The organism is Mycoplasmoides pneumoniae FH (assembly GCF_001272835.1).
GTDB lineage: Bacteria > Bacillota_I > Bacilli_A > Mycoplasmatales > Mycoplasmoidaceae > Mycoplasmoides > Mycoplasmoides pneumoniae.
Genome location: NZ_CP010546.1, coordinates 692059 through 749729, shown reverse-complemented (window position 1 = coordinate 749729; position 57671 = coordinate 692059). Strand labels below are relative to the sequence as shown.

Sequence of the window (57671 nt, the reverse complement as noted above, 5' to 3'; positions counted from 1 at the left end):
TGTGCTCAATGATAAGAACATCGCCTTTGAAAACCAACTCAATCAGATTATTCCCCAAGTAGCGAACAAGACCCTTTTGTTAATTACTGGAGTTGGTCTAGTGGGACGTAACACTGGTTTTACAACCCCTAAGCACAAATCCTTGGAACAACTCAACCGCATTATTGCCTCCGCTAAGGGTCGGGTATTTGCTGCTTGTTATGATTCCAACGCTTACAGTGTGATGACCTTGGCCCAAATTGCACGGATGCAAAACCGCCCCTTTGTCATCTACTCCCATTCATTTGTCCACCTCTTCAACGCGATTGTGCGCCAAAAGCTGTTTAACAACACCCACTTAAACACTATTTCGATTGAAGAGATTAACAACTCCACAAACGCCATTGTTGTTTTAACCGCGCCACCAGATAAGTTGTATGCCAAGCTGTTTAAGATTGGTACTAATGAGGATGAACGGGTACGGTATCGCAAGACCGATAGCTTTATCTTCATGATTCCCCGCATAGCTGGGTATGAAGAGTTGGAAGCACAAATCTTGGACGATGTCGCGCGTAATGAGGTGAGTTACTACAACTTGGGTCGGGAAATCTTGTCGATCAATGCATCGGATGAAGACATGAAGTTTTTAGTAACTTCCTTAAAACCTAAGTACATTATTCCCACATCCGGTCTGTACCGTGACTTCATTAACTTTACCATGGTAATGAAGCAAGCTGGTGTGGAACAAAGTCAGGTCTTAATTCCCTTTAATGGTGAAGTCCTAGCCATTAACCACAAGCAAATTGACAACAAAAAACGGGAATTAAAGCTCAACCCTAAGTGTGTTGACTCCGCTGGTTTGCAGGAAATAGGGGCCAGCATCATGTTTGAGCGTGATCAGATGTCTGAAGCGGGTGTGGTTACCATCATCATCTACTATGACTCCAAGAAGAGTGAGTTCCTAAACGAAATTACCTATTCCTTTTTAGGAGTTAGCCTAGATAGTAACAATCAGGTTAAACTCAAGACCAAAATGGAAGAGTTAATTCGCAAACAAATTAACGACATTAAGGACTTTACGACAATTAAGCGACGTTTAGGCAAAGACACATCGAAGGAACTCAAGGTTTCTATTAAACGAGCTGTCATGAATTTATTTACCAAAATGACTGCTAAAGCACCACTAATCCTGTCAACTATTATTTCTATTTAGTTGTTACTGGGATGACCCTAGTACTAAAATCAATAAGACTAAGGGATGCTGAAACAGATTTCCACTACCACTAAGAAAGAACCGTGAGTTAATTTGTCCTTGTTAATGGTCCATAACTCCTTTTTGGACATTAACTACTTCTGAACCACCAACCTCAGCATCCATAAATACGGTAACTACCTCGTTAATAACCTCAATAAGGCACAGTGAAACACGTTGTCGAGTGTTTTACAACTCAAAAAAGCGCCCCATTCCGGTTTTTTGTGAACGGATCAACACAACTATATTCCGCTGCATCGCGTTAAAACCAACTTGTGTGAAAAAATTGAACTGGCCGCGGTGCAACAAAGCCATCCGTTTCACCAAACTATTCATGATTTTTTAAGACAAAGTACTTGTCCTAAAAAACGACAGCGTTTAATTGAAAAACTGCAAATTCCCAATGAGTTGCGCTGATTTTTGGGCTTTAATGCACTCAAGAAGTTAAGCCAGTTTGTGGTGTTTGAACTAGATAACACCAATAAGTTAACGAGTGAAACACTTAGTCAGTTCTTCACCACTAAGTTTGTCAATAAGGTGTACTTTAACCAGATCCAGTTTGAGTACAACAACTTTGTTGGTTTATTGGAAGACCATGAACGTGACCTAGTGGAATTTAGCACCCACTTCTTTAACAGCTTCTTTGAACAACCTGATCACTTAACTAAAAGTTTTTTTGAACAGTACTATGCGCTTACAAGACAACGAGAACGTTTACTGCACAATTTAAAAGTTCAAAGCTATGAAACCAAACACGGGGTTAATACCTACTTTGAAAATTTGCAAATTACCCGTGCACAACAGCAAGCCAATCAGCTTAAGCGTGCCTTCAAAAAACAGCAGCGCAATTCGGTGCAGCTGATTAACCGCTTTATGTCGTCCTTGTGGTGGAGTCAAACCAAGATTAAGTTCAAGAGTATCTTTAACTTTTACAAAACCCGGATTTTGGAAAAACGGATTGTAGCCAAGCGAATCCAAATCAAAATTTGACTGTTAAAGGAACTGAAACAAATGCGCTTACTTAATCCCGATTTGTTAGTGAGCACAATTGCTGAAAGTGAGCGCCTAGTAGAACAGTTAATGAGCAACATCCAGCGCTTGTACCAGCAAATTTTGCAGCTAAAACCAGGTCAATCACTTAACTGAAAATACCAAGCAATTAGCTTTGAATTGGAAAAGTTAACTAAGCCAATTGTTTTGACTCATGATGCGGTGATTGGTTTTTTAATTAAATCTCGTTTAGCTTTTTTGCAAGAATACGCTAAGGGCTTAAATCGCTGTGAGCAACACAACAAGCTGGTCAATGAGTTAAAGCAAAACGTTCTGTTAAACCAAAACCAGTATAAGGGTGAGGTTAGCCAAAGCTATTCGGTTGTAAACCAAAAGGCGGTTTTTAAGGGTTTTATCCAAACAGTTAAAGCAGCGCTTAACTACACTAAGTTAAAACACACCTTAGATCCGTTTAACCTAATGAATATTGTTCAAGAACGCTGTTTTGAACAACTCTTAACTACTTACGAAAAATTAGATTGAACGAAATACGAATTGAACCAACTCTACTTTGTGTGCCGTGCTTTATGAACTAACTTGCACAAACAAACACAACACTTCTTTACCAAATACCAGTTTATTACCCATGGTGTGGTTGACTTTGTCTTTAACCAAGGTCGGAATCAAACTCAGTTTGCCAGCTTAAAGGCCAACTTAAACCGCGATTGAAATTCCCCGAAGTGAAAGTTACTGGTGGATAAAACAGTTAATAAATACTTCGAAGCCAACTTGCACCACCCTCAAGCTTACTTGTTGTTACCTAATCGTAATGCCACTACTTTAACAGAAGCAAACACCACTACCATAAACCAACTTAACTTAAAAACCCAGCTCAAACAGTGACGGGCACACTACCACCTCCTTTTACAAGACATTCGTTTAATCCAGTGGTTGTACAAAAAAGAAATTAAGCAAAAGCAACAGCAAATTAAAGCACTGCTAAAAAATTATGGCACTTTAAATAAGCTGCTCAATACTCAAATTAGTAAAGTCAATAACGTGGTACGCAAAACCTTCTTTGTGGATTCAGAAGAGTGTGATTTAAACCGTTTACAGGCATCGAATAAGCTGCACTTTAATCTCTTAAACGCGATGGTGAATGTCATTAGTTTTTGTCTCAAAAAGTGCCGGCAAAATCCCAAAAAACTAAACCGTACTGCTAACCTCAAAATGCTGTTGGATAACACCTTTAAAAACGGTATTCCGAGCTGAATGATCTTTAGCGATTTAAATAAAATTAACACCAAGCAACGCTTTAAACTTTACCTGTTATTTAAGCTATTGTTACACCCCCAGTTGGTGTTGGTCGACTCCTTTGTCAACTTTAACAAACACACTTATAACTTTACCCGTGGTTTGTTAATTGCCCACCAAAACCAACAAGGCATTGCATATTTATTTAACGATCCGCACAATAACCTCGTAAAGGATTTTTTCACCCAAACAATTAACTTTGAAACCAGAGCTAAAAACTAATGATTTTATTCGCGTTAAGGGCGCGCGTGAAAACAACCTGAAGAATGTAAACATCGATATTCCCAAAAACCAGTTTGTCGTTATTACGGGGTTGTCGGGTTCGGGTAAATCATCACTTGCCTTTAACACCATTTACGCGGAAGGCCGCCGTCGGTATTTGGAATCACTCTCGTCATATGCCAGACAGTTTCTCGGTAACAGTGATAAACCGGATGTAGATTCGATTGAAGGGTTATCCCCAGCCATTTCAATTGACCAAAAAACCACTTCACACAATCCCCGCTCCACTGTGGGAACAGTAACGGAAATTTACGATTACCTCCGTTTACTGTGAGCGCGGATTGGTATACCCTTTTGTCCTAATGGTCATGGTGCCATTCAAACCCAAACCGTTAACCAAATTGCCAACCAGATCTTTAACTTACCGGTTAAATCACGGATTCAAATCTTAGCCCCTACCATTAAAAACCAACGCGGTACCTTTGCTAATGAGTTTGCTAAATACCAACAGTTAGGCTTTCTCCGGGTTTGGGTTGATGGTCAGGTCTATACCTTAGATGAAGAAATTAAGTTAGACAAGAACACCAAGCACAACTTGAGTGTGGTAGTGGACCGGATTGTCATTAACCAAGACAAGCAAACCTTGGGTCGGATTGTTGATGCGATTGAAGGTGTGATTAAACTAACTGAGGGTCGGATTGAAGTGTTGTTGGAAGATGGTAAGATACTTAGTTTTAATAAGAACCACGGTTGTGATCAGTGTGGTTTTTCAATTAGTGAACTAGAGCCACGCTTATTCTCCTTTAACTCCCCTTTAGGTTCGTGTGAGTACTGTAAGGGTTTAGGTTTTAGTTATGAACCGGATGTGGAAAAGATTATTCCCAATCCGTTGTTGTCCATCAATGAAGGTGGTATTGACATCTTTAAGAACATAGTGCACGGTACATCACTAGATTGACAGCGCTTCTTGTCTTTAATTAACCACTATCAAATTCCCCTAGACCAACCCTTAGGTCAAATGGATACTGATTTAGTACGGATGATCTTGGAGGGTAGTGATGAACCAATTGAGATTAAAACAGTATCAAACTCAGGTGCCAAAAATGTGCGCTTTGAACACTATGAGGGTGTGGCTCACTTAATTAAACGCCGTCACTTAGAGACTAGTAGTCAAGCCAGTCGTGAATGGTACTCGGCTTACATGTCTGAAATTACCTGTAAGAAGTGCCAGGGCAAGAAGCTTACTACTAATTCTTTAAGTGTCAAGTTAGGTGGGTTGGACATTATTAGCTTTACGGAACTCTCGATTGATAAAGCAATTGAATTCTTGTTGCAAATAGAACTGAATCAAGAACAGAAGAAGATTGGTGAGTTAGCTCTTAAAGAGATTATTAACCGTTTATCCTTCTTGAAGAATGTGGGCTTAGAATACCTTAACTTAGCGCGCCGGGCTTCTACCCTGTCAGGTGGTGAAGCACAACGGATTCGCTTAGCCACCCAAATTGGTTCGCAACTCACTGGCGTCCTTTATGTCTTGGATGAACCCTCAATTGGGCTACACCAAAAGGACAATGATCGCTTAATTAACACGATGATGGTAATGCGGGATTTGGGCAACACCTTACTCGTGGTAGAACACGACAGTGAAACCATGCTAGCAGCTGATTACCTCATTGATATTGGTCCTAAAGCGGGTAACCAAGGTGGGGAAGTAGTAGCTGCTGGGACACCGCTAGAGGTAATGGAAAATACTGACTCCTTAACGGGACAGTATCTCAGTGGCAAAAAGCAAATTGAGGTACCAAAAACCCGGCATGCTGGTAATGGTCGCACCTTAACCTTAAAAGGAGCCAAGGGCAACAACTTAAAGAACATTAATGTCACTATTCCCTTAAATAAATTAGTACTAGTGACCGGGGTATCGGGTTCAGGGAAATCAACCTTAATTAACCAAACCTTAGTACCGATCTTGGAACGCTTGGTGAACTATAAGAATGTTAAACCTGCACCCTATAAGGAAATCATAGGGGTCAACCACATTGATAAGGTGGTAGTGGTGTCGCAAGATCCGATCGGTCGCACTCCCCGCTCTAACCCCGCTACCTATGTCAGTGTATTTGATGACATTAGGGAGTTGTTTGCCAACACTAAGGAAGCCAAGGCTCGGGGTTACACTAACTCGCGCTTTTCCTTTAATGTAGCCGGTGGGCGCTGTGATAAGTGTTTTGGTGATGGGGTCATTCGGATTGAAATGCACTTTTTACCCGATGTTTATGTGACGTGTGAAATGTGTGATGGCAAGAAGTACAATCCCCAAACCCTGGAAGTTAAGTACTTAGGCAAATCGATCTTTGATGTGTTACAGATGTCATGTCAGGAAGCTTATGATTTTTTTAAAGCAATTCCGAATATTGCGAGAAAGTTAAAACTACTCTGTGATGTCGGTCTGGAATACCTCCAGTTAGGTCTTAATGTTACCTTCTTGTCAGGTGGGGAAGCACAACGAATTAAACTAGCCAAGTTTCTCCAGAAAAAGGCAACTGGTAAAACCTTGTACGTCCTGGATGAACCTTCAACGGGACTACACATAGAAGACATTAATAAGCTGTTAACGGTGATCCAACGGATTATTAAAAACGGTGATAGTGTCATTATTATTGAGCATAACCTAGATATTATTAAGATGGCGGACTACATCATTGATTTGGGTCCTGAAGGTGGGGAAAAAGGTGGACAAATTATTGCCCAAGGCACACCAGAACAACTGTTAAATCAGGTCGATAAGTCCTACACTGCCCAGTATCTCGCTAAAATCTTAAAGTAAGCTTAAACATGCGCAAGGTCCTTTACCAGAAATACCGTCCCACCAAGTTTAGCGATACTGTCGGTCAGGACAGCATTAAACGCATTATTGTTAATGCCATTACCCAAGACCAATTACCCCACGGTTACATCTTTGCGGGGGAGCGGGGTACGGGAAAAACGACCTTTGCCAAGATTATTGCCAAAGCCATTAACTGTTTAAACTGGAACGGCGATGTTTGCAACCAGTGTGAGGCATGCCAAGCGATTAACAGCAACAGTGCGATTGATGTGTTTGAAATTGATGCTGCTTCCAAAAACGGGATTAACGACATTAGGGAGCTAGCGGAAAATGTCTTTAACCTACCCTTTAAGTTCAAAAAGAAGGTTTACATTTTGGATGAAGCCCACATGCTCACCCCCCAATCTTGGAGTGGGCTTTTAAAGACCTTAGAAGAAGCACCCGATTATGTCTTGTTTATTTTTGCCACCACCGAATTTAACAAGATTCCGATCACGATCTTGTCGCGTTGCCAAAGCTTCTTCTTTAAACAAATTACTAACGATCTCATCCAGCAACGGTTAGCGGAAGTAGCGGCTAAGGAAAGCATTAAGATTACTACTGATGCTTTGGTCAAACTAGCTGATTTAGCGCAAGGTTCGTTGCGTGATGGGTTGAGCTTGTTGGACCAAATTAGTAACTTTAGTGAAAGTAAAACCATTAGTTTAGCTGATGTTGAAAAGACCTTTAACCTGCTTGACAAGGAACAAAAGTTTGGTTTTATTGAAGCAGTTTTAAGTGGTGATCTCAAACAATCCTTTCACTTAATTGACAACTTTGAAAGTCAAGGGATTAACTTTGTTCACTTTCTCAGGGAACTGTTTGCCCTAACAGTTGATTTATATGGTTATGTCAAAACGGGACAAATTGCAGTTGTAAAACCCAGCGACCAAACAATGGCGGCAAAGCTTCGTTTTCACCCCAAACAGTATGCTCTTTTGGTTCAAGCAATTGAAGCTAACAATGGTTATGGTCCTTCACAACTATCCTTAAGTGATCAGATTAAAGCAATTGTGATTCACTATAAAAATGCCGTTAGCAAAGAGCCACACATACCCGCTTATACGCCAGTGGTACAAACTCAATCACCAGCAAAAGAACCCGTTCCTTCAAAAACTGTAGAAGAGGCCAAGCCCCAACTACCAGCAAAAGAACCTGTTCTTTATAAAGTAATAGAAGAACCTAAAGTTTCATCATTCGTAAAAGATCCTGTTGCTTCTAAACTAATAGAACAACCCCAAACTATAGTGCAACCAGAAGCACAGCAAGAAATTACAGAAGTAGAACAACCAACAGAAACTTCACCAGCTCCAGCAACTGATTTATTTGGGTTAGCGATTAAACCAGAGGTGGTACGCAAACGCGGTCGTAGACCTCTTTCTGTAGAAAACACTGATTTTTTTCAGCCCGCTGTTAAAAAATTAATACAGCCTGTAAGCAAGCCTGCTCCTATTAAGTTAATAGAACCATCAGATAATAACCCAGTTTCCATCCCAATAAAACTTAACCGGGCTGTGATTGCCGTTTCTGTTTATGGGCACAATGATCCTAAACTAGTAGCCCACTTCCAACAGTTATTGGACAGCTTTAAAAGGGAGTTCACCCAAGCAGAAAAAACTAAAGACAGCAGTTACTTAAAGCAGTTTTCCGATAAGTTTACCGCTAGTGATTTAAGTAAGGCTATTAAGGTTCTAGCAGCATCACCCTTTGGTTTAGTCTTAATTTTCGAAGATAAAGAGATAGCAACAAGGTTGTGAAAGGAAGCGCTTACCGAAGCGACTGCCCAAGCCACCTTGTTAGAAATTTTTCAACAAAACCTGTTCTTGAGTTCCTTTACTTTGAGTGAATATGAAACTAAGGTACTAGCTAAAGTGGAACAACTAACGCATAAACCCCAAGTGTTGCAATTACAACAGTTAGAACAGTTAAGTAGTACCGTTGTTAAAAAAGCTCAAAAAACAGCGGCACAGGAGATCGCTGATACGTTCTTCAAAGGGCTTTATGAAGAAAAGTAATAAATTAGAATAATAAGCAGTTTTGTTAATATGCAAAAAACATCAATGCTAACAAAAGAACAGGCCAACAAGCGACGACAGTGGTATATTGTCGACGCTGCTGGGCTCGTTCTCGGTAAGTTAGCGGTTAAAGCGGCCGATCTTATTCGCGGCAAGAATAAAGTTGATTTCACCCCTAACCAAGATTGTGGTGATTACTTGATCATTATTAACAGTGATCAAGTTGTGTTGACTGGCAATAAAAAAGAAAACGAGTTTTGGTACCACCACTCCCAATACATTGGTGGCATTAAGAAGGTAAGTGGTCGTGATATGTTGAAAAAACAATCCGACAAACTGGTCTATAATGCTGTTAAGGGCATGTTACCTGATAACCGTTTAAGCCGTCGTTGAATCACCAAGGTACACGTGTTTAAAGGTGATAAACACAACATGGAAGCGCAAAAACCTACCACTTTAAATTGAAGCTAATATAAATGGAAAAACAATCTTATTATGGACTTGGACGCCGTAAGTCTTCAAGTGCTAAAGTTTATCTAACGCCTACCCAAGACAAGGGTAAGATTACTGTTAACCGTCGTGATCCTAGTGAATACTTTCCCAATAAAATAGTGATCCAAGACATGGAACAACCTTTAGATCTCACTGATCTTAAAAAGAACTTTGATATCAATGTGGTAGTTAAAGGTGGTGGTTTTACCGGACAAGCTGGTGCAATTCGTTTAGGAATTGTTCGCGCGCTTTTACAGTTCAATCCAGAATTGAAAAAGATTCTCAAGTCCAAGAAACTAACTACCCGTGACAAGCGGGTTAAAGAACGGAAGAAGTTCGGTTTATACGGTGCCCGCCGTGCTCCACAATTTACCAAGCGTTAGTTTTTTTCAATAAACTTTGAGCTGTCCAGTTCCCCACTTAATCTTTAAACTTAAAGGAGATTAAGTTTTACTGTGTTGATTAAACGTTTCAAAATCAAAGATATTTGCGATATTAAACGCGGTAGAGTTATCAGCAAACTATATATCAAAAACAATCCAGGAGAATTCCCTGTTTATTCATCAGCAACAGTTAATAACGGTGAAATCGGTAAGATAAAGGATTGTGATTTTAATGGAGAGTACGTCACTTGAACAACTGATGGAGCCCAAGCTGGTAGTGTTTTTTATCGTAACGGTCAATTTAACGCAACCAATGTTTGTGGAATTCTTAAGGTAAAAAGTGATGAAATTAATACTAAGTTTTTAGCTTATGCACTTAGATTAGAAACACCTAAATTTGTTAATTATGCTTGCCCTATTCCTAAATTAATGCAAGGAATTTTAGCAGAAATTGAGCTAGATTTCCCACCTTTGCAAATTCAAGAGAAAATTGCTACTATCTTAGATACTTTTCCGAGCTAAGCGCCGAGCTAAGCGCCGAGCTAAGCGCCGAGCTAAGCGCCGAGCTAAGAGAGCGAAAGAAGCAGTATGCCTTCTATCGCGATTATCTGCTCAACCAAGAAAATATCCGAAAAATTTACGGAGCAAATATACCTTTCGAAACTTTTCAAGTAAAGGATATTTGTGAAATTAGAAGAGGTCGAGCGATCACTAAAGCGTATATTAGGAATAATCCTGGAGAAAATCCAGTTTATTCCGCAGCTACCACAAATGATGGTGAGTTAGGACGCATTAAAGATTGCGACTTTGATGGTGAATACATCACTTGAACTACAAATGGTTATGCTGGAGTAGTTTTTTATCGTAATGGCAAGTTTAATGCATCACAAGATTGCGGTGTTTTAAAAGTTAAAAATAAAAAAATCTGCACCAAATTCCTATCCTTTTTATTAAAGATAGAAGCACCAAAATTCGTTCATAATCTAGCTTCAAGACCAAAACTAAGCCAAAAAGTAATGGCTGAAATTGAACTCTCTTTTCCACCTCTAGAAATTCAAGAAAAGATTGCTGATATTCTCTTTGCCTTTGAAAAACTTTGCAATGATTTAGTAGAAGGTATTCCTGCTGAAATCGAAATGCGCAAAAAGCAATTGGATTATTACTACCATTTAATCTTTAGCAAGATTGCTCACTTTTCCAAACAATTAGCTTAGTAATTTAAAAAGCTTTAAAGCACTAATTTTCTAAAAATTGGCAAGTTAAAAACTTTAGTTCAATTTATTGAATGTAAAGATTGCCATGCCTTTTTTGAAATATTGAAAATTAATGGGTTTTTCATTAACCCCACTGTTGCTCTCTAGCGCAACTATCAATTCACATGTAATTGACAGCTCGTTTTACTTAACAAAAAATTTAGTAGAGAGCGAAAATCAATCACCTATTCAGTTCAATCAGCTATCGCGAATTATTTTAGTTCAATTAGAGTTTGACCCTGATTCAATAGTTGATAATACTTCTATCACCTTTAATAACCGAACGCTTGGCCAAAAAGCTCTTTTGAAATTACGTTTTAAAAGGGAATTTACCTTAGCGATTCAAGAAATTACAGAGCTTAATCAGTTAGTTGATCAAGCAATTGATAAAAATACAGTTTTACAAAATTTCTTAACGCTTAAAAATGTTGAACGAAAACAGCAATGAGAACGCCTAAGCTACCTTTATAAACTGCTAAATTTTGATTTTAGGGATCCTCAAGAATTAAGTCTTGTTCGTGATTTACCAAGGCTTTTAAAAACAATTTTTGAGTCTGCATCCATTAACTTTCAAGTTAGGATGGGTGGGCAATTAAGAAAGATTACTTTAGTTAAAAACAACAATAACGTTTTTAATCTAGGCCAGTTTGAACAATTCTTAAATTTAGATCAAATTAGCATTAATTTATTTGAAGTTGAATTTCTCTCTTTTGATTTCATATCAGATCAATATCCTAGTTGAACAGCGAAGAATTTACCTGTGTTTTCTTTATTTGAATCTGCTAAAAATAAACCAACCATTCAAAAAACAAACCAGGGCATTCAATACCGTTTAAGGTTTCGCTCAAATTACAACGAACAGTATTTCAATAAATATCGTTTTAGCATTCCCGTCGTTAATAACGGCAAGGAGTTTAGCGTTTTAGACATCCAAGATAAAGAATTGACTGAAGAGCAGAAAAACCAAATAGCTTTTGTAATTAAAAATGGTTTTTTCATTTCAGGATGATACGGCATTAACTGTTGCCTTAAATTCAATCAAATTAGTTAAAAATCCTGAAGAACTAATTCCTGGTTTAATTCCGACAAATCCTAAAACGGGCATCTTCTATATTGCAGCAGAAATTACTAACAGCAATAATTTCTTTAAATGAGGCACAGATTCCAATCGGGAAATTATTAAAGGCCAGATGTACTTTCTCAAAAAAGAAACAAAGATTCCAACAATTCGTACTTACTTGTTTCAAATGAGAACACACAAAATTGCTTTGAATGCCAATGACGTTTGATTTCAAGCTAACAATGACAAAGTTAAGGTAATTGTAGACGGGATTGAATTAGATCAATTTGATCCCAAATTGCCTAACGTTGCTTTCTTTAACGATTACCAAGTAGATTTGGTTTCTACCTTAACGTTAGCTGATAAGCAACTTTTAATAAGAAGACTGAACCTTGCATTAGTTGGCATGAACTTAATGGTTGATGAACAAGCTACTAACATAGAAACTTTTCCCAAACAAATAAGACTCACTACAAAGTCAATAGATCAATCGTTTGATTTTGATGTTGAATTTAATCCAAAAGCTAGTGAACTTAATGTAATTGTTAAGGTTGACGAACAACCATTATTTAAGTTGGATTATGAACTAGTGATTAAAAATTCAAACACTCTACAACTTGTTAACCGCAACAAGCATTTAGGCATGTATATCTGGTCTGTTGCTGATCAACGATACCAAGCTAAATTGCTCGATACCTTGCAGTTATTTCTTCAAAGTAAGCAGATGTACTTAAAAGAAAAGATTCCGCTTAAACTGCAGGATAATACCGCAACTTTTAAAATCGCCAAACAGGCTCAACCAAATAATGGTGAAAATAAAAACACCAATTTTATTGGTTACTTAGTAATTGCTGCTAGTAGTCTGTTTTTAGTGGTAGTTGCTTTTAGTTTTTACTTTTACAAGCGCAAAAAGAGTTTGAAATCGCACAAACAAAAAGCAGTTGTCAAAACGGATAAATAAAAACTTTTAAAAAATAACAAAAAGCAGTTGTCAAAACGGATAAATAAAAACTTTTAAAAAATTGGCGTCAATTCCCTTTTTGAGCAATTTAATAGATGAAAAAGTGAATTAATTATGCGCTCATATCATTATTTACCTTTATTAGGTTTTGTTGCGTTCCCAACTCTTTTAGCGAACGCGTCGTTGGATAAAAATCTTGTTGATAGTAGTTTGTATATTTCTAACTCAGCACACCACAATCAAGGGTTTACTGTTGGGATCAAATTAAAGGATAGTTATTTCCGTAAAGACTTTAATTTCGAAAATCCTTTAATTTATAAACCAAATAACAAAACTACTTTTGGTTGAAACTATTCCACCCTTTGAACTCAGCTAGCGGATGGCTATTATGACCGGTATAACCAATTGCTTAGAGAAAATAACTTTAATTGGTATAACAATATCTATTACATCAAAGATGTTAACTTAGGCATTGAAAGTAGCTATACTAGCAGTTTGGCATGGAACAAAACTTTTAGCTATCCCGGAGTTAGAAACTCCTTTAAATCAGATATACACGACCTTCAGTATTTCCACTTTCACAATGATAGTAAGTCTGGTTTTGGACCATCTCGCATTAATGACCCGTGGTATCCACAGCATGATAAATATGTGACATTAAGCGCTGGTCGAACTGCCGAAGAAGCTAAAAACGCAGGATGATCTATTCCTTATAACTTAGAAACCCAAAGGCTATTTAGTCCTGTATGGAATAGAAATAAAGACTTTAAATGGATTAATGTTTTTTTCGGTTTTATGAACCGTTCCTTATCAGTTAAGTCACCTAACATAAATGACATTGTTCAAAATGCTAAGTGAATTAAACAAGGAAAAAATGGCAATTACTTTATTATTTTTAATGCCTATGCAATAACACAAAATGATGGTTTCTTTGAAGATAGACCAAACAATATTTTCATTGCCACTCTTTGAAATAACTGGTGGTTGGAATCAACTCCCATTTACATTTATCGTGTTTTTTGAGAGGTGGAGTTAATTAAAACACCTAGAGTATTTGAACAAGATAATGTTCAGTGGAATGAGCCAGTATTACCAAAAGAAACTTGAGTATTTTCCATTGATAACAAGCAAGCAAATGCATATTGAAGTAGTTCCAATGGTTTTAAAGATAAGGTAATTAAAGATCGTAAGATCATGGAAGCCTTTACTAGAAACCGCCAAGTAACCCAATCAATCTTGAATATGGGTAAAAACGTTGTAGTAAAGCCATTAACTGATGATGAGGAACAAAGTTTGTTTAGCAATAAGTGGGACATTTTCAAATACACCCCAATTATCCCAGTAAACGCTCAGCGCTTTGGTGTTGACTTTTATGTGGAACAACATAATGCAGATCTAAAACCACCTATTAGTTTTAGTCAACTTTCTAGGTTGTGACTTTCACAATTACAATTTGACCCTAATTCGGTAGTGGATACTCTGTCCAAAACATTTAATGAAAAAGATCTATCTCAAAAAGATCAATTACAAATAATGTTCAAAAAGGAGTTTACTCAAGCGATTGCCCAAATTAGTAAGTTGAACGAAGAGATTGATTTAGCTACTGATAAAGCAACAGCGCTACAAAAGTTTGACTCTTTAAAGTCCAAGGACAGCAACGTTAATTTTGCTAGCTTGCAGTACCTCTATGACTTATTAGGGATGGAGCCTACCAATAAAGAACACCTTATCTTCATTAGGAACTTACCAGAGATGTTGCAAACTATTTTTGCACGAGCCAAACTTTTAGCTAAAGTCAAAATTGGTGATACCTTGCAAGAAATTACGTTGCTTAAAAACAATGTCAATGTGTTTGATATCAAAACTTGAGAAAAATACTTGACACCACAACAACACGCTTCCAACGAATACACCATTAACTTTTTAAGTTTGGATTTTATTGTTGACGGTTATGAATCAGAAAACTTGCACTTCCAAGTAGTTGATCAACTTTTTGGTGCAGTGAAAAACCTACCAACGATCAACAAAATTCCAGAAGGTTACCAGTACAAATTTAAATATCGCAGTAACTTTAGCAACCAGCAATTTAAATAAAAGGACTTTAGTGTTCCGTTACACAAAGCGATTAAAAGCTTTAGTGTAGGTGAGTTAAAGCAACGCATGGAAAAACTCAATGATTTTGAAAAGCAACAAATTGTTTTTGTCATTAAAAACAGTTTTGCTGGTGTTGATAAAACCGTGTTAGATGTAGATGCTAACAGCTTAACCTTTGTGGAAGATCCCCGACAATACAAACTTGATTTAGGAAACATGAACGAAAACAAAGGTTTCTTCTATGTGTTAGCCGACATCCACAACAGCAACGAACTGTTTAAGTTAGGTTCCACGATCGATCCCGAAATTATAAAAGGGCAAATGTACTTTGTTAAACAAAATCAAATAAAGCCCAACACACGCACTTACTTGTTCAAAATTAATACGCGCAAGCTGTTGCTTGACAAACAAAAGTTGTGGTTTAAACCCCACTTGGAAACCCAAACAGTGAGCTTTATGTTTGATGAATTCGAAATTGGCAAATTAGATATAGAAACATCCAACATCCAATTAATAGATGACTATGAGTTTGAGTTTCAATCAGACTTTAGTTTGCAAGATGAACAAGTGTTATTGGAAAAACTCAACATTGTTTTGAGTCAAATGAACCTCCATGTGGAAACGAAGAATGCTAGGTTGAATCCGGTAAATAAAATGGCTTATTTAACCGTTTTAAAAAACAACCAAAAGTTCAACTTAGAGTTCCATGTTGATCGCTATACTAGTCAGCTCTCCATTCAAGCAATGTTGGGTAGTCAAAGACTTTTTGCAATTAACTATGACTTAAAGCTATCACAAAATAAGCAAATGCTATATCTCATTAATAAAGATGGTCTAGAAAAGTCAGTTTGGTTCAACATTAAAAATGACAGTCAAACTAAGCTAGCACAACAACTAGCTAGATTCTTAAAGGAAAACAACTTCCAGTTTAGACAAAAACCAGTCTTTGATTTCCACACCCAAAACAAAGCCTTTGCACTGGAAAAGTTGGACAATAAAGATGACACTGATTAAACTAGTGCTAAAACTAACCAGATGTTGACCTGATCTTTATCAGCGATTGCTGGAGTGTTAGCTTTAGGTGCCACGGCCATTGGTTGAATGATTAAAAGAAAAGCAGCCTCTCGTAAAAAGAAATTAGCAAAGGAAACAATTGGCAAAGAATAAACGCCAGAAAATCGTTGTTTTTAACTACTTAAAGCACAACTAAGAAATGCAACTTGCTTAATTAAAAGTTGGTTAAAAAGTACCGAAAATGCCAGTTTTTCTAAAATTAACGCACACAATTAGAAAAGTGCTAAGAGTTGCAAGACTTTCTAGACTAGCATTACTATCACTAACCGCTGTTATTTTTAGCGGTTGTGCCAATATTAATTTAATTAGTGCTGTTGGTTCTTCTTCGGTACAACCGTTGTTAAGCAAACTCAGTTCGCACTATGTCTTGAACCACAATGACAAGGATAACCTTGTAGAAATTAGTGTCCAAGCGGGTGGCTCTAGTGCTGGGGTGAAAGCAATCACCAAGGGACTAGCTGACATTGGTAATGTCTCGAAAAACACCAAGAGCTATGCTGAGGAAAACAAGCAGTTGTGGATGGACAAAAAGCTCAAAACAATTACACTTGGCAAAGATGCCATTGCTGTTATTTATAAAGCACCATCAGAGTTTAAGGGCAAACTAGTTCTCACTAAAGACAACCTCAACGATCTTTACGATCTGTTCGCTGGTAGCAAAAGCGTTGACATTAATAAGTTTGTCGAAAACGGACAAACCACTAAAAACAGTAATCATAATTTGATAGGCTTCCCCCGTACTGGGGGCGCTTTTGCTTCTGGTACCGCTGAAGCCTTCTTGAAGTTTTCGGGTCTTACACAGACAAAAACTTTAGATAAAGATTCCAAAGAAATTTTGGAAGGTCAACGCAACTATGGCCCCAATGCGCGACCAACTAGTGAAACCAACATTGAGGCCTTTAATACCTTTGTCACAACTTTGCGACAACCCAATTTATACGGCATGGTGTACCTCAGTTTAGGGTTTGTGAATAACAACATGAACCTAATTAAGAGTGAAGGTTTTGAGGTTTTAAAAGTCAAATATGATAATAACGCAGTTACCCCCTCCAGTCAAGCAGTTTCTAGCAACACTTACAAATGGGTACGCCCGTTGAACTCAGTGGTTTCCCTGTTACCAAAACAAAAAACACTGCCAAGTATCCAACGCTTTTTTAACTGATTGTTATTTAGCAACAACAGTGAAATTAAGAAAATATACGATGACTTTGGTGTGTTAGAGTTAACGGCTGACGAAAAGAAAAAGATGTTTAAAACAGGTAATGCAGAAATGAGCAACATTGCCAACTTCTGGGTTGATGATTACAGTCTGAACAACCAAACCTTCGGTGCACTCTAGTGAAACAGAAAATTAAAAGCCGTTTAAAAAAAGACAACTGGCTGCGGTACTTATCGCAAACAGTGGCTGTTTGTTTTTTACTGCTCTTCATTAGCTTCTTTATTTTCCTCTTAATTGAAGCAGCTAAAACTGGTCCTGACTTTACCAAGTCCTTACTGGGTTTGGAATTTAACTTGGGTGCTAAAAAAGCGAGCATCTGGTTTCCGCTGTTAGTTAGTTTTGTGGTTTCGATTGGCTCGTTAATTATTGCGAGCTATATCGGTGTTCGCACTTCGATTTTCTTGGTTTATCGTTGCAAACCCCGGATTCGCAAAAAACTACTTTTAGTAATTGACATTCTGTCCGGGATCCCTTCAGTGATCTTTGGATTGTTTGCTACCCAAATTCTCAGCAGTATCTTCCGTGACGTGTTGCACTTGCCACCCTTATCACTGCTTAACGTGATTGTGATGCTGTCCTTCATGATCATTCCGATTGTGATTTCCTTAACCACCAATGCCTTACTGCACGTGGAATCTAGCTTAATGACGGTTGCCATTTCACTTGGTGAAAACAAAACCAGTGTGATTTATAAGGTAATTAAAAAGGAAATCAAAGCCCAACTAGTAGTAATCTTGGTATTAGCGTTTGGTCGTGCCATTAGCGAAACGATGGCTGTGAACTTTATTTTGCAGAGTGTTAACTACCAGGAAGTGATTGCTAATGATCGTTTCTTTACTTCAGATCTCAAAACTTTGGGTTCTGTTATCTCCACCTTTATCTTTTCGGAAAACGGCGATGAACAGGTTAGTGGGGTCTTATACACTTTTGGCATTATTATCTTTGTCTTAATTTCCTTCTTGAACTTTTTTGCCATTTGATCGACCCGGCCAAAAACGCTGGAACGCTATCCTTTCCTAAAGAAGATTAGTAACTTTATTTATCAAGTAGTGTGGTTTATTCCTAATAACATTGGCGCTCTTTTTACTGATTTAACTGCTAGAAGACAACAGGTTAAAAAGATTACAGCTGCTAATGTTGAGCAGCGCGCTACCTTCTTCAAGGAAAGGATGCAGACTAACCACTTAAATAAGGTTTACACATCGTGAAAAATCCTGCAGGAAATTTTTTGTGCCGTCTTAGCGTTTGGTTTTGTGTTAGGGATTCTCTTGTTTGTTTTTATTAATGGTAGTCAAGCGATTCAGCGCAGTGGTTCCACTGTCTTTTCGTTTGGTGTAGATACTACAGGGCGAGCTTTAGTCAATACCTTGGTGATTATTCTGGTTGCCATTGGTATTACCTTTCCAATCGCTTTGTTAATTGCCATTTGATTAAACGAATACACGAAGTCGCGGATTGCAAAAAATACCTTTAGTTTTGTAATTGATTCGCTCAGCTCGATGCCCTCGATTATTTACGGATTGTTTGGTCTATCCTTCTTTTTGCGAACACTGCAATTAAGTGCGGGTGGTGCGAATGGTACTAGTTTAATGGCGGGTATTCTTACTATTAGTGTAGTGGTCTTACCCTTTTTAATTCGCACATGTCAGGAAGCACTCAATAATGTCAGTTGGGACTTGCGGGTAAGTGCTTATGCCTTAGGTGTAAGTAAAAGGGAAGTAATTTGGAAAATTGTGTTACCAGGGGCGTTGAAGGGTTTAATTATTGCGCTTATTTTAACGATTAACAGAATTATTGCGGAAACAGCTCCTTTCTTTATTACCGCTGGGTTAGCATCCAGCAACTTGTTTGATTTAAGTCTACCGGGTCAAACCTTAACCACAAGAATTTATGGTCAGTTATTTTCCACTAACAGTACGGCGGTTGATGTAATGCTGGAAACCGCTTTGGTATCAATTGTCTTCCTGATGTTCTTAATCTTTTTAAGCTCTTACTTAATTCCTTACCTGTTTTCGTTTAATAAACAAAAGTGATTACAAATTAAAAGCAAATTGCAATTATGAAAAAAGGCCTAAAAACAATTTGACACAACTTCATCCAAAAGCGCGAAAAGGTGAAGCAGTACCGTGCTTTATATGAAAAACAAATTAAGCAATACCAGCAAAAAGTTGCTAAGTTAGATCCCACTACCAAAGCTGAGGAAATTGCTAACTTGCAGAGTGAAATTGATGTGTTGCAACGCCTCATCAAAATTAAGAATACCAAGGACGATGTTGTCAAACAAGACTTTGACAAGAAGAATGTCTTTGAAATTGAAAACCTTAACTTCTGGTACAACAAGGACAAGCAGGTCTTATTTGACATTAACCTCAAAATTAAGCGCAATAAGATTACCGCTTTAATTGGTAAATCCGGTTGTGGTAAGTCCACCTTTATCCGTTGTTTAAATAAATTAAATGACCTCAATGAAAATGTGCGCTGAAATGGCAAGATTTTCTTTTTGGGTAAAAACATTAATTCCGGAATTATTAATGATTTAACCTTGCGCACACGGGTTGGTATGGTGTTCCAGCAACTCACCCCTTTTAACTTTTCCATCTTTGAAAACATTGCCTATGGACTGAGAGCCCATGGCATTCATAACAAGCAAGCGATTCATGAAATTGTGGAACAGGCCTTAAAGTCAACCGCCTTATGGGACGAGGTCAAAGATAACTTACACCGTAATGCCAATACCCTTTCGGGTGGTCAACAACAACGGTTGTGTATTGCCAGAGCCATTGCTCTACAACCCGATGTCTTATTAATGGATGAACCAACTAGTGCGTTGGACTCAATTGCCACTAACTCGATTGAGCTGTTAATCCAGCAATTAAAGGAAAAATACACGATTATTATTGTGACTCACTCAATGGCACAAACTATTAGAATCACTGATGAAACGATTTTCTTTGCTAACGGAAGGGTAGTGGAACAAGGTACTACCAAGCAAATCTTTACGAGACCAAAGCAAAAGGAAACTAACCGTTACATTAGTGGGAGGAATTAACGATGGAAAGCATTAACTACCAAATTTTAAAGCGTTCAGAAAAAAAGCTGTTAGGACTCTTTTTTGATTACTTTCAGCACGTCATTAAGATGCATGAAACACTCAATAAACTGTTATGTGAAGCGGATGTAACTAAGCGCGAAAAGTTGATTCAAGCAATTTACGAAATGGAAGACTTTTCCAATAAATCGGAGTTTAAACTAATTAACGAATCCATTTGAGCGATTTCAAAAAACTCCCCGTTAACTAACCACTTACGCTTAACAATTACGATCATTATGTGTAGTCGTGATTTGGAACGCATTTGTGATTATGCCAATAACCTCACTAAGTTTGTCAAGCACTACCAGCACTTGGATGTCAGCATCTTTAGTAAGTTAGTTAATTTGCACAAAAGTGTGTTGAACAACTTAAAGCAAACGTTTGCCAGTTTACAAGATAAGGAAAAACCGCTTACTATTCAGTTTGAGAATGTCACTAAAATTCTGACAGAGTTTGAACAGCAGTACCGCGTCGTGTTAACTGAATACTATGACAAGGTTAAAGACGAGAAGCTGAGTGATCGCATCTTCTTAATTGACTTAATTCTGTCGGTGAAACACATTGAACGGATTAATGACTATTGCTACAACATCATTAAGGCATTCCTGTTTGTGAAAAACCCAGAAGTCTTTAACTAGTCAAACTTAATGTGACAGTAACCATGAGGATTTTTCTTTAAGTAATCCTGGTGGTACTCTTCTGCTAAAAAATAGTTTTCCATTGCACGGTTTTCCGTCACAATTGGTTTTGGATAATTGGCCTGTAGTTCCCTAAACTTTTGCGTAATTAACTGCTCGTCTTGGGGATCTACCCAATAAACTCCGGTACGGTACTGGGTACCAATATCATTACCCTGACGGTTTCTAATGGTGGGATCAATGACCTTAAAGAAAGCATCAATAAGTTCGTTTAAGCTTACCTTGTTTTCATCATATTCAACGAACACTGCTTCCACTGCGTTGGTCTGCCCACTACATACTTGTTCGTAAGTGGGATTTTTCATGTTGGAATTGAGGTAGCCCACACTGGTCTTTTGGACACCCTTAATCAGATCAAAATACTTTTGGGTACCCCAAAAACAGCCACCACCAAAATAGATTTGTTTCATTTCCTAAATTTATTGGTCAATATAATTTAAGTAAATATTAGTTAGAAGCGTCATATGAGTGCACAAACTGGAACCGATCTTTTCAAGATTGCTGATCTTTTTGCTTACCAAGTTTTTGATTCACGGGGTTTTCCCACTGTTGCTTGTGTTGTGAAGTTAGCTAGTGGTCATACTGGAGAAGCGATGGTTCCATCTGGGGCTTCTACTGGGGAAAAAGAAGCGATTGAACTACGCGATGGTGATCCCAAAGCTTACTTTGGCAAAGGGGTGAGCCAAGCTGTGCAAAACGTTAACCAAACTATTGCCCCTAAACTAATTGGTTTAAATGCGACTGATCAAGCAGCCATTGATGCTTTAATGATCCAACTGGATGGTACCCCCAATAAGGCTAAGTTAGGTGCTAATGCCATTTTGGCAGTTTCTCTAGCTGTGGCTAAAGCAGCTGCTAGCGCCCAAAAGACTTCCTTGTTTAAGTACCTTGCTAACCAGGTCATGGGTCTAAATAAAACCGAGTTTATCCTCACCGTACCAATGCTAAACGTCATTAACGGTGGAGCACATGCTGACAATAACATTGACTTCCAGGAGTTCATGATTATGCCATTGGGTGCTAACTCGATGCACCAAGCATTGAAGATGGCGAGTGAAACCTTCCATGCTTTACAAAAGCTGTTAAAGCAACGGGGTTTAAACACCAATAAGGGTGATGAAGGTGGTTTTGCGCCTAACTTAAAGTTAGCGGAAGAAGCGCTTGATTTAATGGTCGAAGCAATTAAGGCAGCTGGGTACCAACCAGGTAGTGACATTGCGATTGCACTGGATGTAGCAGCGAGTGAGTTTTACGATGACACCACCAAGCGCTATGTCTTCAAAAAAGGAATTAAGGCCAAAATTCTTGACGAGAAGGAATGGAGTTTAACTACTGCCCAAATGATCGCTTACCTCAAGAAGCTTACTGAGCAGTACCCTATTATTTCCATAGAAGATGGTCTTAGCGAACACGACTGGGAAGGTATGGAAACATTAACTAAAACACTGGGTCAACACATTCAAATAGTTGGTGATGATCTGTACTGCACCAATCCAGCAATTGCTGAAAAAGGTGTTGCTCACAAAGCTACCAACTCGATCTTAATTAAACTCAACCAAATTGGTACCCTTACAGAAACAATTAAAGCGATTAACATTGCCAAGGACGCTAACTGGAGTCAGGTAATTTCCCACCGTAGTGGGGAAACCGAAGACACGACAATTGCTGATCTAGCAGTAGCGGCTTGCACTGGTCAAATTAAAACTGGTTCGATGTCCCGCTCCGAACGAATTGCCAAATACAATCGCTTATTGCAAATTGAACTGGAATTGGGCAATAATGCTAAGTACTTAGGTTGAAACACCTTTAAAAACATTAAACCGCAAAAAGCTTAACGGCCTTGTACAACTGGACCAATAAAAAACTCACTAAAGCAATTGCCCTCATTATCTTGGTGCTTTGGTTAGTGGTTTTAGTGGGTATTTTAGTTTGAGCTTTAACTACCCAACACTTAAAAGTTTTATACGGTTGGTTACTACCCTTTCCGTTTGTAGCGTTAAGCGTGGTTGGTTTATTAAAACTAGGGGACTTTTTTGAAAAGTTTAAGCATTTATCAAAACAACGAGTTACGGTTTTCTTTGGTTCCTTTTTTGTGGCACGGTATTTGCTGTACCTGATTCCCGTATTGCTCGCCTTTTTTATAAGACCGCAATATTTTCATGTGATTGCCACAATAATTTCAACGTTATTTTTCCCATTGCTAAAAATAGTGATATCATTTGCATGGCTACCTTTGGAATATCATTGCAAAAACCTGATTTCCAAGCTCAATAAGAAGCATGTCACCACGGGCGATAGTTTTAAAAGAACCTAATGGAGTTAACCTCGTACCACACGAAGGTATCTTTGACATTTCCCCAGTTGCGGGATGAAAACCATTGCTACCCACTGATCAAGTTTTTGGCATCTTTGTGGTCTTTATTGTGTTGCTCACCTTATTCTTGGTTTACTGAATCAAGTTAAGAAAAGCGGATCCGTTACGCAACCATTCGAGCTTTGTGTTATTAATGCAAATGCTCTTTGTTTGAGCCCAAGATACTACAGCGGATTTAATTGGTGAGGAAAACAAGAAGTTTACCCCTTACTTTTTAATGTTGCTGTTGTACCTGGTTTCCAGTAACTTGATTGGATTATTAGGTGGCATTTCCCCACCAACTTCATCACTGACCTTTACCTTTTCTTTAGGGCTAGCCACCTTTTTGGGAATTGTCATTATGGGGATTAGGTACCAACGGTGATCCTTCTTTAAAAGCTTTACCTTCAACATTACGATTAAGGGCAAGAAGTACTCCACTTTAATTCCCAATCCGTTGAGCTTCTTGGGTGAGTTTGCGCCACTGTTCTCGATTTCGCTTCGTTTGTGGGGCAATATCCTTGGGGGAACCTTGATTTTAGCGCTCTTTTATAACTTCTGGTTCTTTGCTTTTTCGACTTTAAGCAATAAGCCACTAGCGCTTAGTTTAGGTGCCATTTTTGCAGGAATTCTCACCCCAGCCCTACATGTATATTTTGATGTAGTAGTGGGTACACTGCAGGGATATGTCTTTGTGATGTTGACTTATAATTATTGGGCAAAAATGCGTAACATTGGCTTGGAAGAAAGTCAAGAAGCAGCGCAGCGTTTGCAAAATTTGGAGGTAGCAAAAGAAATAATTAATTAGATATGGAACACGTTAATGAAATTCTCGCCACAGTTGGCCGCATCTTACACGAAACAACAACAGCTAATACCAATGTTGCCAATAAAAGTACCGAACGTTTAGGGGCTTACATTGGGGCTGGGATTACCATGGTCGGTGGTGCGACCGTGGGTCTTGGTCAAGGTTACATCTTTGGGAAAGCGGTTGAAGCCGTAGCGCGGAACCCCGAAGTGGAAAAGCAGGTCTTTAAATTAATCTTTATTGGCTCTGCTATTAGTGAATCGAGTTCCATCTATTCCTTGTTAATAGCCTTCATTCTTATCTTTGTATCGGGCGCTTAATCATGAAACTACGAGCAACTTTTGTATTTAAAACGACCTTAGTTGCGCTTAGTTTTGCCCTGTTTGCCTTGTTTTTAGTTTCCTGTACCGAAAACGTTAAGGAAATTAAAAGTGAATCAGTCATCAACGAACTTTTTCCGAACCTCTGGGTCTTTTTAGCCCACTTGTTGGCCTTTGTGATCCTGTTGTTCTTGTTGTTGTTCCTCTTTTGAAAACCCACACAAAAGTTCTTAAACCAACGCAAAGCGCTTTTGGAAGAGCAAGTCAACCAGGCCAACAGCTTAGAACAACAAGCTCAAGCATTACTCCAACAAGCCAACCAACGCCATGAAAACTCACTGGTAGTTGCTAAGGAAATTGTAGACCAGGCCAACTATGAGGCGTTGCAACTTAAAAGTGAAATCGAAAAGAAGGCTAACCGGCAAGCTAACTTAATGATCTTCCAAGCGCGTCAGGAAATTGAAAAGGAAAAGCGCTTGATCCAAGAACAATCCTTAAAGGAAAGTGTCGAGCTAGCCATGTTAGCTGCTAAGGAATTGATTATCAAAAAGGTGGATGTCAAAGCCGACAAGGCCTTTATTGAAGAGTTTATCCGCGAACTAGAAGCAGAGGACGACCATGATTAACGCGCAGGCTTTTGGAATGGCACTCTTCCAACTTAGTGAAGAGGAAAAGAAGGTTAAGAAGGTCTATGACCAGAGCCATGACTTTTTAAAACTAGCGCGTAACTTTAAAGATGGATCACTAGCTGCTCTACTCAATACTTATACTTTAACCAAAAAGGAAAAGCTTAAGCTAATAGATAAGCTGTTTAAAAACCACTTTTGTGACCTCTTTGTTGACTTTTTAAAAACGATTGTGCTCAAGGGCTACTTTAACCTAGTCGAGCAAGCCTTAAAGTACTTCTTTGATTGTGTTGAGAATGAAAAACACGTCCAGTTCATTAGGATCATTACCGCTTTTGAACTGAGTGCGCCCCAACTCAAGCGAATCGTAGCGGCAATGGAAAAGAAGCTCAATTCCAAGATTGTTTACAAAACCGAAATTGACAAGAGCTTGATTTCGGGTATCCGAATTGAATCGAGCGCCCAGTTATTTGAAAAGAATATCCGTGATCAACTATCACGTTTAATGGAACAGTTTAAAGGGAATTAATTATGGCAGACAAATTAAATGAATATGTAGCACTCATTAAAAATGAGATTAAGAAGTATTCCAAACAGATCTTTAACAGTGAAATTGGCAAGGTTATTAGTGTCGCTGATGGCATTGCTAAGGTCAGTGGTTTGGAAAACGCACTCTTAAACGAGTTAATTGAGTTTGAAAACAACGTGCAGGGGATTGCGCTTAACCTAGAGCAAAACACGGTTGGGGTGGCGTTGTTTGGTGATTACTCTAAAATCCGTGAAGGTAGTACGGCTAAACGGACCCACAACGTGATGCAAACTCCCGTGGGTGATGTAATGTTGGGCCGGATTGTCAATGCCCTGGGAGAACCGGTGGATGGTCGTGGTCCGATTAAGGCTGAAGAGTTTGACCAAGTGGAGAAGATTGCCCCTGGGGTAATGACCCGCAAAACCGTTAACCAACCACTGGAAACTGGAATCTTGACGATTGATGCGTTGTTTCCGATTGGTAAGGGACAACGGGAGTTAATTGTGGGGGACCGCCAAACTGGTAAGACCTCAATTGCAATTGACACCATTATTAACCAACGTGGTAAGGACGTGTACTGTGTCTATGTAGCGATGGGACAAAAGAATTCCTCGGTAGCGCAAATTGTCCACCAGTTAGAGGTAACTGATTCGATGAAGTACACCACGGTGGTGTGTGCTACAGCCAGTAATCCCGCTTCGATGATCTACCTCACGCCCTTTACTGGCATTACCATTGCTGAGTACTGGCTCAAACAGGGTAAGGATGTTCTAATTGTGTTTGATGATTTGTCCAAGCACGCGATTGCTTACCGTACCTTATCCTTACTGTTACGCCGACCACCAGGACGGGAAGCCTTTCCTGGGGATGTGTTCTACTTGCACTCGCGTTTACTGGAACGTGCTTGCCGTTTAAACGAGGAGCATGGTGGTGGCTCGATTACCGCTTTACCTATTATTGAAACGCAAGCTGGGGACATTTCCGCTTACATTCCGACCAACGTCATTTCGATTACCGATGGTCAACTGTTCATGGTGTCAAACCTGTTTAACTCCGGTCAACGCCCTGCCATCCACGTGGGGTTATCGGTGTCGCGGGTTGGTAGTGCAGCGCAAATTAAAGCAATTAAACAACAAACCGGGAGCTTAAAGTTAGAGCTAGCGCAGTACAGTGAATTAGACAGCTTTAGTCAGTTTGGTAGTGACTTGGACGAAAATACCAAGCAAATCTTGGAACGCGGTAAGCGGGTAATGGAGATGATTAAACAACCCAACGGTAAACCTTACTCACAAACCCATGAAGCGTTATTCTTGTTTGCGATTGCCAAGTCCTTCATTAAGTTTATTCCACTGGATTACATTGCTAAATTTAAGCAACGCATTATGGAGGAATTTGACAAGGAACACCCGATTTACAAGGAAATAGCGACCCAAAAGAGCTTTAGTGAAGCGTTGGAAGCACAAACTAACACTGCTTTTAAGGCACTAGTAAAACGCTTTGTTAGTGCTTTACCAGATTACGACATCACTAAATACGGAACGATGGAGGAGTTGGAATAATGGCCTTTATCCAGGAAATTAAGCGCAAAATGACCACGGTGCAGTCCACCATTAAGATTACTAACGCAATGAAAATGGTGTCCCGTGCTAAGTTTGTCCGCTTTAAAAAACAGTTTAAGGAAGTTAACTACTTCTTCAATGAGTTTTATAAGGCCGTTGGGCAAGTAGTTCTCAGCTTAAAGAAGATGCCCAAGCCCCTGGAAAATCCCAAAACCCTGTGGGTGATGATGAGTTCATCGTTGGGTCTTTGTGGACAGCACAACACTAACATGAACAAGTTGTTGCAAACGAAGTTCCAACCCGGTGACAAAATCTTCTTTTTGGGGCGCAAAAACCAGTCTTTTTGAAATAAAGGTGACACCGATAACCCCACCGTTGGTTATGTTGACATCCAAGATCGTGACTTGAGCTTTGATTACTGTCAACAGGTGTCCGACCAAATTATGGAGCAGTTTGATTTACACCAATTAGACCGTATTTGCATCATTTACACCCAGTTTAAAAACCCCTTAATTCAACACGCCAACAGCTTCCAGGTTTTTCCCTTTGATGTAGCGATGTTTAAGGCCTTCAACCCGGTCAAAATGGAACAAAAGCTCGACTTTGAACCCGATGAGGAGACAATTATTAAGCTCATTAGTCCCCAGTTCTTTGACATTGCGTTATACGGTGGGTTGGTAGAGACAAAGTTGTGTGAGTCAGCATCAAGACAAAACGCCATGGATGCCGCTGCTAAGAATGCCAAGGATCTGTATGAAAAGTACAGTATTCAATTTAATAAGTTAAGACAAAACTCTATTACCCAAGAAATTATTGAAATCATAGGAGGTATTAGTTAATGAAAAAGGAAAACATTACATACGGTAAGGTCCACCAAGTGATTGGCCCGGTAGTTGATGTCATCTTTACGGAAAGTAGTCAGTTACCCCGCATTTACGATTGTTTGAGTGTTAAGTTAGCTGGGGAAGAACTGTTTTTGGAAGCCGCGCAGCTAATAGGCGATGACATTGTGCGCTGCATTGCTTTGGGTCCAACTGAAGGGTTAGCACGCAACGAAAAGGTGACTAACTATAACCACCCGATTGAAGTCCCAGTTGGCAAAAACGTCTTGGGCCGGATGTTTAATGTTTTGGGTAAACCCATTGACGGGAAGGAGGAGTTACCCAAAAAACCACAACTCCCGATTCACCGCAAACCACCTTCGTTTGATGACCAGTCCAATACGCTAGAAATCTTTGAAACAGGGATTAAGGTGATTGACTTGCTCACTCCCTATGCCCGTGGTGGTAAGATTGGTTTATTTGGTGGTGCTGGTGTTGGTAAAACGGTTTTAGTGCAAGAGTTAATCCACAACATTGCTAAGGAACACTCTGGTTTAAGTGTGTTTGCTGGTGTGGGGGAACGCACCCGGGAAGGTAATGATCTCTACTATGAAATGATCCAGGGTGGGGTGATTGACAAAACTGCTTTAGTGTTTGGTCAGATGAACGAACCCCCAGGAGCACGGATGCGGGTCGCTTTAACGGCGCTTACTATGGCCGAATACTTCCGTGACCATGACAACCAGGATGTCTTGCTCTTCATTGACAACATCTTCCGTTTTACCCAAGCTGGTAGTGAGGTATCAGCACTGTTAGGTCGGATGCCATCAGCCGTGGGTTACCAACCAACGTTGGCGACTGAAATGGGGCAATTACAAGAGCGGATTGCTTCCACTAAAACCGGTTCGATTACCTCGGTGCAAGCGATCTATGTGCCAGCTGATGACTTGACTGACCCCGCTCCGGCTACCACCTTTACCCACCTGGATGCTAAAACGGTGTTAGACCGGAACATAGCAGCGTTGGGAATTTTTCCAGCGATCAATCCCTTAGAGTCTACCAGTCGCTTATTGGATCCTAATATTGTCGGGATTAACCACTATAAGGTAGCGTTAGGGGTGCAAAACATCTTACAGCGCTTTGCGGAACTACAAGACATTATTGCCATCTTGGGAATTGATGAGTTAGCGGATGAGGACAAGATCATTGTGGAACGGGCACGCCGGATCCGCAACTTCCTCTCCCAACCGTTCTTTGTAGCGGAAAAGTTCTCGGGGATTGCTGGGAAGTATGTCCCTTTAAGTGACACGATCCAATCGTTTAAGGAAATCTTGGACGGTAAGCATGATGATCTCCCCGAACAGGCCTTCTTCTTTGTTGGTACCATTCAGGAAGCAGTGGAGAAAGCGAAGCGGCTTAAAAAAGCTACTGTTGAGGAGAAATAACTATGCAACCATTGCGCTTTTTAGTCTTAAGTCCCAGTGGTATTAAACTCGATCAAGCCATTATTAGTGCGCAAGTCAAAACCACTAATGGTTATTTGGGTTTGAACTATAACCGTGCGCCCTTAATTGCGGCCGTACAATCGCACTTTTGCAAAATTCTGTTTGCCAATAACACGCGGCGCAATGCCATCATAGGAGCGGGGTTAGTGCTCATTAAGAAAACTGAGGCCAAGATCTTTACCGAGAACTTTGTCTTTGAGGATGAAATAGATCTGGAAGCGACTTTGAAGCGTAAGGCCGAGTTAGAGCGGCAAATGAACCACTCGAAGGACTTAAAGCTCAACATTAAGATTGAACAAAACTTAATGTTTGAACTGTTAAAGCTTTCCAATAAGCAACGCTAATGGTTGTCATTGCTGCTTTATTGGGATCGTTAGCTGTCTTAGCTTTTCTGTTTTACTTGTGGTATTTAACGATTTTCATTATTGTGCATAAAAACCAGCAGTACTTGGAACAGACCAAGGCGCTGTACAACAAGTTAAAACTCAGTAATTTCAACTCGGTAATTGTGCCGTTTCAACTGTTGCGCAGTGAAAAGAAAGCGCTGGAACAACCAGTGAAATTGCTCAAAAGTTTTCAAGAGAGCTTTAACAGCGAAATCAATTCCGCTTTAGAACAGCTGTTAGTTTTTAGTGAACCAAAAGCGCTTTACAACTGCTTTTGGTTTAACCGTAATATTAAGTTGTTGCGCAAAAACTTACAAGGATTACATGACAAGCAACAGCGTTATGTTAAGCTGACTAAAAACGCAATTGCGTACTTTGACAGTAGTTATGATACCCTAGTATTCTACCGACAAGCCTTTTGTTTACTAGTTAGTTTTATTAATGACTTTTTGGTGCATAAGTACGATTCCTTGTTTTACCTCAACATTATTAACCGCATTTCCTTATTGTTTAAGGATGTGGAACTACACATCAAAAATAAGGATGTGAAACAGCAAAACCAAGCGTTGAATAAACTCCACAATAACTTAGCACAAACCATTATTACCGCATCAAGACAATACTTCTTTGATGTCAAAGTAGGCTATTTGAACTACCACTTCCAAATTTTGAGTCAAAAGGTAACGCAATTGCGCTCGATGAAAAACAAAGCAATTAACTCCCAAGAGGTAGCTAAGTTTCAGGAATTAATTACTAATATTGGTGCTACTTTGGCGGAATGTAGCCAAGCGTTGGGCAACATTAACTTAGCGTTGTGTGAACATCGCATTAACCAAGCTAAGGAACAGATTGATGTGTTATCTAATGCTGTTAGTGTTAAAGAAAAAGCGATTAGCTTAGTGGTATCTAATGTGGATAGCTTCTTAAAGTCAATTAACCACTACCAACAACAAAACGCCTTGTTACAGACTTTAATGAAGGAAATTGAGTTAATGTTTCAAAACAACTTGGATACCGTTAACATCATTAACCAGATTAACGAACACTCGCTGTTAATTGCACAAAAAACCCAACTACTCAACCAGGAAAATGCGCTGACCGAATTCATTGATTATGAGAAGTTGTTTCGCTTAATGAGTGAAGCGATGAAGTTATTGGATGGATTGAAAAATCTGTTAAACGAGCTGTTTGCGCTGTCAGCTAATAAGTTTGATGATTACCGCTTTTTTGTCTATACCTTAGATGACTTTCGTTTTAAGTTTTTCCAAATTGAAAACTTAATTGCGAATGAAGAGTTAATTATTTCCGAAAAGACTTTAAAGATTATTAGTCAAGCTAAGCACCAGTTTGATGATATTTTTACCCAAGCGAAAAATGACTATGAGGGTGCTTTTAGCTATTTAAACGAAAAGGTGAGGTTCTTCCAAAACCAACTAACCCATGTGATTGTTGATGTAGTAGGTTTAATGAACCTGAGATCAATGTGTAAACATACCTTTATCTTTGCCAATAAGTACCGCCAAGAAAGCCCCCAAATTAACGAAAGCTTGGAAACGTTGACCCAGTTTTACCAACAGCAGAATTATTCGGAAACTTTGAGTGGTTTAATTAGTTTGTTGGGTAAAATTAAATCATCTGCTAAACAACACCACCTTGATTTAAACTAATGCAAATGAACCATCCAATTTACATTGCTTCTGACCACACTGGTTTAGAGCTCAAAAGCTTAGTGATAAAACACTTAGAACAACAAAAGTTGCAAGTGATTGATTTAGGTCCTACAGAGCTAGATCCACTTGATGACTACCCGGACTATGCCTTTTTGTTAGCGCAAACAATGCAAGCTAATCCTAATAGTTTAGGCATCCTTATTTGTGGTACTGGTGTGGGTGTTTGTATGGCCGCTAACAAGGCTAAGGGTATCTTAGCTGCTTTAGTGGTAGACAGTAAAACAGCAGCATTGGCACGCCAACATGATGACGCCAATGTGCTGTGTTTGTCTAGCCGCTTTGTGGTTCCTGAAGAAAACATTAAAATAGTAGATGAATTTCTCCAGGCGCAGTTTGAGGGTGGGCGCCATAGTAAACGTGTCGGTAAGATCATTGCTTATGAGAGGGAAAAATAGGAATAAATGCAACAGCATTATTTTTTTAACAGTTGGTTTACTGTTGTTTATAGCAGCTTTAGCGCTTGGTGTATTAGTACTTTTTAACGGGTATCAGGTTAATGTCAATGCTAATGGAGTTGACTTGAAACCCTTTGAGATTGTGCATTTTCCATTTGCGGTCAAAACTTTTCTTTCTGTTTTAACCTTTGTGTTAGCAGCCTTTGGTTTTGTGTGTATGGTAGCGAGTTTTCTCTACTTTGTCAGTTTTAAGAAGCTTAAACCAAAGGCTAATTCTGCTAGTTAGTTTAAAGATATTCTTATAACTCTTTTGCAGTTTGCAGAATTATCCTTCTTTTTTAGGCTCCTTCTTTTAGTATGAAAAGGCCATCATTCGGGTTGGCATTTTTATTCAAAACTACAGCAACAACCTTCTTTAAATTTAAATAAGCTATGTAAGTTTGTGTTTAGGCTTTAGCGGTAAGTTTGACAACATCAACTAAAATTGAAACTAAGACATTAAATATTACCTATGAACAAAAAAGAAAGCACTACCACTAAAAAGCAGTGGTTTAAAAAGTGTTCTTTTAAGAAGTTAAAAGCGGAAATTTGCAACATGTTGCCAACAACGCCGCACAACACCAAGCGCACCTTAATCTGGGTGATTGTTTTTAGCTTTATTACTTTTCTTAGTTTTATTTTTGCTTATGTTTGCTTTAACTATGCTCCAGTATCCACCGGTTTCTTGTACTTCTTAGGAGCAGTGTTTTTACTAATTGGCTTTGCCTTTGCTATCTTGAGTTTTGTAGCAATGGTTAAATTTGTGGCTGATTATTTTGCCAATCGTTTTAGTAACACTCAGCTCAAAATGGACTGTGATTGTGCTAAAACGAAAAAGTAAAACAGACCTTTAGAAGAAGTGCGACTTTAGTACTGCACTAAGTTCACCTTTAATTAAGGGTTCACCTTTCAAACTTTCTTTTTTAAAATTAAAGCACACTATGGGGTTTAAACTCAAGGGTTTTGGTTTTCTCACACTGTTCGCCAGTCAAGCATTTCTAACTGCTTGCTCTGCTACGCTAACAGTAGCTAACACTAATCACAAAAATGAAAGTGATAAGTTTGTGATTTTTGAACCTCAACCACCATTGAGCCAAACTATCCCCAAACCAGAGGCTGAACCAGTTATAGAGCCCGATGCTGTTGCTACACCACCTGTGCAGAATGCCGAGGTGCAAATTAAGCCTGACAGCTCCAAGGGTGTTTACAGTCCTGGTTTTAAGTTCAACACTAACTTTATTCCTAAAGTAAATACTAAGTATCGGCCGGGCTATGATCTTAGCTTTGCCTTAAAGTTTGGTACTAGTTGAAAAGAAGCTTATGGTACAGGTTGGTTAATTGACTGGAAGGATGTTAAGCAGGACAACAAATTTACTGCTTACTTAGCTACCAACCTCCATGTAGCTGATAGCTTACGAAATAAAGACGATTACAAGCCTTACAACAAGGATGGTAATCAGAAGGAGTTTTTACCTGGCGATATCACCACTGAATTTTCTTTGGGTAAATACATTGATGCCCAAACTGTGCAAAAGTTAACTCCAGAGTACCAAAATCTTAAGCACCTCAATAACCGGAATAGTGATGCATTAGTTTCAATTCAAACATCGAAGTTACCAAAAACTGCTTACACTGCCACTGACTTTATCAAAACTGCTCAGTACAAATACAATCACATAGTGGGTAACACAGTTTATGAGTTGGACTTATTCCAAAATGCCGTAAGTTACGCTGACTTTGCGGTGTTGGAATTAGAGTTAAATTTAGCCAACAATCGTGACCAGCAAATCTTTGACAGTTTTATAAATCCAGCGGTAACTGCTTACGAAAAGCTAGGTAACAGTTTGGGTCTCTTTTCCAACCTGCAATTAGATCAGTATGTTGATGATACCCATTATCTATTGGGTTATCCGTTACTTAAACGTGAAAAGACGTCTTACTGAAACTTACCACAGAAGGGTTATAGTTCACCACTCTATGAAAATAGTAATAAGGAAGTTTCGCGCATAACGCGTAACATCCGGAAAGATGATGAAATTCCAGGTAGTCGTTTGGTACAAAATCAAATTAACTATTTACCCTTTGCACAAAATGACCCTAAAGGCGTAATGGACTTTAGCAAGTATTTCAATTACGTTTTTAACTATCACGAAAAGCAATACCAACACCATGGTTATGGTTTATTGTTAGAAGACACTGACTTCCCGGGTGGTTCCAGTGGTAGTCCGTTATTTAACCAAAACAAACAGATTAACAGTATTTACTTTGCGGCTTTACCAAGTAAAAGTTACGGTGTATCGCAAATTCTCCGCGCTACGCAAAACAAAGACAAGTCCAAAAACTACGATTTAATCTTTGGTGATAGCAACACCAAGAAATACTATGCTCAATTTGCTAAGGAGCACAAAACCCACTTGTACCATCAAATTCTTCAAAGTAACGATGAACAGTTCCGCTTTGTCGAAAACGATCAAACTGTAACAAGTCAAACACCATTTAAAAGCTAAGCCAACTTAATGAGGGCTAGGGTTAATTTTCCAGCTTAACCTAAGTACATTTATGCCAAACTTATATAATTGGGCACTGTTAAATTAGCTTCGCTGTTTTATTGGTATTTCGTGTATTTTTAAGTATTTGTTTGAAATTTGTCCTAACTGAAAATAACTCCACTCTTTTCCAAGTTTAGGTGAAAAGGTATTTCCTTTTTAACAATTATCCTGGTACAGACTGCTTTTACTGCTTGTGCTCCGGTTACTTCTGTCAATCACAAAGTTGTTAGTGCAGTTCAACCAAAAGACAAGCAAGCATTAAAACCAGATCCAGCTTCGGGTAAATATACCCCTGGCTTAAAGTTCAACACTAACTTTATTCCTAAAGCGGATGATCCTTTTCGTCCCTTTTATGATTTAAGTTTTACGCTTAGGTTTCAAGACCAAGCAAGTTTAGCTTTTGGTACGGGCTGACTAATTGATTGAAAAGATCATAATTCCCAAGACAAATTTACCGCTTACCTAGCGACCAATTTACATGTGGCTAACAGCTTAAGGAACGTTAATGATTACGATCCTTTTAAATACCGCCCCAGTTATTTTGATCTAGAGGCACCAACCGAATCATTTGCTTTAGGTAAGTTTGTCGATGCGATTGAAGTTAAGCAGATGGCACTAGATGCCTTTAGTGAATCTAGCATGGTCAGTATTGCAACTTCACAGCTACCCAAAACAGCTTACACAGCTACAAGTTTTATTGAAAGCGAGTATTATAGTTTTCCTTATTTATTTAACGACCAAAAATATTACTGGGATTATTTTGATTACAAAATCCCTGCCGCTGACTTTGCCGTATTAGAGTTAGAACTGGATTTAAACAACCAGCAGGATCAGCAAATTAAAGATCATTTCATCGATCCAGCGATCAAGGCTTATAAACAATTAGGTGATAGTACCGGTTTGTTTGCCACCAAACCATTAACTGAATATCAAAACGATACCCATTACCTCTTGGGCTATCCGGTTGTACCTACTGATCATACACAACTGTGGGAATGCAAACAAGGGGCAGAGCGCTTTAGCTATGGTTATTTTTACAGTAATATGGCTAGACTAACCAAAAACCTAAGGCAGGGCGATCCAAACGCTGGTAGTAAGACACACATCGAATACAGCAATGAGTTACTCGATAAGGACTCAATGGATCAAGGTATTGTGCGTTTTAGTACCTTTTTGGGTGCTAACATTAATTACCACGATTACGATTACCGTCAACAGGGTTACGGTTTAACCTTAACCGACACTAACTTGCCAGGTGGATCGAGTGGCAGTTTAGTGTTTAACCAAGACAAAAAGATTAGCAGTATTTATTCAGCTGCTACTGAATCAGATAGTGTTGGCTATGCTCAGTTATTACGAACTCCTAGGGATGTCAACGGTATAAGTGTAGTTTCACAAAGCTATGACCTCATCTTTGGTGATAGCAACACTAAGCGTTACTATGCGATGTTTGCTAAAAAACAGCAAACTCACTTGTACAGTGAAATCCTTAAAAGTACTGATGAACAGTACCGTTATGTGGTAGACAAACAATTCAATTAAGTTAAACACCGGTAAAAAGCTAAGCATACTTTCATTAGCTTTGTGTTAAATCGACCAACTTAACCAACCCACACTAAAGCAAGCTTATATAATCGAGCATTGCTCCATTAGTTAGCTTTTTCATTAATTTTTCGTATTTGTTTAAGTTTTTTTAATTTGCCTATTACTAAAGCAACCCCGCTTTTTCTTAGATATAGGTTAAAAGGTTTTGTCTTTTTAACACTTTTACTAGTTCAAGGAGTTTTTACTGCTTGTGCACCGGCTGTGCCTGTAAACAACAAAAGTGTTAGTGCAGTTCAACCAGAAGACAAGCAAGCATTAAAACCAGACCCTGCTTTAGGTGAATACACCTCTGACTTAAAGTTCAATACTAACTTCATTCCAAAAAAGGATGATCCCTTTCGTCCCTTTTATGATCTAAGTTTTACGCTCCAGTTTCAAGATCCATATACAGCTACTTACGGTACTGGTTGGCTCATTGATTGAAAGGATAATAATCAGCCCAATAAATTCACTGCTTACATAGCTACTAACTTACATGTAGCTGATAATTTAAGAAATGTGAATGATTATGAGTTTTTCAATCAATTTGATTACTTTGACGATCCAACTGAATCTTTCACTTTAGGTAAGTTCGTTGATGGTAATGAAATAAAGCAAATAGTTCCTGATGCTATGCATGAACCTAGCTTAGTGCGGATTGAAACTTCAAAATTGCCAAAAACTGCTTACACGGCAACACTTTTTATTAATGATTTGGGGGAATATAGATTACCTGCCGCTGACTTTGCTGTATTGGAATCAATCTAGATTTAAGTAATAAGCAAGATAAGCAGATTAAAGATCACTTTATTGATCCGGCGATGAAAGCTTATATAGCATTGGGTGACAGTACTGGTATATTCGCCAGTTAACCATTAACCCAATACCAAAACGATACCCATTACCTTTTGGGTTATCCAACTTTATGGACTGATGATGCTAAGTTGTTTGAGTGAACCAAAACAGAACAACGTTTTAACCATGATGACTTTTATGGTTCTATGCCAACACTTACCAAAAACTTAAGGCAAGGTCAACCAGTTGCTGGTAGTAAAGTGCACACATATTACAGTAACGGCTTCCTTAATGAATATTCCTTAAATCAAGGAATTGTTGATTTTGGTACTTTTAAAAGTGCTATCACTGATTATCATGGATATGAATATAAAAACCACGGCTATGGCTTAGCTCTAACTGATACTGATTTACTAGGTGGATCGAGTGGCAGTTTAGTGTTTAACCAAGACAAAAAGATTAGCAGTATTTATTCAGCTGCTACTGAATCAGATAGTGTTGGCTATGCCCAGCTATTGCCTGTTCCTAAAGATGTTAATGGGGTAAGTTTAGTTAAATACAGTTACGACCTTATACTTTGGTGATAGTAATAATAGAGACTATTATGCTTTGTTTGCTAAACGAAATAAAACCCACCTGTATAGTGAAATTCAAAATAGTACTGATGAACAGTTCCGTTATATCGAAAAAGATCCTTGATTCAATTAATCATTGATGGTTTAAGTGCCTCTTTATTTACTAGATAAACCGGGCTATAATGGTTTAGCTCCTTGGCTATCTGTATTAAAATAGTTAGTCTATGAGACTGCAATTCAAGTTATTGGGTTTCTTAACACTGCTGGGTACCAGCACTATTCTTAGTGCCTGTGCTGCAACCCAGCCAAACTTTGAACCCAATAACATTGAAGAAAGTGGTCCCATTACACCTACCACACCTACAACTGATGTACCTAAACCAACCGCAGAGGTAGTGCCTGTTAACCGTGGCTTTCACTTCCAAACCAATAAGGTACCTAGTGAAAGTGATGTTTTTAAGCATAACTATGATCTAACTTTTTCGTTGAACTTTACCAATAAGTCTAACGATATCTATGGCACCGGCTGGTTATTTGACTGGAAGGGTGATGAAAAGGCATTAGGTATTGATGGCAGTTTTGTCCCTAGCATTACAAGCAACATTGATAACTCCCTTCTAAAGGATGATCAATTCACCGTTTATTTAGCCACTAACTTACACGTAGCTGATGCTTTAAGGAATGATCAGGATTACGAACCCTACAAAAAAGATCAGAACAAGCAAGATTTTACTGAGAATACTAAAACTGAATTCTTTTCTTTGGGTAAATACTTAGAAGGTGAGCAGTTAAAGCAGTACATTTCTAAAGAAGAAAATCAATCAGCCAATCAAACTGATAAAGCCTTGGTTTCGATTCAGGCCTCCAATATTCCCAAAACGGCTTACACTGCTACTGACTTTGTTGATATGAATAGTTACAGTTATAACAACATCACAACAAGTCTTCCTGGCAACTATGCTGACTTTGCCGTGATTGAAGTTAACCTAAACCTTAAAAATCAACGCGATCAGCAAATTCTTCATGACTTTGTCAAACCAGCAATTAAGGCTTACAAGGCTTTAGGTGATACTTTGGAACTGTTTAGTGCCAAACCACTCAACCAGTTCATCGAACAAAACTACTACTTGTTAGGTTATCCAGTGATTAATAAAGGAAACAATACCGCTAACCTTTTATTAGCGCAACAAAAGAGCTTTGATCACAACAATTCGGATCATAACCAAAAGAGCCAGTGATTTACAAAAGATCAAAGCTATATTAATAAGTTAGACAGGATTCCCGTCCTAACTAACAATTACCGTGCTTACAATGAAAGCACTGGTAGTCAACTCTTTGCCAACCAACAAAACGAGTCCTGGCTTAATGGGGTAGTGATCCAAGACAAAGGTGTGGTGAACTTTGCTTCCTTTAGCAACTTTACCTTGAAGTACCACGAAAAGCGGTTCCAACAATACGGCTATGGCTTAATGTTGAATGACACTAATTTTCCGGGTGGCTCTTCGGGTAGTCCTTTAATTGGTAAAGACAATAAATTGAACAGCATTTACTTTGGGGTGTTGGAAATTTACCAATCTGGTAGTCTTGCACGCAATGACATTGGGATGAGCCAAATCTTACGTACTCCACAGAACGATAAAGGTTCAAGTATTTCTAAGGGTAGCTATGACTTGATCTTTGGCGATAAGAACACCAAGAATTATTACGCTAAGTTTGCTAAAGATCATCAAACTCATTTGTATCAGAAGATTAAAGAAAGCAAAGACGAACAATTCCGCTTTGTGGAAGCACAAGAGACAACTAATAATTTAGGCAATTAATCAGCTGGCATTTAATCCCAAAAGTGCCAGATTAACTCTTTATTAGAATTAGCAACCATGGTAATTGCCTTAAAGCGGTTTAGTTTTCTAGCTAGCATAGCTACATTAACTGTGCTCAACGCTTGTGCAACAATTTCACTATCTGATAAATCTGGTGAGTTTTACATTAACAATATTCCTAGTAGTGCTGAATTACACCGGATTAACTATGACTTGACCTTCTCTTTAGGTTTTACCAACAGAATTCAGACTAAAAAGAAGAATGAAGTAAACTTCGTTGCCTTTTATGGTACTGGTTGGTTGATTGACTGAAAGGAGGGGAATCAATACCAACCATTCCGGGTTTATTTAGCGACTAATGTTCATGTAGCTGCAGGGTTAAAGAATGAGGCAGACTATTTACCTTACAGTCAACCTGATGCAGAATTGGGTTGAACGGTGGATTTTAGACTGGGCAAATATACTAACGTGAAAGACTTTGTGTCACCAAACGAAATAGGATTACCTAATGGTGCACAAGCCTTTGTATCAGCGCAGACAAGCACAATTCCCAAAACGGCTTTCACTGCGCACGATTTTGTGGATTACACCTTGCCCCAAGAACAAAAAGGTAAAGAACAAAAGGAGCAGCAGTGGATGAAGAACAGTCAAACTAAGGATACTGATGTTCATCCCTATGCTGATTTTGCAGTCTTAGAAATCCTTTTGTTTCCTGACAGTTCTACTGATCGCAAAATTTTTAATCACTTTATCCAACCTGCCATTAGAGCCTATAAACAATTAGGTGATAGCTTAAATATCTTTGCTAATCAAACCCTAGATCAACCTAAACATAACCGTTATTACTTGTTGGGTTATCCTTTTTTAAGAGAAAGGGGTCAATCTTTATTTGTAAGTCAAACAGGTGAAGAAAAGGAGATTTTGGGTCAAAAGGCACAAGTGCCCAATGAAGACCCCATCGTTTCTTTAAGAGTCCCATCTAAACCTACTTTATCTAGAAATAAGGGTGATGACTTTAATGGTAGTTCTTGAGCTTGAAACTATGATCACACCAAGAACTTTGCCTTTAATCGCAAATTTTTGGGTAAAGATTACCAAATCTATGGCAAAGGCATAGGGATTAATCGTAGTGATTTGGGTGGTGGCGCTTCTGGATCTTTAGTTTTAAACGATAAAAAGCAGATTGCCGGTATTTATTTTGGTGCCAGTAGTTCTGGGCCAAATGAGTGAGGTCTAGCACAGTTATTACGTTGACGAACGCGTAGTGGTCTTAATGAAGAGGCAGTTAGTGTGGTGTATGATCTCATCTTTGGCAATCCAAACACGAGAAAATATTACGCCCAGTTTGCAAAGAAAAATAACACCCACTTGTACAAACAAATTGTTAAAAGTAGGAGCGCTGAGTTCCGTTTTGTGGAAAACTCCAATAACTAATAAATACGAGTAATGGCATGTTAGCGCATAGACTAAAAATTACAGATTAGCTCTTTATTAGAATTTAAGCTAATTATGTTGGTTGCTTTTAAACGTTTCGGTTTCATTTTTAGCATAGGTGGCTTGGCCTTTTTAAGTGCTTGTGCTGCTTTTAAGCCTGATAAATTTGAAGGGTTTTACGTTAATAATATTCCCAGTAGTGCAGAAATACACCGCACTAACTATGATCTTAGTTTTGCCTTAACTTTTACTAACAAGTTTAACGGTAAAAATAATCAAACAGAATTCATTGCTACCTATGGTACTGGTTGGTTAATTGACTGAAAAGAAGGTGGACAAAAAAATGGTAAAAATGAACCATTCCGTGCTTATATAGCAACCAACCTCCACGTAGCTGATGGCTTAAAAAATAAGAAAGACTATGAGCCATACAATAAAGAAACAGATAACAAAGAAGAAACCACTGCCTTTCGCATAGGTAAATACACGAATGCAAAGGACTTTGTGTTGCCAAGTAAAGTCAATTTAGCGAACAATGCCCAAGTCTTTGTCAATGTGCAAACAACGGTAATTCCCAAAACTGCTTTTACTGCTAGAGATTTTGTGAATTACAAATTGTCAGCAGATGAAGTAACAAAACAAAAGAAGCAATTACAAGAACTTATCGAAAAAGCACAAAAAGGAGAAGTACAAGAAGGACAACAAACTGACACGCAAGCAATTCAATGACAAAAGAAAAATGATAGTAATGTTCAAATTGCCAAATCACAAAGTGATAGTAAAGATAAAGGCAGTCAAGATAAATCACAATCGGGCGAAGGTTTTGCCTATGCCGATTTTGCAGTTTTAGAACTGCCCTTATTTTTGGAGAATCAAAATGATAAAAAGGTTTTTGATCACTTCATCGAGCCTGCCATGAGAACTTATAAGCTTTTAGGTGATAGCTTAAATCTATTCGCTAAACAATCACTAGATGAACTGAAAGGTAACCATTATTATTTGGCAGGTTATCCTTATCTAAAAAATAAGGTTAGATCTTTGTTTATTAACCAAACAGATAAAACCAAAAAAGAAGACGACCAAATAGTACAGCACAGTAACATCGACAAACCGTTTGATATTCGTCCTTCTTTGATGAAACCAACCTTAATTCGCAATAAAGGCGATGATTTTAATGACAGTACATTGGCATGAGATTATGACCACAGCAAGATCTTTCAGTTAAGTCAAACTTTCCAAAACCAGTATTACCAACAATATGGTAAAGGATTAGTTTTAACTAACGCCGGTTTTGAAGTGGGCGCTTCTGGTTCTTTAGTGCTCAATGACAAGAAACAGATTGCCGGCATTTACTTTGGTACAACTTATTCGGACGTTGATGCTTGGGGAGTAGCCCAATTGTTGCGTTGAAAAGCAATGGGCAATCAAACTGGTGAAAACTCAGCTGTGGCTTACGACTTAATTTTTGGTAATAAGGACACCACCAAGTACTACGCCCAATTTGCTAAGAAAAACAGTACCCATTTTTACAAGCAAATTGAACAAGCAAAGGATCAAAGTTTGAAATACGTACAAAGTGATAAGACAACGGATGTTAAAAACTCTTAAGTGACTTTTAGATCAAAAATTAGCCAATTAACTCTTTATTAGAATTAGGCCAATTATGGTAATTGCTCGCAAGCGTTTCGGTTTTGTGGCTAGTTGAGCCACTTTCACCCTTTTGAACGCTTGTGCAGTTATGAACCCACGAGAGCAGTGGGGGGGTGGCTTCTATCAACACCATTCCCAGTTCTTTAGACGTACACCGTGCTAACTATGATTTAAACTTCTCTTTAACCTATACCAATAAGTAAACCGACCAAAAGGGGATAACCTGGTTAAAGACTAATTATGGTACGGGTTGGTTAATTGACTGAAAAGAGGGTGAAAAGCAAGGTGGTAAAACAGAACCCTTCCGCGCTTACTTAGCGACTAACCTACACGTATTAGCATCACTAAAGAATCCGAAAGACTATTCGCCTTACAACCAACCCGATCCTGCTTTAGGTTGAACAATTTCCTTTCGTTTGGGCAAATACACCGATGTAAAGCAGTTTGTATTACCAAGCAAATTAGGTTTACCCAATTTTGAGCAAGCCTTTGTCTTTACCCAACTTGCTGTAATTCCCAAAACGGCTTTTTTAGCGAGAGACTTTTTCGATTACACCTTGCCTAAAGATGCTAAAGCATGAAAGCAAGGCAATCAATCTGATAAAACAGTTACCCATCCCTATGCTGATTTTGCAGTTTTAGAACTACCACTGTTTTTGGATAATCCCACTGATCGCAACATTTTTGATCATTTGATCCAACCAGCCATACGCACTTATAAACAGTTAGGTGATAGTTTAAACATCTTTGTTGATAACCCAATTAATCAGCTCAAGAACCACAGCTATTATCTATTGGGTTATCCCAACTTACAGAGCAAGGTGAAAACCTTACTAATTAACCAAACTGGTAAAAAACAAATAAAACCCGAACAGATCCTGCAACAAACTAACCAAAACCGCTTTTTATTGTATTCAGGACGTGGTACACCCAACTTAATTAGCACTAAAGGTGCAACTTTCAATCAAAGTGAATTTGCTTGAAACTATGAGCACAGTAAGAGCTTTAAGTTTAAGCACCAGTATACTTACAAACAATACCAAGCATACGGTAAGGGTTTGGCAGTTGTGCATGCTGATTTTAGTGGTGGTGTGTCAGGTGCATTAGTCTTAAATGACCAAAAGCAAATTGTGGGAATCTACTTTGCTACTACCCGTTCTTCTAAACAGGCTTGGGGTTTAGCGTAACTGTTACGCTGAACACCACGGAAGAAGAGCAATGATGAAGCTTTGAGCATTGCTTATGATCTCATCTTTGGTAACCGCAATACCACTAAGCACTATGCTCAGTTTGCCAAACAACACCATACCCATTTGTATAAACAAATCACTAAAACGCCCAATCCTCAATTCCGCTTTGTGGAAATTAAACAGAGTTAACAATGGCAACCCGTTAACTTTTTAGCGTTTAAGCTTAAAAGTACCAGTTTAACTGTCTATTACAATTAGTAACTATGGCATTGGCCTTCAAGCGTTTTGGTTTTCTAGCTAGCATAGCCTCTTTAACTCTTTTAAACGCTTGTGCAACAGTTCAATTACCTAATCAATTTGAAGGGTTTTACATCAATAATATTCCCAATAGTACGGAAATCCACCGTGCTAATTACGATTTAGTTTTTTCCTTGGACTTTACTAATAGATATAACCTTGAAAACAAAACTAAAGATTTTGCAATTTATGGCAGTGGTTGATTAATTGATTGAAAGAAGCCAGACAAAAATAAAAAGAACGATCCCTTCCGTGTTTATCTAGCAACTAACTTGCACTTAGGTGATAATCTTCAAACTTTAGGTAACTATTCACCTTACAATAAATTAGATCCTGAATATGGTGTTACCAAAGCTTTTAGACTTGCTAAATACACAAGTGTCAAAGATTTTGTTTTACCTAGTCAATTAGGCTTACCTAATGACGCCAAAGCTTTTGTAACTGCGCAACCAACGGTGCTACCCAAAACAGCTTTTACTTCCAGGGATTTTGTCGATTACAGTTTGCCCAAAGATCAAGTAGATAAAAAAGAAGAATTAACAGATTTACATTGAGTAAGAGGGACTAAGTCTAATACAACAGATAGCCTTTCTTATGCTGACTTTTCGGTATTAGAAATGCCACTTTTTCTTGATAAAACCACTGATCGCAAAATCTTTAATCACTTTATTCAACCGGCCATTAATACTTATAAACAGTTAGGTGATAGTTTAAACATCTTTGCCAATCCAACCTTAGACCAGTTAAAGCAAAACCGCTATTATGTACTTGGTTATCCCAATTTAAGAAATAGTGTTAGAACTTTACTGGTAAACCAAACTAAAGCAAGCATAGCAGCAGCTAAAACAATACCTCAGCAAACAACGCAGGAAAGTAAAACTGAAAAACCCTTTGTTGTGGGTAAGAGTACGGTTAAACCTACCTTAATTAGAAATAAGGGCGATAAGTTTAATGGTAGCACAGTTGCTTGACGTTATGATCATGTGGCTGGTTTTCAATTTGGCCAAAATTTTCAAGGACGTCATTATCAACAATATGGCAAGGGAATTGTTTTAAACCATGCTGGTTTTACTGGTGGAGTTTCTGGTACCGTTGTTTTAAATGATCTGAAAAAAATTGCTGGCATTTACTTTGCTACCCATTTCACTGCCAATGGTGATTGGGGGGTAATCCAATTATTGCGTTGAAATGCCAAAAACAGTAGTGATGAGACTCGTAGTGTGGCTTACGATTTAATCTTTGGTAACAGTAACACAAAACACTTTTATGCTCAGTTTGCCAAACAACAAAAGACCCATTTGTACGAGCAAATTACTAAAACCCGCGACCCGCAATTCCGTTTTGTGGAGAAAGCTAAAAAGAATTAGTTATGTGGATTAGTTGGAAGCGTTTTGGTTTTCTTGGTGGCGTATTGGCACTAACCTTTTTAAATGCTTGTGCAACTATTAAACTTCCCGATAAATTTCGTGATTTTTACATTAATAACATTCCTGGTAGTAGCGAAGTGCACCGCGCTAACTATGACCTAAGCTTTTCCTTAACCTTTACTAATAAGTACATTAATAATGACAAAACTTATATTCATAGCTACTACATATGGTACTGGTTGACTTATTGACTGAAAGGAACCTGACAAAAAGAAGGAGAATGAACCCTTCCGCGCTTATTTAGCCACGAACTTATACGTAGCAGCATCATTAATAAATCCACAAGATTATGAAGCTTATAAAGATACTGTTTTGGGTTGAACTACTACCTTTAGGTTAGGTAAATACACTAACGTAAAAGATTTTGTTGCACCCCATCAATTTGGACTACCCAATGCTGTGCAAGCCCTTGTTAGAGCCCAAACCACGATAATTCCCAAGACGGCTTTTGCTGCTCGGGACTTTGTTAATTACAGTTTTACTAAAGAACAAAAAGATAATCAAAAGGAAGAATATCAATGGATTAAAGACAGTAAGACTAAGGATTCTGATACCCGGTCTTACTCTGATTTTGCGGTCTTAGAAATTCCCTTCTTTCTGGATAATCCAACAGATCGCAAAATCTTTGATCACTTTATTCAACCAGCCATACGCACTTATAAACAGTTAGGTGATAGCCTTAACATTTTTGCTAACCCCACACTGGATCAATTAAAAAAATCGCTATTATGCGTTAGGTTATCCGTTTTTAAGAAATAAAGCGGCATCATTGTTTTTAAATCAAACGGAACAAAGAAAGGAACATATGGACAAAACTACCCAAATACTTCATGAAAAACCATTTGTTGTTTTAACCGATCCAGCTAAGCCTACTTTAATTAGGAATAAAGGCGCTAATTTTACTGGCAACACTTGAACTTCAAACTATGATCTCAGCAAGAAATCGGGGCTTTATCATGAATTTTTAGGTAAGAAATACCAAATCTATGGCAAAAGTATAGTCATTAGTGACCTTAATTTAAGCAGTGGCTCTTCTGGTTCTTTGCTGTTAAATGATAGGAAGCAGATTGTTGGTATTTATTTTGGTGTTGATGGCCCTAAAGACGAATTAGGCTTCTCACAGTTATTACGTTGACAAGCGAAAAATAATGATGAAGAAAAAGACAGTGTTGCTTACGATTTAATATTTGGCAATAAAAATACCACAAAATACTATGCTCAGTTTGCTAAAGAACATAAAACCCATTTATACGAACAAATTGATAGAAGCAATGATCAACAATTTACCTTCGTCAAAAACCAAAAGTGTTAAAAATTTGTAGTTAAAACCTTTGGGATTTTGCTTAAAAATTAACTCCTTAAACCTTTGTTAGAATTAAGCCACGATGTTGGTTGTTTTCAAGCGTCTTGGTTTTATTGTTAGCATATTCTCTTTAACTTTTTTAAGTGCTTGTGCAGCCTTTGATAAGTGGCAAGAGTTTTACATTAACAATATCCCTAGTAGTACGGAAATCCACCGATTCAACTATGACTTAAACTTCTCGCTTACTTTTACTAATAGAATCACTAGCAACGGTGAAGCTAAATTTAGTGTCACATATGGTACTGGTTGATTAATTGATTGAAAGGAACCTGATAAAAAGAAAGAGAATGATCCCTTTCGTGCTTATTTAGCAACTAACTTACAAGTAGCAGCATCATTAATAAATCCGCAAGATTATGAACCTTATAAAAATAAAGATGATGCTGGTTGAACTACTACCTTTAGGTTAGGTAAATACACTAAGGTTAGTGATTTTGTTTCACCCAATCAATTTGGTTTACCCAATGCTGCGCAAGCTCTTGTCAATGTGCAAACAAGTGTAATTCCCAAAACCGCTTTTGCTGCTAGGGACTTTGTGGATTACAGTTTTCCTCAAGAACAAAAAGATAAAGAAAAGAGAAAACAACAATGGGTGAAAAACAGTCATACTAAGAATTCTGATGTCCAGCCTTTTGCTGAGTTTGCAATTTTAGAAATTCCCTTATTTTCGAAAAGTAAAGTAGATCGCAAAATCTTTAATCACTTTATTCAACCAGCCATACGCACTTATAAACAGTTAGGTGATAGCCTTAACATTTTTGCTAACCCCACACTGGATCAATTAAAACAAAATCGCTATTATGTGTTAGGTTATCCTTTTTTAAAAAATAAAGTGTCATCACTATTTCTTAACCAAACGGGAAAAAAGAAAGGAATATTTAGGCGAAAATACACAAATATCCCATGAAAAACCAGCTATTATCTCAACTAATCAAGTTAAACCCACTTTAATTAGGAATAAAGGCGATAATTTTACTGGTAGTCCCTGAGCTTTGAACTATGATCTCTCCCAGAAATTTAAGGTTTATCTTGAGTTTTCGGGCAAAAAGTACCGAATCTATGGCCAAAGTATAGGCATTAGTCATCTTGATTTAGGCGGTGGATCTTCTGGTTCTTTGTTGTTAAATGATAAGAAACAAATCGCTGGCATTTACTTTGGCGTTGATGGTGCTAACAATGAATTAGGCTTAGCACAGTTATTACGCTGAAAACCAGAAACTTATCACAATGATGAAGCTAGAAGTGTGGCTTATGATTTAATCTTTGGTAATAAAAATACCACAAAATACTATGCTCAGTTTGCCAAAGAACACAAAACCCATTTATACGAGCAAATTAAGCAAATTAACAATGATGAATTCCGCTTTGTCGAAAAGACTAAAAGGCATAACTTGGGGTAATGAATCGACTAGTGGCTAGTTGTAAAAGTAGCTAATTAACTCTTTATTAGAATTAACACCATTATGATTGTGGCTTTCAAGCGCCTTGGTTTTCTCGCTAGCATAGCTTCCTTAACTGTATTAAGTGCTTGTGCTGCAGTGCCACTAGAAAAGTGGGATCAGTTCTATGTAAGTAATATTCCTAGTAGTGGTTCGATTCACCGTGCCAACTATGATTTAACCTTTGCTTTAACTTTTACTAATAAAACTACTAACAATGGGCAAGATAACTTTAGCGCCTTTTCTGGCACTGGCTGGCTCATTGATTGAAAAGGTAGCGGGGGGGGTTAAATGAACCCTTTCGGGTTTATTTAGCCACCAACTTACATGTCGCAGCCGTTTTAAAAAACCAACAGGATTACGATCCTTATAAAAACTCTGATACCAGTGCCGATTGAACGACCGCTTTTCGAATAGGCAAATACACTCACGTTCGTGATTTTGTCGAACCTAGTCAAGTTAAGTTGCCCAATAATGCTCAAGCCTTTGTTAATGTCCAAACCACAGTAATTCCCAAAACCGCTTTTACAGCGCATGACTTTGTCAACTACACTTTGCCAAAAGACAAAAAGAAGCAAAATGATACAGAAAATAAAAAGAAGCAACCAAAGGATGGAGAAAACGATAAGCAAAAGGAGCAAGCGGAAACCCAACCGTTTGAGTGAATTCAACAAAAGGATGCTGATGATAAAAAGGAATCTAATACAGCAAATACATCAGACAGTCTTGCCTATGCTGACTTTGCGGTGTTAGAGCTAACCTTATTTTTAGATAACCCAGTTGATAAAAAGGTGTTTGACCATTTTATCCAACCAGCCATCAAAACTTATGAGCAATTAGGTAATAGCTTAAAGCTGTTTGCCAAGCCAACATTAACTGAACTCAAAAACCACCGCTATTATTTATCGGGTTATCCCTTCTTGGAAAACAAGGTTAATGTATTGAGTGTTAATCAAATTAAGAAAGATACATCTACAGAAACAACAATAAATGGACAAACAGTACAACAAAGTAACCACGAACAACCCCTTATTGTGCGATCGACAATAGCAAAGCCAACCCTAATTAGAAATCAAGGTGATGACTTTAATGGCAGTAACTGGGTTTGAAACTATGACAACAGTAGGGTATTTCGGTTTGAACAAACTTTTCAAAGTCGTAATTACCAACAATACGGTAAGGGATTTGTTTTGGACAATGCTGGTTTTACAAGTGGCGCTAGTGGTGCTTTAGTGTTAAACGATAAGCACCAAATTACTGGCATTTATTTTGCGTCTACTAGTAACACCACTACTGCTTGAGGGGTAGCTCAGTTGCTGCGTTGAAAAGCCAATGGCCATAATAACGATGGCACAAACACAGTGGCCTATGACTTAATCTTTGGTAACAAAGACACTAAAAAGTACTACGCTCAATTTGCTAAACAACATAAAACCCATTTGTTTGAGCAAATTAAGCAAAGCAACGACCAACAATTTACCTTTGTTAAAAACCAAAAGTCTTAAAAATTTTGTGGTTTAATCCTTTGGGATATCACTGCAAACAGGGCTCCTTAACCCTTTATTAGAATTACTCGTTTATGTGAGTTGCGCTCAAGCGTTTTTGTTTTCTTAGTGGATTATTGGCACTAACTGTTTTAAGTGCTTGTTCAGCCTTTCGAAAACCTGATAAATTCGAAGGGTATTACATTAACAATATTCCTGGTAGTGCAGAAATCGATCATGCCAACTATGATTTAACCTTTTCTTTAGGTTTTTTTAACAGAATTGAAAAAACCGAGAAAGATAAAAGTCAAATAGATTTTGGTTCCATTCACGGAACGGGTTGGTTAATTGACTGGAAGGAAGTTGACAAGAAAGATAAAAAAGCTAATAAATTTACTGTTTACTTAGCTACTAATTTACACGTCATACAGGCCTTAAAAAACCGAGAAGATCATCCGCCTTACAACCAATTTGATATCAATTTTGTGCGAACCGTTGATTTTAGAATTGGCAAATACACTGATGTTAAACAATTTGTCGCACCAAGCAAATTAGGCTTACCCAACTCTACCCAAGCTTTTGTAGCAGCACAACCAACGGTACTTCCTAAAACTGCTTTCATTGCACATGACTTTGTGAACTACACTTTATCCAAAGATCAAAAGAATAAAAAACAAAGAGAACAGCAATGAAAGGTACAAATTAAGCCAAATAAAGATGAAGTTCATCCTTATGCTGACTTTGCGGTATTAGAACTACCTTTATTTCTCAATAATTCATCTGACCGACAAATTTTTGATCATTTCATCCAACCAGCAATTAGAGCTTACAAACAGTTAGGTGATAGCTTAAACATTTTTGCCTACCCAACTTTAGACCAGTTTAAACATAGTCATTATTATGTACTGGGCTATCCTTACATAGCGAAAAAGCTGCCAACTTTATTTGTAAACCAAACCGGGAAAGAAAAAACAGTGCCTGGTGAAACAGCCCAAATACCCAATGATCAGCCCTTTGTTTCCACAATTAACGAAGAAGGACCGCATTTGGGTAGGATTAAAAGTGACAAGTTTAATGGTGGCACCTGGGCTTGAAACCATGATAACACCAAGAACTTTCCGTTTAATCGCCAGTTTCGTGGCAAAGAATACCAAATGTATGGCAAGGGAATTGGGATCACTAATGGTAGTTTAAGTCGTGGCGCTTCGGGTTCCTTAGTCTTAAATAACAAGCGACAGATTGTGGCCATTTACTTTGCTAGTAGAATCACTGAAACACAAGAATGGGGTCTAGCGCAGCTGTTACGCTGAAAACCGCGAAGTGTTCTTAATGAAGAAAAAGACAGTGTTGCTTACGATTTAATCTTTGGTAATAGCAATACCAAAAAATACTATGCCCAGTTTGCAAAAAAAATAACACTCACTTTTATGGGCAAATTAAATCTGCGCGAGACCCTAGTTTAAAATATGTAGATAACGAATCAAAGGTAAAAAATACTTAAATTAAATTGTCTAGGTTTGTGTATGTGGCGTTTTTCTGTTAGTGCTAGTCTTGTTTATTTGCCGTACCGCTTAGTGGATGTGCCACGATTGTGCAATTAGAAAAGGTACCGCGCGCTGAATACCAAACAAAGTGGGCTACTAATACCGTTCCCAAACCAACTGACTTTTACCACCAGCTTTATAACTTAAGCTTTTCGTTAACTTTAACGTCACAACGGTGAAATACTTACGGGACTGGTTGGTTAATTGATTGAAAGGATACTAGTACAAACGAAAATAAGTTCACTGCCTATTTAGCGACTAACTTCCATGTCGCTGACACTTTAAAGAACCCGCACGACTACCCGCCTTATAACCAAGTCGATAATACCCAAGATTTAACCACTAGTTTTCGAATTGGTAAATACACTGATCCCAGTTTATTTGGTCTGTACACGAATGTCAAACACGCATTTGTTGATGTCCAACTAGCAGCTTTACCAAAGATGGCTTATGCAGCGGTGGACTTTGTTGATTATCGGTTTGACAATAAACATTGGAAATCCTTAAATGAAATTTGTCCGGAAGTTGGTTTAAAACCTTATGCTGATTTTGCCGTGTTAGAAGTACCCTTGTACTTAAACAACAAGTTGGATTACCAAGTATGGGAAAACTTTATCAAACCCGCCATTGCTACCTATAAGGCCTTAGGTGATAGTACAAACTTGTTTGCAAGTACGTCATCTTCTGATTTACAAAATGACACCTATTTTGCTCTCGGTTATCCCTTACTAGAGAGTAACATTGATGCGATTCACTTTAACCAAACAGGTGCCACTTTAACTAGTGTTCCGGTTAAAGACCGCATTAAAGTTAAAAACCAAAGCTTCTGAACTTTGAACAAATAGCGTCAGATTCCAACCTTGGTAATGAATAAAACGGGGCAAACATCTGGCAATACACTAGCACACGTGTATGACCGCCCAGTATTACCAACTAGACGAAAAGTTTAATCAGCAAACCTATGAACAGTATGGTAAAGGCTTAGCCTTAAATGATTTGTATATCCGCAGGGGCGCTTCTGGTAGTTTAGTCTTCAATCAGGATCAACAAATATCAGGCATCTTTTTTGCAGTAGCTAGTCATTCCGACCCTAAACCTGGTGAAAAAACTCTGGTACAACTGTTACGCTTGCCAGTTGATGAAAGTACTACAGCGACGGTAAAGGACAACTGTGTGCCCTATGATTTAATCTTTGGCAACCGCAATACTACCCATTACTATACCCAATTTGCCAAGCAACACCACACCCATTTGTATGAGCAAATTCAACAAAGTAATGACCAGTTAATTAAGTTTATTGATCGCGAAAATGTGTCCTGTTCAATGGTTTCGTAACGGTTATTTTTTGTTGTAATTTAACTGTTTAACAGTTCCATTTTTGACTTATTTTTAAAGCTCTTAGCTAAAATTACGCGTTCGTAAATCTGGAAATTCAAACAGGATAGTAGATAACAAATAATGTAGGGAAAATTTTGAATGGAGAACAAAGAACAAAATAATACTGATCAACTTCAAACTGGTGATCTCAATAAAGCGCGAAAATTACACAAGTGTTATTTGTGATTGTTTGTTGTGTCGTTAATTATCTGACTCGGTTTTATTTCACTGTTTTTTCTATATTATCTGCCAATTAGCCTTGTTATTGCCCTAGTTGTTATTGCCTTTATCTTTGTCTTAGTCTTTTTGGGATTCTTGGAAACATGGCGCAAAAACATTAACCAAGAAGAAGAGTTTTTGCGGCTTGAAGGCCTTTTGATCACAAGTCCAACTGATACTCAATCAGCAATCCACAAAGATAACCAATAGTGGTGAAACCAGAAACTAAAGCCAAACCAACCTCAGACCGGTAGTAGTTGCAAATGTTCGTTGTGCAGCCCAATACCCAGTACACAAACACCCCAAGCAGTTGTGGCAAATCCTCATCCACAACCAACCTTCGTTAACTGAACAATCAACTACCAAAACCGAAGCATGGTAAGTTTTACCACTAGTCCGAGCGATGAAGTTGTAAGACATATACAACGTTTTGCTCATTGTGTTCTTCATGGCAGAGTTGCCTATTTCCATTATTTGTATTAGTCTGGGTCACTTTCACTCCGTTTGGTGGTTATTGGAATTGAGCATCCTCTTTTTCGTTTTTTCTTAGTGGTTTTTTGTTTGCTTTAAACTATCGTGCAAACAACATAAGGTTGTGGCTAAACTCAAAAAAGAAGTAAAGAAATAATTCGCTCATTTACTGCTTATTTCTTGAATTGACTTAAGCGAATGTTTAAGTCAGTTTTGCCTCTGCAACTATCTGTGTTTATTCAAAAAGGCTTGTTTTCACTTAAATATTAGACTTAAGCTAACTTAAGTGTTTAATTTGCGTTTCGTGTTCGTAGGTCAACTCTGCTACCTGCCCTTTTATTAGTAGCAATTCCCCTAAATAGCTGTAGTTCCTTTTGAAAACCGTTACAGCTGCGGGGGGTGTTAAACGTAAAGAGTGAAAGACTAATTACCTCATTAATACTATTCCCAAAAAGTCAGAAGCTTTACACGACCTGTATGATTTGAGCTTTTCAATGCAGCTTGCCAACAACAAGTGACGTGTGTTTGGTACTGGTTGATTAATTGATTGAAAGAAACCGAAGCGAACACATAACCTGAGCGAACCGTTTTATCTTTATTTAGCGACTAACCTGCATATTGCCGTTGCTTTGAGCAATCCGAAGGACTATGCACCGTTTAATAAAGCTAGCATTGGCAACAGTTTAACTACGGTATTTTGTCTAGGGAAATATATTAACCCTCAATTGTTTAAGCTACGTACTGATGTAAGCAACGCCTTTGTGTCAATACAAACTTCCACTATTCCCAAAACAGCCTTTGTAGCACGCGACTTTGTGCCCTTACAAAACCGCGGTAACCAGTGGGTAGCACCAGTTCGTGCATCAGAAGATGATCCTGCACTAGCAAAAAGCTATTTGGATTTTGCGATCATAGAAGTTCCACTCTTTTTACACAACCAAATGGATAAACAGATCTATGACCACTTTATGCGCCCCGCCATCAATACCTATGAACGGTTAGGTAACAGTGTGGGAATCTTTGCTTACCAACCTATGGCAAGCTTTAAGCGAGATAGCTATTTTGCTTTAGGTTATCCCCAAGTAGAGAGCAATATTGCTGCACTTAACTTGAACCAAACTGAAGTTAAACCTACTCGCCCAGAGGATGTTGCTCAAGTTACTTTTAAAGAGCCTTGGTCAGTAGATCACCACCGCGAAATTCCTACTTTGACTACCAATCAACTTACCACCATTAAAACAAAACACTTTTCTGGTAGTAAGTTATCTTGACCGTTTGATCACACTAAGTCATTCAAGATTAAGAATAAGTGGTTAGGGCAAAACTACCAGATGTATGGTCATGGTTTAGGAATCGATCAGGTTAACCTAAGAAAAGGGACTTCTAGTTCTTTAGTGATTAACCAAAAGCGTCAAATTGTGGGAATCTATTTTGCTACGGTAATTACTAATCCCAAGAAGGCTGTTCGTAACGATGTTGGTTTAGTCCAAATGCTGCGCTTTCAGGGTGAGGGCAATTCCCTCAATCCGAACTAGAGCAGCATTGGTTATGATCTTATCTTTGGCAACCGCAATACTACCCATTACTATACCCAATTTGCCAAACAACACTACACTCATCTTTGTGATTAAATTAAAAAGAGTAACAATCGACAGTTTCAATATGTTGATCAAAATTAAAGTAAATTAGTAAGACCATGGAACCAAAGATTAGAAGAATCCTCAATAAGGAATTGCAAAGACAAAGAGATTGCATTTGTTTAATAGCATCAGAGAACTATGTGAGTAGGGACATCCTAGAGGTCACTGGTTCCATTTTGACCAATAAGTACGCTGAGGGTTATCCTACTAGACGCTTTTATGAAGGTTGTGAGGTAGTTGATGAATCAGAGAGCTTAGCCATTAATACCTGTAAGGAATTATTTGGTGCGAAGTGAGCGAATGTGCAACCGCACTCCGGTTCTTCTGCTAACTATGCCGTGTACTTAGCTCTACTTAAACCTGGCGATGCCATTTTAGGGCTTGACCTTAACTGTGGTGGGCACTTAACTCACGGTAATAAATTTAACTTTTCGGGTAAACAGTACCAGCCTTATTCCTACACCATCAACCCCGAAACCGAGATGTTGGACTATGATGAGGTGCTACGTGTTGCTCGGGAGGTAAAACCTAAACTAATTATCTGCGGTTTTTCCAATTACTCGAGAACCGTTGACTTTGAGCGCTTTAGTGCAATTGCGAAAGAAGTTGGTGCTTACCTTTTAGCGGACATTGCCCACATTGCGGGATTGGTAGCAGCTGGCTTGCACCCCAATCCCTTACCTTACGCTGATGTGGTTACATCTACTACCCACAAAACACTGCGCGGTCCACGGGGAGGGTTAATTATGTCCAATAACGAAGCGATTATTCGCAAATTGGACAGCGGTGTCTTTCCGGGTTGTCAAGGTGGTCCCTTACAGCACGTAATTGCGGCTAAGTATGTTTGTTTTAAAGAAGCTTTACAACCAAAATACAAGCAGTACATCCAAAACGTTAAGACCAATGCAGCGAGCATGGCTAGTTGGTTCAAACAACAAGGTTACCGCGTCATTTCTAACGGAACTGATACCCACTTGTTCTCGCTTGATGTCGGTAAGGGTAAAGATGTTTCACAATGATTGCAACAAGCCAACATTGTGTTGAACATGAACACGGTTCCTTTCGATAAGAATCCTGCCATAAATCCTTCCGGTATTCGTATTGGTACACCTGCCATGACTACTCGTGGCTTTAAGGAAAAGCACTTCCTTTATGTTGCTGCCTTAATTGACAAGATTATTAAATCTGACGGTAATAAGAAAGTTATTAAAGAAGTAAAAAAAGCGGTTTTAAAACTGTTAGAACGTTTTCCGTTGTATAAGGGATTGGAGTATTAGATAACTACTTAATTTACTAAACATACAGCATTTAAAAAAATCACTTCACTCATTAAAAGATGCTGTGATTTTTTATTGAAATAAACAGTTCAAAACCATTAGAAGCTTGGTCACTTTAGAGGTAATAAAACCATTAGATTATCGAGTTAAAACCGTTTTCATTAGCGAGTCCAATTAATTTTTTAGGGTTTAAAAGAAATTAGCATTAGGCTTAAAAATTAAATTTTCCTGTTATGCCAGTGATGGCGTAGAGTTTTTAGTTTTTATTGTTGAAACTTTTTAAGCCTTTAATGGGTGTTGAAAAGTTTGTGGTAGTTTTTCAATTAAATTTCCTAACCAAGATACGATAGATTAACTAGCGTTAACGTTACTACTGTCAGCATTGGTTTTTTAGTTGTTTTAAGTATTTGTTATTTCCAAACAAATATTTTTCATGCTGCAAAATTTAGCTTTAAGCTTTCCTTTTATTACGCGTTTCTTCCAAAAGCAAATGCTTGGTTCCCAGAATTCTAGTGGTAAAACTCCTGGTTTCAATGAAGCCGAAGGAATAACGAGTAACATTTTCCAAATTGCTGGTGGAATTAGCCTTTTAGTTATTTTGTTGTTAATCATTGGTTTCTTGAGTTGTTTGTTGGGTGGCATCTTCCTACATAAGCACAAACACGCTGAAGTGGGTAGTCCCGCTCATGCAAAAACGAAAAATCTATTTGTTGCTTTCTTTGTTGTCGGTAGCTTATTGTTGTTAGTGGCCGTAGTCATGTTAATTGCTTTCGGTGTGCTTGATGCTAGTCTGCCACTTCCAAAAGAAAATAACTCTTAATTAGTTTTAATTACTAACCACATATACAAGGTTGAGTGCCTTATTGGCAATAAACGCTTAATCTACTAGTAAATAAATCAGGCACGCTAATTTAGCAGCACTATTTCGGTAGTGTTGCTAAATTATTTTTATTTGCACTTTAAGCATTTAACTGCTAATTGTTAATAATTGGTAGAATATTGACGGTATGAAGATAACACCAATTCATGACAACATTTTGGTTTCACTAGTGGAATCAAACAAAGAAGAAGTGTCACAAAAAGGGATTATTACAGCACTAGCTAACCCTGATAAAAATGAAAGTGCCCACAAGGGAACTGTCGTTGCTTTAGGTGCAGGACCGGCATATGGTAAAAGCGAAAAACCGAAATATGCTTTTGGCATCGGTGACACGATCTACTTTAAGGAATACAGTGGTATTTCCTTTGAAGAGGAAGGTACCAAGTACAAGATTATTTCCTTGGAAGATGTCCTTGCTTTTGAAAAGCATGGTAATACAAAAACTACTACTGTAAAGAAAGGAGCTAAGAAAAAATAGTTATGGCAAAGGAATTAGTATTTGGCAAGAATGCCCGCAATAAACTGCTAGCTGGTATTAATAAATTAGCAGACGCTGTTAAGGTAACCGTTGGTCCTAAAGGTCAAAACGTGATTTTAGGTCGGAAGTTTTCCAATCCTTTAATTA

Annotated in this window: 51 protein-coding genes and 5 pseudogenes (2 of these 56 only partly in view); 55 read left to right on the top strand and 1 reads right to left on the bottom strand. The window is 38.2% G+C overall.

Translation table 4 applies throughout. The features are described from left to right. The 16 genes and pseudogenes from F539_RS03520 to phoU form a co-directional block, all read left to right on the top strand. Positions 1 to 1192, top strand: partial view of an RNase J family beta-CASP ribonuclease gene (locus tag F539_RS03520; RefSeq protein WP_010874978.1) — the 3' portion only. Its footprint begins 494 nt before the window's first position; only the last 1192 of its 1686 coding nucleotides appear in the window; its start codon lies off the left edge, out of view; it ends in the stop codon at positions 1190 to 1192. A gap of 45 nt (positions 1193 to 1237) precedes the next feature. Beyond that, on the top strand, positions 1238 to 3757 hold the full coding sequence (locus F539_RS03515) for an MPN620 family protein (protein WP_014325640.1): 2520 nt from the start codon (positions 1238 to 1240) through the stop codon (positions 3755 to 3757). Further along, the gene (gene uvrA, locus F539_RS03510; RefSeq protein WP_014325639.1) at positions 3735 to 6581 is read left to right on the top strand and encodes an excinuclease ABC subunit UvrA; all 2847 of its coding nucleotides are present in this window, start codon (positions 3735 to 3737) and stop codon (positions 6579 to 6581) included. The genes F539_RS03515 and uvrA overlap by 23 nt, the downstream gene beginning before the upstream one ends. An 8-nt stretch (positions 6582 to 6589) precedes the next feature. Further along, complete coding sequence (dnaX, locus tag F539_RS03505; RefSeq protein ID WP_014325638.1) at positions 6590 to 8635, top strand: DNA polymerase III subunit gamma/tau; 2046 nt, start codon at positions 6590 to 6592, stop codon at positions 8633 to 8635. A gap of 30 nt (positions 8636 to 8665) precedes the next feature. Beyond that, positions 8666 to 9106 carry a 50S ribosomal protein L13 gene (gene rplM / locus F539_RS03500; protein ID WP_010874974.1) on the top strand — a complete coding sequence of 147 codons (441 nt, stop codon included), beginning with the start codon at positions 8666 to 8668 and terminating at the stop codon, positions 9104 to 9106. A gap of 5 nt (positions 9107 to 9111) precedes the next feature. Beyond that, positions 9112 to 9510 (top strand): 30S ribosomal protein S9, encoded by a 399-nt coding sequence (gene rpsI, locus F539_RS03495; protein ID WP_014325637.1) that lies wholly within the window; start codon positions 9112 to 9114, stop codon positions 9508 to 9510. A 72-nt stretch (positions 9511 to 9582) separates the two neighbouring features. After that, a pseudogene (locus tag F539_RS04530) lies at positions 9583 to 10142 on the top strand (restriction endonuclease subunit S); the annotation flags it as partial. Positions 10143 to 10160: 18 nt separating this feature from the next. After that, positions 10161 to 10673 (top strand): annotated as a pseudogene (locus F539_RS04525) (restriction endonuclease subunit S); the annotation flags it as partial. 118 nt (positions 10674 to 10791) lie between these two features. Beyond that, on the top strand, positions 10792 to 11814 hold the full coding sequence (locus F539_RS03485; protein ID WP_201281302.1) for a hypothetical protein: 1023 nt from the start codon (positions 10792 to 10794) through the stop codon (positions 11812 to 11814). Next, positions 11750 to 12784 carry a hypothetical protein gene (locus tag F539_RS03480; protein WP_014325634.1) on the top strand — a complete coding sequence of 345 codons (1035 nt, stop codon included), beginning with the start codon at positions 11750 to 11752 and terminating at the stop codon, positions 12782 to 12784. Before F539_RS03485 ends, F539_RS03480 begins: the two co-directional genes overlap by 65 nt. A gap of 114 nt (positions 12785 to 12898) precedes the next feature. Next, positions 12899 to 15892: pseudogene (locus F539_RS04520) on the top strand (hypothetical protein). A gap of 21 nt (positions 15893 to 15913) precedes the next feature. After that, positions 15914 to 16045, top strand: a complete 132-nt coding sequence (locus F539_RS04585) for a hypothetical protein (protein WP_017532706.1) — start codon at positions 15914 to 15916, stop codon at positions 16043 to 16045. A 127-nt stretch (positions 16046 to 16172) separates the two neighbouring features. After that, the gene (locus F539_RS03465; protein WP_225971123.1) at positions 16173 to 17291 is read left to right on the top strand and encodes a substrate-binding domain-containing protein; all 1119 of its coding nucleotides are present in this window, start codon (positions 16173 to 16175) and stop codon (positions 17289 to 17291) included. Further along, the gene (pstA, locus tag F539_RS03460; protein ID WP_010874967.1) at positions 17291 to 19246 is read left to right on the top strand and encodes a phosphate ABC transporter permease PstA; all 1956 of its coding nucleotides are present in this window, start codon (positions 17291 to 17293) and stop codon (positions 19244 to 19246) included. Before F539_RS03465 ends, pstA begins: the two co-directional genes overlap by 1 nt. Then, entirely contained in the window at positions 19231 to 20220 is a 990-nt protein-coding gene (gene pstB / locus F539_RS03455) for a phosphate ABC transporter ATP-binding protein PstB (RefSeq protein WP_010874966.1), read from the top strand. Before pstA ends, pstB begins: the two co-directional genes overlap by 16 nt. A gap of 2 nt (positions 20221 to 20222) precedes the next feature. After that, positions 20223 to 20900 (top strand): phosphate signaling complex protein PhoU, encoded by a 678-nt coding sequence (phoU, locus tag F539_RS03450; RefSeq protein ID WP_010874965.1) that lies wholly within the window; start codon positions 20223 to 20225, stop codon positions 20898 to 20900. Here phoU and msrA read toward each other — a convergent pair. Further along, positions 20897 to 21370 (bottom strand): peptide-methionine (S)-S-oxide reductase MsrA, encoded by a 474-nt coding sequence (gene msrA / locus F539_RS03445; protein WP_010874964.1) that lies wholly within the window; start codon positions 21368 to 21370, stop codon positions 20897 to 20899. The genes phoU and msrA overlap by 4 nt on opposite strands. 54 nt (positions 21371 to 21424) lie before the next feature. Between msrA and eno the strand changes: the two genes are divergently transcribed. From eno to groL, 39 genes and pseudogenes are all read left to right on the top strand, one after another. Continuing rightward, positions 21425 to 22795 carry a phosphopyruvate hydratase gene (gene eno / locus F539_RS03440; protein ID WP_010874963.1) on the top strand — a complete coding sequence of 457 codons (1371 nt, stop codon included), beginning with the start codon at positions 21425 to 21427 and terminating at the stop codon, positions 22793 to 22795. A 5-nt stretch (positions 22796 to 22800) separates the two neighbouring features. After that, positions 22801 to 23274: an MG406 family protein gene (locus F539_RS03435; RefSeq protein WP_010874962.1), complete on the top strand. Its 474-nt coding sequence runs from the start codon at positions 22801 to 22803 to the stop codon at positions 23272 to 23274. Then, positions 23240 to 24121 carry a F0F1 ATP synthase subunit A gene (locus tag F539_RS03430; protein ID WP_010874961.1) on the top strand — a complete coding sequence of 294 codons (882 nt, stop codon included), beginning with the start codon at positions 23240 to 23242 and terminating at the stop codon, positions 24119 to 24121. The genes F539_RS03435 and F539_RS03430 overlap by 35 nt, the downstream gene beginning before the upstream one ends. Before the next feature lie 2 nt (positions 24122 to 24123). Continuing rightward, entirely contained in the window at positions 24124 to 24441 is a 318-nt protein-coding gene (locus F539_RS03425; RefSeq protein ID WP_010874960.1) for a F0F1 ATP synthase subunit C, read from the top strand. 2 nt (positions 24442 to 24443) lie between these two features. Beyond that, entirely contained in the window at positions 24444 to 25067 is a 624-nt protein-coding gene (atpF, locus tag F539_RS03420) for a F0F1 ATP synthase subunit B (RefSeq protein ID WP_010874959.1), read from the top strand. Then, positions 25060 to 25596 carry an ATP synthase F1 subunit delta gene (atpH, locus tag F539_RS03415; RefSeq protein WP_014325629.1) on the top strand — a complete coding sequence of 179 codons (537 nt, stop codon included), beginning with the start codon at positions 25060 to 25062 and terminating at the stop codon, positions 25594 to 25596. The genes atpF and atpH overlap by 8 nt, the downstream gene beginning before the upstream one ends. 2 nt (positions 25597 to 25598) lie before the next feature. Further along, complete coding sequence (gene atpA, locus F539_RS03410) at positions 25599 to 27155, top strand: F0F1 ATP synthase subunit alpha (protein ID WP_014325628.1); 1557 nt, start codon at positions 25599 to 25601, stop codon at positions 27153 to 27155. Then, a complete protein-coding gene (atpG, locus tag F539_RS03405) occupies positions 27155 to 27994 on the top strand; it encodes an ATP synthase F1 subunit gamma (RefSeq protein WP_010874956.1) in 840 nt (279 codons plus the stop codon). The genes atpA and atpG overlap by 1 nt, the downstream gene beginning before the upstream one ends. After that, positions 27994 to 29421 carry a F0F1 ATP synthase subunit beta gene (atpD, locus tag F539_RS03400; protein WP_010874955.1) on the top strand — a complete coding sequence of 476 codons (1428 nt, stop codon included), beginning with the start codon at positions 27994 to 27996 and terminating at the stop codon, positions 29419 to 29421. The genes atpG and atpD overlap by 1 nt, the downstream gene beginning before the upstream one ends. A 2-nt stretch (positions 29422 to 29423) precedes the next feature. After that, a complete protein-coding gene (locus tag F539_RS03395; protein WP_010874954.1) occupies positions 29424 to 29825 on the top strand; it encodes a F0F1 ATP synthase subunit epsilon in 402 nt (133 codons plus the stop codon). Beyond that, on the top strand, positions 29825 to 31534 hold the full coding sequence (locus F539_RS03390; protein ID WP_014325626.1) for a septation ring formation regulator EzrA: 1710 nt from the start codon (positions 29825 to 29827) through the stop codon (positions 31532 to 31534). The genes F539_RS03395 and F539_RS03390 overlap by 1 nt, the downstream gene beginning before the upstream one ends. Beyond that, positions 31534 to 31992 (top strand): ribose 5-phosphate isomerase B, encoded by a 459-nt coding sequence (gene rpiB, locus F539_RS03385; RefSeq protein WP_010874952.1) that lies wholly within the window; start codon positions 31534 to 31536, stop codon positions 31990 to 31992. Before F539_RS03390 ends, rpiB begins: the two co-directional genes overlap by 1 nt. Then, complete coding sequence (locus F539_RS03380) at positions 31910 to 32278, top strand: MPN594 family protein (RefSeq protein WP_010874951.1); 369 nt, start codon at positions 31910 to 31912, stop codon at positions 32276 to 32278. Before rpiB ends, F539_RS03380 begins: the two co-directional genes overlap by 83 nt. 225 nt (positions 32279 to 32503) lie before the next feature. Continuing rightward, entirely contained in the window at positions 32504 to 32872 is a 369-nt protein-coding gene (locus F539_RS03375; protein WP_010874950.1) for a hypothetical protein, read from the top strand. Positions 32873 to 32972: 100 nt separating this feature from the next. Further along, the gene (locus tag F539_RS03370; protein ID WP_014325625.1) at positions 32973 to 34538 is read left to right on the top strand and encodes a DUF31 family protein; all 1566 of its coding nucleotides are present in this window, start codon (positions 32973 to 32975) and stop codon (positions 34536 to 34538) included. 522 nt (positions 34539 to 35060) lie between these two features. Continuing rightward, positions 35061 to 36122, top strand: a complete 1062-nt coding sequence (locus F539_RS03365) for a DUF31 family putative serine protease (protein WP_010874948.1) — start codon at positions 35061 to 35063, stop codon at positions 36120 to 36122. 156 nt (positions 36123 to 36278) lie between these two features. Continuing rightward, positions 36279 to 36932, top strand: a complete 654-nt coding sequence (locus F539_RS03360) for a DUF31 family putative serine protease (RefSeq protein ID WP_014325624.1) — start codon at positions 36279 to 36281, stop codon at positions 36930 to 36932. Positions 36933 to 37072: 140 nt separating this feature from the next. Then, positions 37073 to 37546, top strand: a complete 474-nt coding sequence (locus F539_RS03355; RefSeq protein ID WP_014325623.1) for a DUF31 family putative serine protease — start codon at positions 37073 to 37075, stop codon at positions 37544 to 37546. A 212-nt stretch (positions 37547 to 37758) separates the two neighbouring features. Continuing rightward, complete coding sequence (locus tag F539_RS03350; RefSeq protein ID WP_014325622.1) at positions 37759 to 39354, top strand: DUF31 family protein; 1596 nt, start codon at positions 37759 to 37761, stop codon at positions 39352 to 39354. Positions 39355 to 39411: 57 nt separating this feature from the next. Beyond that, the gene (locus F539_RS03345) at positions 39412 to 40788 is read left to right on the top strand and encodes a DUF31 family protein (RefSeq protein WP_014325621.1); all 1377 of its coding nucleotides are present in this window, start codon (positions 39412 to 39414) and stop codon (positions 40786 to 40788) included. Between the two features lie 75 nt (positions 40789 to 40863). Continuing rightward, positions 40864 to 42396 carry a DUF31 family protein gene (locus F539_RS03340; protein WP_014325620.1) on the top strand — a complete coding sequence of 511 codons (1533 nt, stop codon included), beginning with the start codon at positions 40864 to 40866 and terminating at the stop codon, positions 42394 to 42396. A gap of 122 nt (positions 42397 to 42518) precedes the next feature. Beyond that, the gene (locus tag F539_RS04580) at positions 42519 to 42641 is read left to right on the top strand and encodes a hypothetical protein (RefSeq protein WP_264080368.1); all 123 of its coding nucleotides are present in this window, start codon (positions 42519 to 42521) and stop codon (positions 42639 to 42641) included. Positions 42642 to 42656: 15 nt separating this feature from the next. Then, complete coding sequence (locus tag F539_RS04135) at positions 42657 to 43625, top strand: DUF31 family protein (RefSeq protein WP_225971141.1); 969 nt, start codon at positions 42657 to 42659, stop codon at positions 43623 to 43625. Between the two features lie 42 nt (positions 43626 to 43667). Next, the gene (locus F539_RS04515) at positions 43668 to 43817 is read left to right on the top strand and encodes a hypothetical protein (protein WP_017532703.1); all 150 of its coding nucleotides are present in this window, start codon (positions 43668 to 43670) and stop codon (positions 43815 to 43817) included. 74 nt (positions 43818 to 43891) lie between these two features. Further along, the gene (locus F539_RS03330) at positions 43892 to 45292 is read left to right on the top strand and encodes a DUF31 family protein (protein WP_014325618.1); all 1401 of its coding nucleotides are present in this window, start codon (positions 43892 to 43894) and stop codon (positions 45290 to 45292) included. A 2-nt stretch (positions 45293 to 45294) separates the two neighbouring features. Then, a pseudogene (locus F539_RS03325) lies at positions 45295 to 46219 on the top strand (DUF31 family protein). Continuing rightward, a complete protein-coding gene (locus tag F539_RS04510) occupies positions 46158 to 46664 on the top strand; it encodes a DUF31 family putative serine protease (RefSeq protein WP_017532701.1) in 507 nt (168 codons plus the stop codon). Before F539_RS03325 ends, F539_RS04510 begins: the two are co-directional and overlap by 62 nt. A gap of 73 nt (positions 46665 to 46737) precedes the next feature. Continuing rightward, positions 46738 to 47646 carry a DUF31 family protein gene (locus F539_RS03315; protein WP_014325614.1) on the top strand — a complete coding sequence of 303 codons (909 nt, stop codon included), beginning with the start codon at positions 46738 to 46740 and terminating at the stop codon, positions 47644 to 47646. After that, positions 47543 to 48115: a DUF31 family putative serine protease gene (locus tag F539_RS03310; protein ID WP_307755018.1), complete on the top strand. Its 573-nt coding sequence runs from the start codon at positions 47543 to 47545 to the stop codon at positions 48113 to 48115. Before F539_RS03315 ends, F539_RS03310 begins: the two co-directional genes overlap by 104 nt. Positions 48116 to 48178: 63 nt before the next feature. Next, a pseudogene (locus F539_RS04335) lies at positions 48179 to 49659 on the top strand (DUF31 family protein). Positions 49660 to 49733: 74 nt separating this feature from the next. After that, positions 49734 to 51101, top strand: coding sequence for a DUF31 family protein (locus F539_RS03295; RefSeq protein ID WP_014575028.1), 1368 nt, complete (start codon positions 49734 to 49736; stop codon positions 51099 to 51101). Positions 51102 to 51229: 128 nt separating this feature from the next. Then, positions 51230 to 52027 carry a DUF31 family protein gene (locus tag F539_RS03290; protein ID WP_010874938.1) on the top strand — a complete coding sequence of 266 codons (798 nt, stop codon included), beginning with the start codon at positions 51230 to 51232 and terminating at the stop codon, positions 52025 to 52027. 67 nt (positions 52028 to 52094) lie between these two features. Further along, positions 52095 to 52517: a DUF31 family putative serine protease gene (locus tag F539_RS03285; RefSeq protein WP_014325610.1), complete on the top strand. Its 423-nt coding sequence runs from the start codon at positions 52095 to 52097 to the stop codon at positions 52515 to 52517. 141 nt (positions 52518 to 52658) lie between these two features. Then, positions 52659 to 52988 (top strand): MPN579 family protein, encoded by a 330-nt coding sequence (locus tag F539_RS03280; RefSeq protein WP_010874936.1) that lies wholly within the window; start codon positions 52659 to 52661, stop codon positions 52986 to 52988. A gap of 755 nt (positions 52989 to 53743) precedes the next feature. After that, positions 53744 to 54784 (top strand): DUF31 family putative serine protease, encoded by a 1041-nt coding sequence (locus tag F539_RS03270; protein ID WP_010874934.1) that lies wholly within the window; start codon positions 53744 to 53746, stop codon positions 54782 to 54784. Between the two features lie 161 nt (positions 54785 to 54945). Beyond that, entirely contained in the window at positions 54946 to 56166 is a 1221-nt protein-coding gene (glyA, locus tag F539_RS03265) for a serine hydroxymethyltransferase (protein WP_014325608.1), read from the top strand. 433 nt (positions 56167 to 56599) lie between these two features. Beyond that, on the top strand, positions 56600 to 56986 hold the full coding sequence (locus F539_RS03260) for an MPN575 family protein (RefSeq protein ID WP_014325607.1): 387 nt from the start codon (positions 56600 to 56602) through the stop codon (positions 56984 to 56986). A 187-nt stretch (positions 56987 to 57173) separates the two neighbouring features. Next, complete coding sequence (gene groES / locus F539_RS03255; RefSeq protein ID WP_010874931.1) at positions 57174 to 57524, top strand: co-chaperone GroES; 351 nt, start codon at positions 57174 to 57176, stop codon at positions 57522 to 57524. A gap of 2 nt (positions 57525 to 57526) precedes the next feature. Further along, positions 57527 to 57671: the 5' end (the start) of a chaperonin GroEL gene (gene groL, locus F539_RS03250; RefSeq protein WP_010874930.1), read on the top strand. Its footprint extends 1487 nt past the window's final position; 145 of the gene's 1632 nt are visible here — the first part of the coding sequence; the start codon lies at positions 57527 to 57529; its stop codon lies off the right edge, out of view.